Source organism: Providencia sp. 6390 (assembly GCF_058148425.1).
Genome location: NZ_JBYVYL010000005.1, coordinates 1 through 57,671 on the forward strand (window position 1 = coordinate 1; position 57,671 = coordinate 57,671).

General features: G+C 41.0%; 50 protein-coding genes and 2 pseudogenes (1 of these 52 running past the window's edge). 24 read left to right on the forward strand and 28 right to left on the reverse strand.

From position 1 onward, the window contains the following. Positions 1 to 578, reverse strand: a pseudogene (locus AC3Z9T_RS11550) (signal recognition particle-docking protein FtsY); the annotation flags it as partial. Positions 579 to 797: 219 nt separating this feature from the next. On the opposite strand from AC3Z9T_RS11550, the gene rsmD reads away from it, so the two are divergent. Continuing rightward, positions 798 to 1,400 (forward strand): 16S rRNA (guanine(966)-N(2))-methyltransferase, encoded by a 603-nt coding sequence (rsmD, locus tag AC3Z9T_RS11555; protein ID WP_490126286.1) that lies wholly within the window; start codon positions 798 to 800, stop codon positions 1,398 to 1,400. Then, positions 1,390 to 1,677 carry a DUF1145 family protein gene (locus tag AC3Z9T_RS11560; RefSeq protein ID WP_490126287.1) on the forward strand — a complete coding sequence of 96 codons (288 nt, stop codon included), beginning with the start codon at positions 1,390 to 1,392 and terminating at the stop codon, positions 1,675 to 1,677. The genes rsmD and AC3Z9T_RS11560 overlap by 11 nt, the downstream gene beginning before the upstream one ends. A gap of 6 nt (positions 1,678 to 1,683) precedes the next feature. On the opposite strand, the gene AC3Z9T_RS11565 is transcribed toward AC3Z9T_RS11560, so the two are convergent. Continuing rightward, on the reverse strand, positions 1,684 to 2,034 hold the full coding sequence (locus AC3Z9T_RS11565; protein WP_490126288.1) for a DUF2500 domain-containing protein: 351 nt from the start codon (positions 2,032 to 2,034) through the stop codon (positions 1,684 to 1,686). Positions 2,035 to 2,144: 110 nt separating this feature from the next. Here AC3Z9T_RS11565 and AC3Z9T_RS11570 point away from each other — a divergent pair, with 110 nt between their 5' ends. From AC3Z9T_RS11570 to AC3Z9T_RS11580, 3 genes are all read left to right on the forward strand, one after another. Continuing rightward, a complete protein-coding gene (locus AC3Z9T_RS11570) occupies positions 2,145 to 2,771 on the forward strand; it encodes a lysoplasmalogenase (RefSeq protein ID WP_490126608.1) in 627 nt (208 codons plus the stop codon). Positions 2,772 to 2,912: 141 nt separating this feature from the next. After that, positions 2,913 to 5,300, forward strand: coding sequence for a zinc/cadmium/mercury/lead-transporting ATPase (locus tag AC3Z9T_RS11575; protein ID WP_490126289.1), 2,388 nt, complete (start codon positions 2,913 to 2,915; stop codon positions 5,298 to 5,300). A gap of 322 nt (positions 5,301 to 5,622) precedes the next feature. After that, the gene (locus AC3Z9T_RS11580; RefSeq protein ID WP_490126290.1) at positions 5,623 to 6,555 is read left to right on the forward strand and encodes an Rpn family recombination-promoting nuclease/putative transposase; all 933 of its coding nucleotides are present in this window, start codon (positions 5,623 to 5,625) and stop codon (positions 6,553 to 6,555) included. A 108-nt stretch (positions 6,556 to 6,663) separates the two neighbouring features. Here AC3Z9T_RS11580 and tusA read toward each other — a convergent pair whose 3' ends face one another. Continuing rightward, positions 6,664 to 6,918, reverse strand: coding sequence for a sulfurtransferase TusA (gene tusA / locus AC3Z9T_RS11585; protein ID WP_490126291.1), 255 nt, complete (start codon positions 6,916 to 6,918; stop codon positions 6,664 to 6,666). A gap of 175 nt (positions 6,919 to 7,093) precedes the next feature. Between tusA and AC3Z9T_RS11590 the strand changes: the two genes are divergently transcribed. The 3 genes from AC3Z9T_RS11590 to dhaL all read left to right on the forward strand — a co-directional run bounded on the left by AC3Z9T_RS11590 (position 7,094) and on the right by dhaL (position 9,682). After that, the gene (locus tag AC3Z9T_RS11590) at positions 7,094 to 7,762 is read left to right on the forward strand and encodes a 7-cyano-7-deazaguanine/7-aminomethyl-7-deazaguanine transporter (protein WP_490126292.1); all 669 of its coding nucleotides are present in this window, start codon (positions 7,094 to 7,096) and stop codon (positions 7,760 to 7,762) included. 217 nt (positions 7,763 to 7,979) lie between these two features. Then, complete coding sequence (gene dhaK, locus AC3Z9T_RS11595) at positions 7,980 to 9,050, forward strand: dihydroxyacetone kinase subunit DhaK (protein WP_490126293.1); 1,071 nt, start codon at positions 7,980 to 7,982, stop codon at positions 9,048 to 9,050. A gap of 11 nt (positions 9,051 to 9,061) precedes the next feature. Beyond that, on the forward strand, positions 9,062 to 9,682 hold the full coding sequence (gene dhaL / locus AC3Z9T_RS11600; RefSeq protein WP_490126294.1) for a dihydroxyacetone kinase subunit DhaL: 621 nt from the start codon (positions 9,062 to 9,064) through the stop codon (positions 9,680 to 9,682). 226 nt (positions 9,683 to 9,908) lie between these two features. Here dhaL and glpC read toward each other — a convergent pair whose 3' ends face one another. Genes glpC through glpA form a run of 3 tightly spaced genes read right to left on the reverse strand, consistent with a single transcriptional unit; the run spans position 9,909 to position 14,039 of the window. Beyond that, entirely contained in the window at positions 9,909 to 11,102 is a 1,194-nt protein-coding gene (gene glpC / locus AC3Z9T_RS11605) for an anaerobic glycerol-3-phosphate dehydrogenase subunit GlpC (protein ID WP_140183041.1), read from the reverse strand. Beyond that, a complete protein-coding gene (gene glpB, locus AC3Z9T_RS11610; RefSeq protein WP_490126295.1) occupies positions 11,099 to 12,394 on the reverse strand; it encodes a glycerol-3-phosphate dehydrogenase subunit GlpB in 1,296 nt (431 codons plus the stop codon). Before glpB ends, glpC begins: the two co-directional genes overlap by 4 nt. After that, the gene (gene glpA / locus AC3Z9T_RS11615; protein ID WP_490126296.1) at positions 12,384 to 14,039 is read right to left on the reverse strand and encodes an anaerobic glycerol-3-phosphate dehydrogenase subunit A; all 1,656 of its coding nucleotides are present in this window, start codon (positions 14,037 to 14,039) and stop codon (positions 12,384 to 12,386) included. The genes glpB and glpA overlap by 11 nt, the downstream gene beginning before the upstream one ends. A 427-nt stretch (positions 14,040 to 14,466) precedes the next feature. On the opposite strand from glpA, the gene glpT reads away from it, so the two are divergent. Both glpT and glpQ read left to right on the forward strand, forming a co-directional pair. Further along, the gene (gene glpT, locus AC3Z9T_RS11620; RefSeq protein ID WP_490126297.1) at positions 14,467 to 15,816 is read left to right on the forward strand and encodes a glycerol-3-phosphate transporter; all 1,350 of its coding nucleotides are present in this window, start codon (positions 14,467 to 14,469) and stop codon (positions 15,814 to 15,816) included. Between the two features lie 95 nt (positions 15,817 to 15,911). Next, the gene (gene glpQ / locus AC3Z9T_RS11625) at positions 15,912 to 16,988 is read left to right on the forward strand and encodes a glycerophosphodiester phosphodiesterase (protein WP_490126298.1); all 1,077 of its coding nucleotides are present in this window, start codon (positions 15,912 to 15,914) and stop codon (positions 16,986 to 16,988) included. A 51-nt stretch (positions 16,989 to 17,039) separates the two neighbouring features. Here the strand turns inward: glpQ and epmA are convergent, their stop codons facing one another. After that, on the reverse strand, positions 17,040 to 18,017 hold the full coding sequence (epmA, locus tag AC3Z9T_RS11630) for an elongation factor P--(R)-beta-lysine ligase (protein ID WP_490126299.1): 978 nt from the start codon (positions 18,015 to 18,017) through the stop codon (positions 17,040 to 17,042). Positions 18,018 to 18,808: 791 nt separating this feature from the next. Between epmA and frdA the strand changes: the two genes are divergently transcribed. The 4 genes from frdA to frdD are packed head-to-tail and all read left to right on the forward strand — an operon-like array spanning position 18,809 to position 22,111. Further along, positions 18,809 to 20,605 (forward strand): fumarate reductase (quinol) flavoprotein subunit, encoded by a 1,797-nt coding sequence (frdA, locus tag AC3Z9T_RS11635; RefSeq protein ID WP_490126300.1) that lies wholly within the window; start codon positions 18,809 to 18,811, stop codon positions 20,603 to 20,605. After that, entirely contained in the window at positions 20,598 to 21,332 is a 735-nt protein-coding gene (locus tag AC3Z9T_RS11640) for a succinate dehydrogenase/fumarate reductase iron-sulfur subunit (protein ID WP_490126301.1), read from the forward strand. The genes frdA and AC3Z9T_RS11640 overlap by 8 nt, the downstream gene beginning before the upstream one ends. A 14-nt stretch (positions 21,333 to 21,346) precedes the next feature. Further along, on the forward strand, positions 21,347 to 21,742 hold the full coding sequence (gene frdC, locus AC3Z9T_RS11645; RefSeq protein ID WP_319067092.1) for a fumarate reductase subunit FrdC: 396 nt from the start codon (positions 21,347 to 21,349) through the stop codon (positions 21,740 to 21,742). A gap of 15 nt (positions 21,743 to 21,757) precedes the next feature. Next, positions 21,758 to 22,111: a fumarate reductase subunit FrdD gene (frdD, locus tag AC3Z9T_RS11650; protein ID WP_070929008.1), complete on the forward strand. Its 354-nt coding sequence runs from the start codon at positions 21,758 to 21,760 to the stop codon at positions 22,109 to 22,111. Between the two features lie 70 nt (positions 22,112 to 22,181). On the opposite strand, the gene AC3Z9T_RS11655 is transcribed toward frdD, so the two are convergent. From AC3Z9T_RS11655 to AC3Z9T_RS11690, 8 genes are all read right to left on the reverse strand, one after another. Further along, a complete protein-coding gene (locus AC3Z9T_RS11655) occupies positions 22,182 to 23,366 on the reverse strand; it encodes an MFS transporter (protein ID WP_490126302.1) in 1,185 nt (394 codons plus the stop codon). A gap of 52 nt (positions 23,367 to 23,418) precedes the next feature. Then, positions 23,419 to 24,192, reverse strand: a complete 774-nt coding sequence (locus AC3Z9T_RS11660) for a helix-turn-helix transcriptional regulator (protein WP_490126303.1) — start codon at positions 24,190 to 24,192, stop codon at positions 23,419 to 23,421. Positions 24,193 to 24,360: 168 nt separating this feature from the next. Then, positions 24,361 to 25,137 (reverse strand): hypothetical protein, encoded by a 777-nt coding sequence (locus tag AC3Z9T_RS11665; RefSeq protein ID WP_490126304.1) that lies wholly within the window; start codon positions 25,135 to 25,137, stop codon positions 24,361 to 24,363. A 116-nt stretch (positions 25,138 to 25,253) separates the two neighbouring features. Continuing rightward, entirely contained in the window at positions 25,254 to 26,039 is a 786-nt protein-coding gene (locus AC3Z9T_RS11670) for an SH3 domain-containing protein (RefSeq protein ID WP_490126305.1), read from the reverse strand. A 172-nt stretch (positions 26,040 to 26,211) separates the two neighbouring features. Further along, positions 26,212 to 26,979, reverse strand: a complete 768-nt coding sequence (locus AC3Z9T_RS11675) for a hypothetical protein (RefSeq protein WP_490126306.1) — start codon at positions 26,977 to 26,979, stop codon at positions 26,212 to 26,214. A 19-nt stretch (positions 26,980 to 26,998) separates the two neighbouring features. Continuing rightward, positions 26,999 to 28,183 carry an MFS transporter gene (locus tag AC3Z9T_RS11680; protein WP_490126307.1) on the reverse strand — a complete coding sequence of 395 codons (1,185 nt, stop codon included), beginning with the start codon at positions 28,181 to 28,183 and terminating at the stop codon, positions 26,999 to 27,001. 99 nt (positions 28,184 to 28,282) lie between these two features. Further along, positions 28,283 to 29,491, reverse strand: a complete 1,209-nt coding sequence (locus tag AC3Z9T_RS11685) for an MFS transporter (protein ID WP_490126308.1) — start codon at positions 29,489 to 29,491, stop codon at positions 28,283 to 28,285. 155 nt (positions 29,492 to 29,646) lie between these two features. Then, the gene (locus AC3Z9T_RS11690) at positions 29,647 to 30,846 is read right to left on the reverse strand and encodes an MFS transporter (protein WP_490126309.1); all 1,200 of its coding nucleotides are present in this window, start codon (positions 30,844 to 30,846) and stop codon (positions 29,647 to 29,649) included. Between the two features lie 346 nt (positions 30,847 to 31,192). Here AC3Z9T_RS11690 and AC3Z9T_RS11695 point away from each other — a divergent pair, with 346 nt between their 5' ends. Next, positions 31,193 to 31,420 (forward strand): helix-turn-helix domain-containing protein, encoded by a 228-nt coding sequence (locus AC3Z9T_RS11695; RefSeq protein WP_490126310.1) that lies wholly within the window; start codon positions 31,193 to 31,195, stop codon positions 31,418 to 31,420. A gap of 121 nt (positions 31,421 to 31,541) precedes the next feature. Here the strand turns inward: AC3Z9T_RS11695 and AC3Z9T_RS11700 are convergent, their stop codons facing one another. From AC3Z9T_RS11700 to sugE, 4 genes are all read right to left on the reverse strand, one after another. Beyond that, a complete protein-coding gene (locus AC3Z9T_RS11700) occupies positions 31,542 to 34,190 on the reverse strand; it encodes a TonB-dependent receptor (protein ID WP_490126311.1) in 2,649 nt (882 codons plus the stop codon). Positions 34,191 to 34,291: 101 nt separating this feature from the next. Beyond that, entirely contained in the window at positions 34,292 to 35,218 is a 927-nt protein-coding gene (locus AC3Z9T_RS11705) for a FecR family protein (protein ID WP_490126312.1), read from the reverse strand. A 2-nt stretch (positions 35,219 to 35,220) separates the two neighbouring features. Further along, positions 35,221 to 35,718 carry an RNA polymerase sigma factor gene (locus tag AC3Z9T_RS11710; protein ID WP_490126313.1) on the reverse strand — a complete coding sequence of 166 codons (498 nt, stop codon included), beginning with the start codon at positions 35,716 to 35,718 and terminating at the stop codon, positions 35,221 to 35,223. Positions 35,719 to 35,910: 192 nt separating this feature from the next. Continuing rightward, positions 35,911 to 36,225 carry a quaternary ammonium compound efflux SMR transporter SugE gene (gene sugE / locus AC3Z9T_RS11715; RefSeq protein WP_490126314.1) on the reverse strand — a complete coding sequence of 105 codons (315 nt, stop codon included), beginning with the start codon at positions 36,223 to 36,225 and terminating at the stop codon, positions 35,911 to 35,913. A gap of 266 nt (positions 36,226 to 36,491) precedes the next feature. Here sugE and AC3Z9T_RS11720 point away from each other — a divergent pair, with 266 nt between their 5' ends. Next, positions 36,492 to 37,400 (forward strand): EamA family transporter, encoded by a 909-nt coding sequence (locus AC3Z9T_RS11720; protein WP_490126315.1) that lies wholly within the window; start codon positions 36,492 to 36,494, stop codon positions 37,398 to 37,400. A gap of 47 nt (positions 37,401 to 37,447) precedes the next feature. On the opposite strand, the pseudogene AC3Z9T_RS11725 reads toward AC3Z9T_RS11720, so the two are convergent. After that, positions 37,448 to 38,618, reverse strand: a pseudogene (locus tag AC3Z9T_RS11725) (RNA-guided endonuclease InsQ/TnpB family protein). 570 nt (positions 38,619 to 39,188) lie between these two features. Between AC3Z9T_RS11725 and cstA the strand changes: the two are divergent. Beyond that, a complete protein-coding gene (gene cstA / locus AC3Z9T_RS11730) occupies positions 39,189 to 41,282 on the forward strand; it encodes a pyruvate/proton symporter CstA (RefSeq protein WP_490126316.1) in 2,094 nt (697 codons plus the stop codon). Between the two features lie 25 nt (positions 41,283 to 41,307). After that, entirely contained in the window at positions 41,308 to 41,505 is a 198-nt protein-coding gene (locus tag AC3Z9T_RS11735) for a YbdD/YjiX family protein (protein ID WP_070925419.1), read from the forward strand. Between the two features lie 81 nt (positions 41,506 to 41,586). Here AC3Z9T_RS11735 and efp read toward each other — a convergent pair whose 3' ends face one another. Next, on the reverse strand, positions 41,587 to 42,153 hold the full coding sequence (gene efp, locus AC3Z9T_RS11740) for an elongation factor P (RefSeq protein ID WP_490126317.1): 567 nt from the start codon (positions 42,151 to 42,153) through the stop codon (positions 41,587 to 41,589). Between the two features lie 44 nt (positions 42,154 to 42,197). Between efp and epmB the strand changes: the two genes are divergently transcribed. Next, positions 42,198 to 43,226, forward strand: coding sequence for an EF-P beta-lysylation protein EpmB (epmB, locus tag AC3Z9T_RS11745; protein WP_490126318.1), 1,029 nt, complete (start codon positions 42,198 to 42,200; stop codon positions 43,224 to 43,226). A 50-nt stretch (positions 43,227 to 43,276) separates the two neighbouring features. Here the strand turns inward: epmB and AC3Z9T_RS11750 are convergent, their stop codons facing one another. The 4 genes from AC3Z9T_RS11750 to AC3Z9T_RS11765 all read right to left on the reverse strand — a co-directional run bounded on the left by AC3Z9T_RS11750 (position 43,277) and on the right by AC3Z9T_RS11765 (position 46,809). Next, the gene (locus tag AC3Z9T_RS11750) at positions 43,277 to 43,621 is read right to left on the reverse strand and encodes a DUF4156 domain-containing protein (RefSeq protein WP_490126319.1); all 345 of its coding nucleotides are present in this window, start codon (positions 43,619 to 43,621) and stop codon (positions 43,277 to 43,279) included. 521 nt (positions 43,622 to 44,142) lie between these two features. Then, the gene (gene groL / locus AC3Z9T_RS11755; RefSeq protein WP_490126320.1) at positions 44,143 to 45,786 is read right to left on the reverse strand and encodes a chaperonin GroEL; all 1,644 of its coding nucleotides are present in this window, start codon (positions 45,784 to 45,786) and stop codon (positions 44,143 to 44,145) included. Positions 45,787 to 45,837: 51 nt separating this feature from the next. Beyond that, positions 45,838 to 46,131, reverse strand: coding sequence for a co-chaperone GroES (locus AC3Z9T_RS11760; protein WP_008914587.1), 294 nt, complete (start codon positions 46,129 to 46,131; stop codon positions 45,838 to 45,840). 162 nt (positions 46,132 to 46,293) lie between these two features. Next, positions 46,294 to 46,809: an FxsA family protein gene (locus tag AC3Z9T_RS11765; protein ID WP_490126321.1), complete on the reverse strand. Its 516-nt coding sequence runs from the start codon at positions 46,807 to 46,809 to the stop codon at positions 46,294 to 46,296. A 394-nt stretch (positions 46,810 to 47,203) separates the two neighbouring features. Between AC3Z9T_RS11765 and aspA the strand changes: the two genes are divergently transcribed. Together aspA and AC3Z9T_RS11775 are read left to right on the forward strand one after the other, a co-directional pair. Further along, positions 47,204 to 48,628: an aspartate ammonia-lyase gene (gene aspA / locus AC3Z9T_RS11770; RefSeq protein ID WP_140182993.1), complete on the forward strand. Its 1,425-nt coding sequence runs from the start codon at positions 47,204 to 47,206 to the stop codon at positions 48,626 to 48,628. 145 nt (positions 48,629 to 48,773) lie between these two features. After that, entirely contained in the window at positions 48,774 to 50,096 is a 1,323-nt protein-coding gene (locus AC3Z9T_RS11775; RefSeq protein WP_490126322.1) for an anaerobic C4-dicarboxylate transporter, read from the forward strand. Between the two features lie 58 nt (positions 50,097 to 50,154). Here AC3Z9T_RS11775 and AC3Z9T_RS11780 read toward each other — a convergent pair whose 3' ends face one another. Continuing rightward, positions 50,155 to 51,294 (reverse strand): glycerate kinase, encoded by a 1,140-nt coding sequence (locus AC3Z9T_RS11780; RefSeq protein WP_490126323.1) that lies wholly within the window; start codon positions 51,292 to 51,294, stop codon positions 50,155 to 50,157. A gap of 1,047 nt (positions 51,295 to 52,341) precedes the next feature. Here AC3Z9T_RS11780 and AC3Z9T_RS11785 point away from each other — a divergent pair. From AC3Z9T_RS11785 to AC3Z9T_RS11795, 3 genes are all read left to right on the forward strand, one after another. Next, a complete protein-coding gene (locus AC3Z9T_RS11785) occupies positions 52,342 to 53,832 on the forward strand; it encodes an allantoin transporter (protein WP_490126324.1) in 1,491 nt (496 codons plus the stop codon). Positions 53,833 to 53,928: 96 nt separating this feature from the next. Beyond that, positions 53,929 to 55,290 (forward strand): allantoinase AllB, encoded by a 1,362-nt coding sequence (gene allB / locus AC3Z9T_RS11790; RefSeq protein WP_490126325.1) that lies wholly within the window; start codon positions 53,929 to 53,931, stop codon positions 55,288 to 55,290. 68 nt (positions 55,291 to 55,358) lie between these two features. Beyond that, entirely contained in the window at positions 55,359 to 56,654 is a 1,296-nt protein-coding gene (locus AC3Z9T_RS11795) for a uracil/xanthine transporter (RefSeq protein WP_490126326.1), read from the forward strand. A gap of 103 nt (positions 56,655 to 56,757) precedes the next feature. Here the strand turns inward: AC3Z9T_RS11795 and glxR are convergent, their stop codons facing one another. Next, positions 56,758 to 57,639 carry a 2-hydroxy-3-oxopropionate reductase gene (glxR, locus tag AC3Z9T_RS11800; RefSeq protein WP_490126327.1) on the reverse strand — a complete coding sequence of 294 codons (882 nt, stop codon included), beginning with the start codon at positions 57,637 to 57,639 and terminating at the stop codon, positions 56,758 to 56,760. Positions 57,640 to 57,652: 13 nt separating this feature from the next. Then, positions 57,653 to 57,671, reverse strand: partial view of a hydroxypyruvate isomerase gene (gene hyi / locus AC3Z9T_RS11805; protein WP_490126328.1) — the 3' end only. 758 nt of this gene lie beyond the right edge of the window; the window shows 19 of its 777 coding nt (coding positions 759-777); its start codon lies off the right edge, out of view; the stop codon is at positions 57,653 to 57,655.

Consider the following 57,671-nt stretch of genomic DNA (forward strand, 5'->3'; position numbering starts at 1 on the left):
TCTGCTTCTTGGCGCTCACGCTCTGCTTGTTCTGCTGCGGCTTTCGCTACGGTAGCTTCCGCTTGGCGTTGGCGCTCCGCTTCTTCTTCCGCTAAACGTGCCGCTTCTGATTCTTGGCGCTCACGCTCTGCTTGCTCTGCTGCGGCTTTCGCGGCGGCAACCTCAGCTTCTCTCTGTTGCTTAGCCGCTAATTCAGCAATCCTTTCTTGCTCTTCCTGATATTTTTTACGCTCTGCTTCTACGGTAGCCGCTTCAATCGCAGCCAGCTCTGCTTGGCGTTGGCGTTCAGCGTCTTCTTGAGCCGCTTTTATCTCAGCTTGCTGTGCTTGATATTGACGCTCAGCCTCTTCCTCTGCCGCCTTAATTGCAGCTTGCTCTTGAGCTTGCTTCTCTTGATACTGACGCTCGGCTTCATCTTCAGCGGCTTTAATAGCAGCCTCATTATTCTGTTGTTGCAGCTCACTCTCTTTAGCAGCCTCTATTTTTTGTTGTTCTGCTTCTTGCTGTTGAGTTTCTTTTTCATCTTTACGACCAAAACCCAACCATGAGAAAAAGCCTTTTTTCTTGTCTTTAGCCATCAGCCACTACACTCCTCGCGGTAAAAACATGGCGCTTAATAATTAAATCGCAATAAAATTACATGCAGTCTATCATTTCATCGCGCAGCAACACATATCTGAAAGAAAAATCATAACAATTTAATCTGATTTTTTAAGTTAAAACTGTGAAAATGACGCGCTACAATAGATAACATCAATTTTTCGACGCTCAGCTCTATATGAGCAACAATGGATATTATGGCAAAAAAACCACAAAGCACATCGATGGGTCAAATACGTATCATCGGCGGCAAATGGCGCGGAAGAAAGCTTCCTGTCCGCGATAGTGAGGGTTTACGTCCCACTACCGATAGAATTAAAGAAACCTTATTTAACTGGTTAATGCCAACTATACGCGATGCTCGCTGTCTTGATTGTTTTGCGGGTAGCGGTTCACTTGGGTTTGAAGCACTTTCTCGGTTTGCCAACAATGTCACTTTTATCGAATTGGATAAACAAAACTGTCAGTTACTTACTGAAAACAAAGCTCGTTTGCAAGCCGATAGTGCCACAATCATACAAGGTAATAGCCTCGCAGTGCTTGCACAAACAGGCACGCCTTTTAATGTGGTATTTATCGACCCTCCTTTTCGTAAAGGCTTACTGAACGAAACTATTCAATTATTAGAAAAAAACCAGTGGTTAGCTGATGAAAGCTGGATATATGTTGAGTCAGAAGCGGAGTCACCGCTCACTAATATCCCAGCTAATTGGCAGCTTCATCGTGAAAAAATTGCAGGCCAAGTGGCCTACCGCTTATTTATTCGTCATTCAATTGAGGAAACAAGTCATGCTAATTAATGCAGGCCGTGCACTAATGATTTGTGTTTGGGCATTTATGGCTTTTAATTTAATTCATCCATTTCCTAAACCATTGAAGTACTTTATGGATGTTGCCATGATCTTTATGATTTTCATGCACGCATTGCAAACCATTTTTTTGAAAGCAACCTTAGCTAAGGGTGAAAAACTCTCCGGTTGGCTACAAACACGGATTTTCTTTTTTGGCGTATTTGAAATGTTAGCCATGCAAAAGAAACAAAAACAAGCCATTGAAGATGCAAAGAAAAAACAATAGAGCCCATTAGTTTGGCTTGAAGCTAAGGAACCTTGTTCCTTGCATGCGCAATGTTCCTTGGCTACCTTGCTCAATTTCTTGATACTGAGTCTCAGTTACGATCACTTTTATTACTTCTGCATTATTTAAGGGCTTAAAATAGACTTCATAACGAAAAGTTTCTGGTGAAACCACATCCCGTTCACGGGAGCGCATGTTTGGATAAGGATAATCTTTTTTACTTTCCACCATCACTGAATAGCTGGCAGGCAAAGCACTATCATTAATTTCATTCTGCTTACGTTGGTCAAAGAAACGCTTAGTCGCTAACACCGCAATAATCGCGAAAACAACAATTAATAAAATTGGTTTGTTCATAAATTTAACATTGCACTTAATCTGTTCAACAATATAGTTTATCTTAATGTTAAAGAACGAATACCACCACTGTTGCTTTATTTATTCGAATTTATAAGGATGTGTTTATGATTAGTTGGCCATTCCTTGCCGTACTGTTTTCCGGTTGGTTATATGTTGATGCCGCTTATCGTGGCCCTGAGTGGCAACGGTGGCTCTTTCGCCCGATCACGCTGATATTACTGTTATTGTGGGGTTGGAATGCGGATTTTTTAACCACTCAAGGTTACCTGATCCTCGCAGGTTTAGCCGTTTCACTGTTGGCTGATATGATGCGCATGCTATCAAGTGAGCGCTTACTTGCATCTGTAACTTTGATGTTTGCTAGCTACTTGCTTTATACCATCAGTTTTGGCATGCAACTTGATTTCAGCTTATATCTACCTTGGCTCCCTGTGCCACTCGTCATTGCGGCCATCACCCTCGTGTTAATTTGGAGCAAGCTAGAAGATATGCAAGCTATGGTGTTTGCCTTGCTAATCATGAGTATGATCATGGCTTGGGTCGCGGGAGACCAATTCTTTGGTTTAGGTCGTGATTACAACTTCTCCATCATGGTTGGTGCTTTCTTACTGTTTATTTCTAACTGTATTTGGCTAATCGCGCGCTTCCGTTTTCCATTTAAAGCATCAAAAGCAATTATTGCCGCACTCTACTTCCTTGGCCAATTCTTTATTATCCGAGCGATTTACCTATAGAACGCATTTCGCCAATTGATAAAATTCTCATATAGCATTTTTTATCAATTGGCGCCCCTTTATTTGTTTGACTCTGGAGTAGACTCCAAAGTGTAGACTTATCAATATTGATTAAGGTCATTGTTTGATAAGGGGGCTTATATGCACTCACATAACCATAAAGAAGCACATCAACACACTAGCTCTTGCTGCTCAAGCAGCAGCTGTTCGTCTACTGCTGTTCAAAATAGCCAAAAAGTAAGTGATGACTCACATACCCATGCTCATAGCACTGTCGAGAAACATCCCGATGATGATGAGGAAACTCACCAGCACACCAGCTGTAGCAGTTCCTCTCATCAAACCCATGATCATAAAGAGCACCAACATGGCTCATGCTGTAGTTCATCCCATGGCGTGACAGAAGAAATTGAACCTGCACAAACCGCGGGGCAACGTTTCAACTGGATCATTCGTGGAATGGATTGCCCAAGCTGCGCACAAAAAATTGAAAATGCAGTTAAACAAATAGCACAAGTGACACAAGCCAAAGTTTTGTTTGCAACCGAAAAACTGGTGGTTGATGCCGACAGCGATATCAGTACGGCTGTGCGTTCAACCGTCGAAGCCGCAGGTTATGAATTACATGATGTTGGTAATAATAGCGCCGCAGCGATAGCTCCACCGCCAAGCCTTCTAGCCGAATCAAAACCCGTTATTATTTTAGCGATCCTAATGGCGATTAGCTGGGGTATTGAGCTAGTCAATCCGCAAGTTGGTCTGATTGCTTTTACACTGACAACGTTGTTTGGGCTTTACCCCATCGCACGTAAATCATTGCGTTTGATTAAAACAGGTACACCTTTTGCTATCGAAACATTGATGACGGTTGCTGCTATAGGCGCTATTTTTATTCAGGCCACCGAAGAAGCGGCAATGGTTATCTTACTGTTTATGTTAGGTGAAATGCTGGAGTCCTACTCCGCAGGCCGAGCAAGACGTGGCGTCAGTGCATTAATGGCACTTGTCCCTGAAGAAGCCGTATTAGTCAAAAATGGGCAAAAAACTACCGTTCCTGTTTCACAGTTACGACCAGGCGATATTATTGAGATCGCACCAGGCGGGCGTTTACCTACAGATGCTGAACTGGTTTCTGGTTTCGCTAGCTTTGATGAAAGCTCTCTAACGGGTGAATCAGTTCCTGTTGAACGAAACATTGGTGAAAAAGTCGCTGCGGGTTGTTTGTCGGTTGATCGTGCAGTACAGATGAAAGTGGTTTCTGAGCAGGGTCAAAACGCCATTGACCGCATCTTACAACTGATTGAGGAAGCAGAAGAGCGTCGAGCACCCATTGAGCGCTTTATTGACCGCTTTAGCCGTATTTACACGCCATTAATTATGTTGTTTTCGGCGCTGGTTGTGGTCGTACCGCCAATTTTCTTTGGTGCAGCATGGGAAACATGGATTTATCGCGGCTTAACTTTACTCTTAATTGGTTGCCCATGTGCGTTAGTTATCTCAACGCCAGCAGCAATCACTTCAGCCTTAGCAACAGCAACACGCCGAGGTGCATTAATTAAAGGTGGTGCGGCATTAGAACAGCTTGGTTCTGTTACCACTATTGCATTGGATAAAACGGGTACCCTGACTGAAGGCAAGCCTCATGTCACTGATTTAGTCCCCGTAGATGGAATATCAGAGAGTGAGTTAGTGAGGATCACTGCATCCGTTGAGGCAGGCTCACATCACCCATTAGCCAAAGCGGTTATTAATAAAGCTGAAGCACTGTCAATCACGGTTGTAGAAGCTGAAAATCGCAAGGCACTGGCTGGTAAAGGTGTTGAAGGCTACTTGAATGATAAACATGTTTTAGTGAGTGCACCTAGTCGCCTAGATACGCCACTTGAGCCTGTTTGGCAAAGTCAGGTTGAAGCACTTGAGGCACAAGGTAAAACGGTTGTCGTCACTTTAGAAAACAACCGAGTGATTGGCTTAACCGCACTACAAGATACTTTACGCAGTGATGCAACTGATGCGATGAGTATGCTTAAAGCCTTAAATGTTAATGCAGTTATGTTAACAGGTGATAACCCACGAGCAGCCAGCGCAATTGCAGGGCAACTCGGCATGGAATACCGTGCAGGCTTGCTGCCAGAAGACAAAGTGACCGCAGTGATGGAATTAAACCGTAATCACAGCACTATGATGGTCGGTGATGGCATCAACGATGCACCAGCAATGAAAGCATCCAGTATTGGTGTTGCAATGGGAAGTGGAACTGATGTGGCACTGGAAACGGCAGACGCTGCACTGACTCATAACCGTTTAACCGGTTTGCCAGAAATCATTGCGCTGTCGCAAGCGACTCGTAAAATCATTCGTGAAAACATTACCATTGCACTTGGTTTAAAAGCGGTGTTCTTAGTCACCAGTTTGCTGGGGATCACAGGGCTATGGGTCGCCGTATTGGCTGATTCAGGAGCAACAGCCTTAGTCACGGCAAATGCGGTACGGTTACTGAAAGTGAAATTGCCACAAGTGAAAAAATAAGTTTCATTATTAGTTTCACTTAGTCAAAAGCGCCCTTGTGGCGCTTTTCTAATACGCATAGCAAACTAATTGCTAGTCAACTAAGCAACTAAGCAACTAAGCAACTAAGCAACTAAGCAACTAAGCAACTAAGCAACTAAGCAACTATTGTTTTACCACTATTCAAATGTAGTTGTCAGTTTAAAGATCACAAATAACACATTGTTTTAATTGGTTAATTTTTTATTTTTTTAGCCAAAATTAGGAGTAACTTGCTCCTCTTTCACAGCCATATTCGTTATTATCAACGTTCGAAAATAACTTTGATAGAAACAATTACGTTATGTCATTACAGCTACCCAAAACACCGCATGATGCGACTTTTAAGGGTTTTCTGAACCAAGTCGATAATGCACGAGACTTTTTTGATATTTACCTTCCAGAAAATATCAAATCATTATGTGATTTTAAGACGCTAGCACTCACCAACTCGTCTTTTATCGATAATACATTACGTTCACGATTGTCAGATGTCCTCTATTCCGTTAAGACCGATATGGGAGACGGCTATTTTTATTTACTAGTTGAGCATCAATCAACACCCGATAAATTAATGAGTTGGCGATTGATGTACTATGCTTTTTCCGCAATGAACCAACACTTACAGCAAGGGCACAAGGTACTGCCGTTGGTTGTCCCCATACTGTTTTATCATGGAAAAATGTCTCCCTATCCCTACTCAAATTTATGGACTCGTTGCTTTGATTGGAAGGAACTTGCCGAGGAACTGTATTTTAAACCGTTCCCTTTAGTCGATATCACTACGATTGATGATAATGAGCTAGCTAATCATCGAAAAATTGCAGTAATGGAATTGGCAATGAAGCATAAAAACCTGCGGGATGAATATCAACGAATGGTTGAACTCTTTGCTCAAACGCTCAATAATAATGGTAACAGTCAAGATGACATTACGATTATTTTGCAGTACTTACTGGTCGTTTTGGAGTCTCCAGAACACTTTGAACAAATTGTTCATTGCTTTAGTCAGCAAATTCCACAACATAAAGAGGTGGTTATGAATTTAGCAGAACGGCTACGACAAGAAGGCCAAGAAAAAGGTCATAAAATAGGCATTGAAGAAGGTGTCAAAATGACTCAACGTCAAATGGTAAAATCGCTCTTCACTGCTGGTGTTAGTATTGAATTAATCATGATGGGAACAAAATTAAGCCGCGAAGAGATTTTGTCATTGATTGAAGAAAAAACGCAATAACTAATCGTTAAATCAAGGTGCTAGTTCCGATGTAGAACTCGCGTTGTACCTTGATCAACTTTAAATAGATAACATATTCCCAACTGGCCATACGGTTTCAAATCACTGTTACAGCCCTTCTGCTTTTTTGCGTAACAAATAACGATAAGGGGCTTGTTCCGCTTCTACCGCCAGCAATTCATGCTCCATAAAACGGCAAAAACCGGGTATATCACGCGTTGTTGCAGGATCGTCAGCAATAATCAGTAGCGTCTCTCCCGCATTCATTCCACGAACAGTTTTACGCACTAACATCACAGGCTCTGGGCAACGTAGGCCAAGTGTATCAAGGGTTTTAGTGGCATTTGTAAATAAATCAGACATAACCATACTTATAAAAAATAAATGATGTTTTGATTATATAATAAAAAAAGCGTCTCGGGTTTAACAGTTTTGCTTTTGTTGCGCAACAAGCGTATTATACGCGCCTCCTCGATATCGAGATCGAGGCTATGTTTTATGGGTTCCCTCACCCCATGGCTACTTAAAAAGGTACAATATGTTTACGTTTACTGCGCAGCAACGAGCCACTGCGTTAATTTGGCTCTCGTTATTTCATGTTTTAATTATTACCTCTAGCAACTACCTAGTGCAGCTACCGATTAATATTTTCGGTTTCCACACCACATGGGGTGCATTTACCTTTCCCTTTATTTTCTTAGCCACCGATCTGACCGTGCGTATTTATGGTGCGCCACTGGCTCGTCGAATTATTACCGCAGTCATGCTACCCGCACTACTGATCTCTTACGTCGTATCAGCACTGTTTTTCCAAGGTGAATGGCAAGGTTTCAGTGCGCTGAATGAATTTAACCTGTTTGTTGCGCGTATCGCAGCGGCGAGTTTTATGGCTTATGTACTTGGGCAGATACTCGATGTCAGCGTGTTTAACAAATTACGCCAAAACAAACGTTGGTACGTAGCCCCTGCTTGTGCCATGTTTTTTGGTAACTTGATTGATACGATTGCCTTCTTCTTTATTGCCTTTTATCGCAGCAGTGATCCTTTTATGGCGGCGAATTGGGTAGAGATTGCTTTAGTGGATTACACCTTTAAGCTGTTAATCTGTATGTTATTTTTCTTACCAGCCTATGGTGTGCTACTCAATTTTATCCTAAAAACTTTCTTTGCTCAGACTTCTGAACAAAAACTGGCTAATCAGCATTGATTTCTTGAAATGAGAGGGGAAATATTCCCTCTCATCGCCTAGTAAAAATTACCGATCCAACTCTCATTTTATTGGTTTGCCCCATCAATAATTTCACAGCCGTGATAATCTGATTGCATAATCGAAACGAAGCGCGCTGTTTACACTTCAATTCACTCAAAAAAGAACACAAACGAACAAATATAACCATCGACCTCTCTTCTCTGGAGTCCGTAAGATGAAAAAACTGATTAACCGTGTTGAAGATATTATCAGTGAAGTCAATCAAGGGCTGATAGCGGCTCACCCTGAGCTACGTTTAAATATCGATCCCACCTACCTAGTTCATAAAGACGCCCCAATCAAAAATAAAGTGGGGTTGCTGTCTGGCGGTGGCAGTGGCCATGAACCCATGCATAGCGGATATATCGGCCTAGGCATGCTAGATGGAGCATGCCCCGGAGAAATGTTTACTTCCCCAACACCTGATCAAATGATGGAATGTGCAATGGCCATCGATAGCGGTGAAGGCGTCTTGATGATCATCAAAAACTACACAGGGGATGTCCTCAATTTTGAAACTGCCACTGAGCTGCTACATGATGCAGGCACTCAAGTCGCAACAGTTTTAGCCGATGATGATGTGGCGGTAAAAGACAGTTTATATACTGCTGGTCGTCGAGGTGTTGCCAATACCGTATTAATGGAAAAAATACTTGGAGCCGCGGCGGTTAAAGGCTACACGCTTGATCAACTTGTTGAGCTTGGCCACAGAACCAATAATAATGGCTACAGTTTAGGCGTTGCCTTACATGCATGCACAGTGCCAGCAGCAGGAAAACCGTCATTTGAACTGCCTGATAACGAAATGGAATTTGGTGTTGGTATCCACGGCGAACCAGGTATTGAGCGGCGCGGCTTTAGTAATTTAAATGATACTGTTGATCAGATGTTTGAAATACTGATCGACAATGGACATTATGAGCGAGTGATCCGCCAATGGGATCGTGAAAATGGCAGTTGGCAAGAGCATAAACAAATCAAACAGCCATTAAAAAAAGGCGACCGTGTGATTGCCCTCGTCAATAACCTCGGCGCTACTCCACTATCTGAGCTCTATGCGGTCTATCATCGTTTACAAACTTGTTGTCAGCAATTTGGCCTAACTATTGAACGTAACCTAGTCGGTTCATACTGCACCGCGCTTGATATGCAAGGCGTTTCCATCACTTTATTAAAAGTGGATGATGAGGCATTGATGCTCTGGGACGAACCTGTTAACACCCCTGCTTTACGTTGGAAATGCTAGGAGCTAAATCGATGAATTTAACACAACAACAGATCTATCAGTGGTTAATACAATGTTCACAAACCTTCGCTCGGGAGCAAAACAATTTAACTGAGCTAGATACTGCAATTGGCGATGGTGACCACGGCCTTAATATGAACCGAGGCTTTCAAAAAGTCGCAGAAAAGCTTCCTTCTGTTGAGGACAAAGACATTGCCACTCTGCTTAAAACAACGGGTATGACTTTGCTTTCGAGTGTTGGTGGAGCTAGCGGTCCGTTATTTGGCACTTTTTTTATTAAGGCTGCGCAAAGTGCTGCTGGTAAAGATGTATTGAGCGTTGCAGATTTGGCTGAGCTTATCAAAGCAGGTACTGAAGGCGTGGTTTCTCGCGGCAAAGCAGAACCAAATGATAAAACCATGTGTGATGTATGGTGGCCAGTTAGCGCTGCGCTCGAAAATGCCGTCTCACGGCCGTTAAATGAGGCCATTTCAGCCGCAGTAACAGCCGCTAAACAAGGTGTTGAGTCAACCATTCCAATGCAAGCACGCAAAGGGAGAGCGAGCTACCTTGGCGAGCGCAGTATTGGCCACGCTGATCCGGGCGGTACATCGGTGTTACTACTGATGGAAACCCTTCAACAATCACTGTAATTTTCAATTCAGTTGGGGATATAAAAAAAGAGAAAGGGTGTTATGCCTTTGAGGTTGTTGACGAAGCGGGATAAAAGCGTGGTTTTTCCCGCTCCGTGTTATTAGCCGAAAATCAATAAATTGATTTTCCTCGTTGATTTCAAAAACCTTAACGACCACAGACAAACAAAATACGTTTGTCAGCAGTCTGAAAGGTGTTATACCTTTTTCTTTTTTATTGAGGTAATTATAGTGCTTTTGCTAGCAAGCTAATTGGATGCTCACATTTCTTACTGGTCGACATCTCGATTTGCCATTTGCAAGTTTCGCAGTCAGTGATCACCATATCAGCACCACTTTCTTCTATTTGACGGAACAATCCCGCGCCAATCCCTTGAGATACTTCATAGTTCTCTTTTTTAAACCCATAAGTTCCTGCGATACCACAACATTGTGAATCAAGCACAATCAATTCCACCCCAGGCACTCGTTTAATCAGTTCCAATGTATAAGATGTCCAGCCCATTTTTTCCATATGACATGGTGTGTGGTAAGCCACTTTTAACGGCGTATGTTTGAGCTTTAACTCACGACCTTGCTCTAATAAGCGATAAATATAGCGAGTTGCTAACTCGATGTTTTCACGCATTTGCGACGTATCTACATCCAGCACATGAGGATATTCATCACGAATGGTAAAGGTACAGGTTGATGAGGTCGCAACAACAGGCACATGATTTTCTAGTATCGTTTCTTGGAGTGATTCTAAGTTCACATTAGCTTGCCGTTTCGCCTGTTTCATAAAGCCATTGGCGATCAATGCCACACCACAGCATTTTTCCCGTTTTAGTAATTGAACGCCGATCCCCATACCGTTGAAGACTTTGATCAGATCTTTACCGAGCTGCGGGTGATTATAATTCACATAGCAACCATGGAAAAAAGCCACTTGCTCTGCAAATTTCTGCTGCTCTGCCGCTTGTTTTGCATACCAGCGACGGAAAGTCCCAAATGAGTACTTCGGTAATTCACGTCGATGATCGATTTTCAATGCTTTATCAAGGATCTGGCGTACCGGTTTCAAACCAGTAATGGTATTCACCACAGGCGCAAAAGGCGTTGATAGTGACCCCATCAGATCAGTATGACTCAATATGGCATCACGCAGTTTCGGTTTCTGCTGGCTATAGGTATTACGAGCCCGCGCAATAATATCACCAATCTTCACGTCTGACGGGCAAGCAACCTCGCAACGTTTACAGTTAGTGCAATATTTTAGCGCCTCGTCGTACATCATTGGGTCTTTTAAACGTAAACGCTCACCATCTGGCCCCGCTTGTTTTGGGCCCGGATACAGGGGATTCACCTTAGCAACAGGGCAATAGGTGGTACAAACTGTACATTTAATACAGCTTTCAAAGCTTGCATCCTGAATACTCATTGCGCCACCTCCGCCTGCATGGCTTTTTGTCTTGCAAAATAACTGATAATTTCATCAGCGGCATGCAAGCCGCTAATCAATGAAACCCCTGCTCCACAGCCTTCGGTTAAAGGATCAAAACCGCCTAAAACAGCACCAGCGACATGTAAGTTTTCAAGGGTTTGTCCTTCTTTTTGTGCACGTAGCTGATCATCAGTTTGTACACCAAATGTCATATAAGGCTGTGAGGCAAAAAATTCTTTGTTAGTCCACTGAGCGCGCTGAGGAATATTACATAAATCGAGGTGCATTAACGGCTCATACACGCGATCAAATTCAGCAACTAAACCATTGTTGAAAAAACTGCCGGTTGCTAACACAAACTGAGAAGCTTTCAGTGAGATATCACCATGGTTGCGTGTTGTCACGGATTCAATACGTGATCCCACACAGTTTACTGAAGTCACTTTATCGCCTGGCATTATAATGCCACCTTGGCGACGAAATTGGCGTAGCAATGATTCATGCAAGCGAATACCCAATAATGACGGTGGCAGAGTTGGCAATAAATAAATAGGCTTGCCCAGCTGTTTTTGCAGCTCTAACAGCGGTTCTTCGCTATCTAAACCGATGCAAGCAGGCATAAAAATCGACTCTGATTCAGCAACTAATGGCGCAATTTCAGCAACAATTTGCGCCATATTTTCAGGACGATCTAGCCAGCGAGCGACGTTGATAGCCCTAAATTCGCTAGCATTTTCCCTTAGTCTATCCAGCAGAGGCAAGTGAACATAATGGGCACTCGCATCGATCCCTTCGCGCTGCAATTCATCCGATACCATTTGTGGCTGAAAGTCTAAAAACCCTTCAATACCTACAACGGCTATTTTCCCCATATTCATTTTTTTATGCAGGTCAATCGTTGGCACTGAACTAGGGCTCAACCACGTCAATCGTTTATGACCTAATGGTGTTATACGATAATGATTTTCATCACTCGAGCCTTGCAGTTTTATACCACTTTGCTGCAATAAGGCTTCGGCTTGGTGAGTTAACTTAATCACCGCCAATTTGCCAAGCCGGCTATAAGGGTGTTGCGGTGATTGTTCGCTCAGTGTATCTAAAGCTTCAAGCGGTTTTTCAACCAATTGGCCATCAGGCAAGTGGGTTAATAAATCCAATGAGCCCGAAGAAAAATGCAACGCATTTTGCCCTGCACTAACAATGGCGCAAGATAAGCCTGACTGAGTTAAGCGAATACCGCAGATAAGGCCAGCTAGCCCTCCGCCCATAACGACTGCATCATATTTCATTGTCAGCCTCCTTGTCAGATACCTTGCCTAATGTTGTTTCATTCATGCCACATAACCCATGGTAAACCCAACTGGTAAATTCACTTTCACGTAATGCATCTCCCCACGCAATGGGACGCACACCTTTCCAGCGCTCATTAAGAAAATGGCCTAATTGCTGTTCAGTTTCATGTGGTGTTGTAACATTAAAACGATTTAATAACCCAGCTGCTCGACAGGCGCATAGCTCTCCCTGACAAGTCCCCATACCCACCCGAGTCCGACGGCGTAAATCCAGTAAATTATTGACCGTCAAAGAGTTAACCGCATAACGAACTTCACCCGCAGTGACCGCTTCACACTCACAAACCAAACTTTTATCTAATCGGTCAGTACTGAGTATTGCCGAAGCACGATCGCCGTGGCGATAAACCGCAGAGCCACGAATTGGTGCAGGAATGGCCACAACAGTGCGTAATGCTTCTTCAGCGCTATGTTGCGAGCCCGGTAATGCAGCTTCCGCAGTGGTACATTTCGCTGAATGACCTAATTTTTCACAAACTTTATCGGTTGCCCACTCTGCCATGAGTCGATAAGTCATCAACTTACCGCCAGTAATGGTAATAAAGTTTTCTAAGCCATCGCGTTTCGCATGATCGAGTAACACGATACCGCGGCTCACATTACGACCAGATGGATCATCATCACTCGCAACGAGTGGCCGAACACCTGCATAAGCACGCAAAATACGCGTTTTCGCCAATGCAGGTGACAACATCGAACCTTCGCGGATCAAAATATCGACCTCTTCAGGGGTCACATACATATTATCGATCTGATCGTATTCGATATGTGTTGATGTCGTACCAATCAGTGAAATCGTGTCACCTGGCACTAAAATATCGGCGTCTGCGGGTTTACGGCAACGGTTAATTACCATGTTGTTTAGACGGTGACCTAAAATCAACAAAGCGCCTTTAGCAGGGAACATTTTAATTTTTAAGTCTGCATATTCGGCGATTTTTTGCCCCCAAATACCGCCTGCGTTAACCACCATTTCTGCGTAAATATCATATTGTCGTTTGGCTTGATGATCATAAACCGTAACACCGCGAACTTTGTCACCATCACGGATCAGCCCAATCACCTCATGGTAAGTGAGCACTTGCGCGCCATGTTCACGTGCATCTAACATATTGGCAGCCGTTAAGCGAAAAGGATCAACCGTGCCATCAGGTACTCTAACGGCACCAATCAATTGTGGGTTTACTGAAGGTTCAAGACGGATAGCTTCCACAGGATCGATAGCATTCGCATCAATACCTGCCGCTTGGCAGGCACGAATGAATTGTTGTTGGTATTCAAGCGAATCTTCCGGCAGGGTAATAAACAAACCATCTGTCCGCTCAATACAATGATGGGCAATACGTTTTAGTATTTTATTTTCTTCAATACACTCTCTTGCCGATTCACCATCGGTGACGGCATAGCGTGCTCCGCTGTGCAGCAAGCCATGATTGCGCCCTGTCGCACCAGTGGCGATATCATGGCGCTCAAGCAAAACCGTTTTTAAACCTCGACGGGCGCAGTCACGAGCAACACCTGCACCTGTTGCGCCACCACCGATAATGATGACATCCGTTTCAGCTACAGATGAGCCATTCATGTCGTATTCCTCACATTCATCAACACTACTTTTAGTATGGTCTATTTTTATAATCTATAGCTAAATATAGACAAGAAATGTGTCGCATGTTTGATAAGGAACAAAAACGAAAGCATTTACATCAAATTTAGTAATAAAAAGACAAAATTCGTGATGCCAATCACAATAAATCCACTCATTATGGTTTCTTTTTATTCGCAAATAACATTAACTATGCGACCAATAAATAAAACAAATATTTGTGCAGTAGATTACAGATAAAATGTTTTTTTATGACTATCATAAACGCACTTATGAAAGATATTGCTCGATATAAAACTCAAATACTTTCGTTTTCGTTACTTTACCAATAAAAACACTCACCATTTTTATCTTGCTAGATAAAAGAAAAGAGTTAAATAACAATTAGCATGCCATCGGAGGCTATATGTTAAGTATTTTTAAACCAGCACCTCATGCCCCGAGGTTGCCCGCTGAGAAGATAGATCCGACCTATCGTCGCCTGCGTTGGCAAATCTTCATGGGTATTTTCTTTGGTTACGCAGCCTATTATTTGGTCAGAAAGAACTTCGCCTTAGCGATGCCATATCTTGTTGAACAAGGCTTCTCCAAAGGGGATCTGGGTTTTGCACTGTCAGGGATCTCTATCGCATACGGTTTTTCTAAATTCATTATGGGGTCAGTATCAGACCGTTCTAACCCGCGTGTGTTCTTACCCGCCGGTCTGATCCTCGCCGCAGTGGTGATGCTTATCATGGGCTTCGTGCCATGGGCAACATCAAGCATCATGGTGATGTTCGTCCTGCTGTTCCTATGTGGCTGGTTCCAAGGTATGGGTTGGCCTCCTTGTGGCCGTACTATGGTTCACTGGTGGTCGCAAAAAGAACGTGGTGGGATTGTTTCTATTTGGAACTGTGCTCACAACGTTGGTGGTGGTATTCCTCCTCTACTGTTCATGCTAGGCATGGCATGGTTTAACGACTGGAAAGCTGCACTGTATATGCCTGCATTTGGCGCGATCCTCGTTGCTATGATTGCCTTTGCATTGATGCGCGATACACCACAGTCTTGTGGTTTACCACCAATCGAAGAATATAAAAACGATTACCCACCTGACTACAAAGAATCCGATGAGCAAGAGCTAACTGCCAAAGAAATCTTTATGAAGTATGTTTTCCCTAACAAACTTCTGTGGATGATCGCAATTGCTAACGTCTTCGTTTACCTACTACGTTATGGTGTTCTTGACTGGTCGCCAACTTACCTGCGTGAAGTGAAACACTTTGCAATGGATAAATCTTCTTGGGCTTACTTCCTGTACGAATATGCAGGTATCCCAGGTACGCTACTGTGCGGTTGGATGTCAGATAAAGTATTCCGTGGTAACCGTGGTGCAACGGGTGTGTTCTTCATGATTTTGGTGACCATTGCCACCATCGTTTTCTGGATGAACCCAGCAGGTAACCCGAATGTCGATATGGCATGTATGTTAATCATCGGTTTCTTAATCTACGGCCCTGTAATGCTGATCGGCTTGCACGCACTTGAGCTCGCACCGAAGAAAGCAGCAGGTACTGCAGCAGGCTTCACCGGCCTGTTTGGTTACCTCGGTGGTTCTGTAGCCGCAAGTGCAATCGTTGGTTATACCGTTGACTACTTCGGTTGGGACGGCGGTTTTGCTGTCATGATCGGTGGTTCTGCATTAGCGGTTGTTCTGCTGTTCATCGTTATGCTTAGCGAAACTAAACATAAGCGCGAATTAGCGAAAATGAACTAAAAAGTTCACATTAATGCTTTAACCTAAATAGGTCATGTTCTTATTAAGAAGTATGGCCTATTTTTTTACCTATAGAGTGACAAGGAGATATCATCATGCACTTCCGATTCAAAACATTGGTCGCCAGTATGGTTTTAGTGATGTCAGCGACGGCTGTTGCGCAAGCAGCAGAGAAAGTCGTTATCGCTCACCGTGGCGCCAGTGGCTACTTACCAGAACACACACTACCAGCGAAAGCGATGGCTTACGCGCAAGGTGCAGATTTTCTTGAACAAGATTTGGTGATGACCAAAGACAATGAACTGGTTGTGCTGCATGACCATTTTCTTGATCGTGTCACTGATGTTGCAGAACGTTTTCCTGATCGTGCTCGCAAAGATGGACGCTATTACGCTATCGACTTCACCCTTGATGAAATCAAATCACTAAAATTCACTGAAGGGTTTGATATTGTCGATGGTAAAAAGGTTCAAAGTTATCCAAACCGTTTCCCAATGGGGAAATCTGATTTCCGTGTACATACGTTCCAAGAAGAAATCGAATTTATTCAAGGTTTGAATAAATCGACAGGTAAAAACATCGGTATCTATCCTGAAATCAAAGCGCCTTGGTTCCATCAACAGGAAGGCAAGGACATCACTAAAAAAACCCTCGAAGTCCTTAAACAATACGGTTATACCAATAAAGACTCAAATGTTTATCTGCAATGTTTTGATGCTAATGAACTTAAACGTATTAAAAATACATTGATGCCAGAAATGGGCATGAATTTAAAACTAGTTCAGTTGATCGCTTACACCGATTGGAATGAAACTCAGGAACAAAAACCAGACGGAACCTGGGTAAACTACAGTTATGACTGGATGTTCAAGCCTGACTCAATGAAAGAAGTGGCTAAATATGCAGACGGTATTGGCCCTGATTACCATATGTTAGTCAGCGAAGAGTCAACGCCTGATAATATTAAGCTAACCGGCATGGTTAAAGATGCTCACGCCAACAATATGGCGGTGCACCCTTATACTATTCGTGTCGATAAATTACCTAAATATGCAAAAGATGGTCAGCAACTGTTTGACATTATCTACAACCAAGCTGATGTTGACGGTGCCTTTACTGATTTCCCTGATCTAGGGGTAAAATTTCTACAAAAACAGAAACAACATCAGTAATACACAATAATTGAGTTGATTGCAGCCGTTTGGCTGCAATCAGACAACTTATCAAGCAATCGTCACAGGAAATGCAATCACATCACTGATTTTTTCTGCATTTAGCGCCAACATAATCAGGCGATCGACCCCTAATGCCACTCCTGAACATTCAGGCAACCCATGAGCCAGTGCATCTAGTAAACGCTCATCAATCGGGTGCACAGGTAGCTCCATCGCAGCACGACGGCGGTTATCTTGTTCAAAACGTTGACGTTGTTCGCTAGCATCGGTTAACTCGCGGAAACCATTCGCTAACTCCATACCTTTAAAGTAAACCTCAAAACGCTCCGCGACACGGTGATCTTCAGTGCTAATTTCAGCCAAAGAAGCTTGCGTTGCAGGGAAATGATAAACCACCGCAGGTTTTTCTTTACCAATATGAGGCTCAACGCCCACCGTAAACAACAGCTGTAATAAAGTATCTCTATCTTCTTCTTGATCCGCAATATTGCTCAGATCTAAACGTGCAGCAACCTCCCTTAATTCACTTTTTTCAGCAGAGAGAGGGTCAATATCTAAATGACGTAAAAACGCTTGTTGATAAGAAAGAAGTTCTGCACTTTCGCAATCTAGGACTTGCTGAAGCAAGTCATCAACCTCGTTGATTAGACGATACATATCATAATGAGGACGATACCATTCAAGCATCGTAAATTCAGGGTTGTGATGCCTCCCGGCTTCCTCATTACGAAAACTACGACAGAGCTGGTAAATTGGCCCACTACCCGCGGCAAGCAAACGCTTCATATGGTATTCAGGGCTAGTCATCAGATAAAGCTCAATCCCTTGTGCAGCACCCGGCCCGACAAAACGGGTATTAAACGGAACAAGGTGGATATCTGTGATGGTTGCCTGACTCATTGCTGGGGTTTCCACCTCTAGCACGCAGCGCTCAGCAAAAAAACGTCTTATTTCAGCGACGATCTTTGCGCGCTGCAACAGGTTAGCGATGGGGGCACTGGGCTGCCAGTCCGCTACTTCACTCATTAACATAACTCCAAAATAAACATAGTCGCGCAGTTTACTCACCTCTTGCCCTACAAACAATGCATTCGCTCTAAGCAAATGCAATGACGCTGTAATAAACATTGTAGGTACACAAACATGTAACAAGGTAAGCGGATTGATGCGCGATTATCCTCTGCTTCAACCGATTAAGCAAAAAACCTTTTCGCATAATGATTGGCAATTGATGCCTGTAAGGCAAAAAGATGATTATTTTTTATATAATGTTAACGTGGCGTTATAAATGAAGAATATACAAAAATATTCTGAAAAATGATCACGACAAGAATTACAACATCGAAATTAGATATTTAAATATTGATTAATTAATCCATAAATCGATATTTGGAATAAATAAGACCACTTGAGTAAATTTTTGTTATATTTTGCTCTGAGCCTTGTTGTGCGAACTATTTCAGTTAGATTTTAGCGCTGCTTACACACCTAAAAATAATGGTAATCATTTGAATTTCCATTTTTTTACTCTTCATCAAACTTAAAATGCCAATCATGAAAAAACAATTAACAAAAACTTGGTGCAGATCACATTTTATGGGGTTAATCACCTAAAACCCCCCTCTATATCAAATTTATCACTGGGACTATTCGCTATAATTCCCAGCATGATAACTCATTATTAGCTATTATATTATTTACTAATAAAAAAAGAGAGTTTTGCAGGATCACCTAAGTGGCTCTGACAAATAAATAGCTAAGTATCAAAAGTATTTAAAAGAATTTATCAATTTACACTTGAACAATGGAGAAGCGCAGTGCAAACCTTCAATGCCGATCTAGCGATTATCGGGGCCGGGGGCGCAGGCTTACGTGCAGCGATTGCTGCCGCAGAAGCAAATCCCAACATCAAGATTGCTCTGATCTCAAAAGTTTACCCTATGCGTAGCCATACCGTGGCCGCAGAGGGGGGATCAGCCGCAGTGACTCAGGCCCATGACTCCTATGACTATCATTTTAATGATACTGTTGCAGGTGGTGACTGGCTGTGTGAGCAAGATGTCGTCGAATATTTCGTCGAACACTGCCCAACAGAAATGACCCAACTGGAACTATGGGGCTGCCCTTGGAGCCGTAAACCAGATGGTTCAGTTAACGTTCGCCGCTTTGGTGGAATGAAAATTGAGCGTACTTGGTTTGCTGCTGACAAAACCGGCTTCCATATGCTCCACACTCTTTTCCAAACATCATTAAAATACCCGCAAATTCAGCGCTTTGATGAACATTTCGTTCTTGACATCATTGTGGACGAAGGCCAAGTTCGTGGTCTGGTAGCCCTCAATATGATGGAAGGCACTAAAGTTCAGATCCGTGCTAACTCTATCGTCATGGCAACAGGCGGTGCAGGCCGTGTTTACCGCTACAATACCAATGGTGGTATTGTGACTGGCGATGGTATGGGTATGGCTTTCCGCCACGGTGTACCACTGCGTGACATGGAATTTGTTCAATATCACCCAACCGGTCTTCCTGGATCAGGGATCCTAATGACTGAAGGCTGCCGTGGTGAAGGCGGGATCCTTGTTAACAAAGATGGCTACCGCTACCTTCAAGATTACGGAATGGGACCAGAAACCCCACTCGGTAAACCTGAAAACAAATATATGGAACTCGGTCCGCGTGACAAAGTTTCACAAGCTTTCTGGCACGAATGGCGTGCAGGACGCACTATCAGCACTCACCGAGGTGATGTCGTCTATCTGGATCTGCGTCACCTTGGTGCAGAAAAACTGCATGAGCGTCTGCCATTTATTTGCGAACTGGCAAAAGCTTACGTTGGTGTTGACCCTGTGACCGATCCTATCCCAGTGCGCCCTACCGCTCACTACACAATGGGTGGTATCGAAACCGATCAAAACTGTGAAACACGCATCAAAGGCTTATTCGCTGTTGGTGAATGTTCATCTGTCGGTCTTCACGGTGCAAACCGCTTAGGCTCTAACTCATTAGCTGAATTAGTGGTATTTGGTCGCCTAGCGGGTGAGCAAGCGGCAAAACATGCAGCGGAAGCGACACCAGCAAATGCAAATGCTATCGAAGCACGTACTCGTGATATCGAAGAAAACCTGAATCAACTTCTCAACCAAAAAGGTAAAGAAAGTTGGTCGAAAATTCGTGATGAAATGGGTCTATCAATGGAAGAAGGTTGCGGTATCTATCGTACACCTGAGCTAATGCAAAAAACCGTTGATAAGATTGCAGAATTGAAAGAACGCTTCAAACACGTTGAAATCAGCGACCATAGCAGCGTCTTCAATACTGACCTTCTTTACACCATCGAACTCGGATTTGGTTTGGATGTTGCAGAATGTATGGCGCATTCAGCGATTAACCGTAAAGAATCACGTGGTGCACACCAACGTCTCGACGAAGGCTGCACAGAGCGTGATGATGTGAACTTCTTAAAACACACATTGGCATTCTATAACCCTGAAGGCTCACCTCGCCTTGAATACAGTGATGTGAAGATTACTAAATCTCAGCCAGCAAAACGTGTATATGGTGCAGAAGCTGAAGCTCAAGAGAAGGCAAAGAAGGAGCAAGCTAATGGATGATATGAAACACTTAAAAATGGAGATCATGCGCTACAATCCAGAAACGGATAATGAGCCCCATTTAGTGGCATATGATGTCCCTTATGATGAGCAAACCTCGTTGCTGGATGCTTTAGGTTATATTAAAGATAACCTTGCGCCTGATCTGTCTTATCGTTGGTCGTGCCGTATGGCGATCTGCGGTTCTTGCGGCATGATGGTTGATAGCGTACCAAAACTGGCCTGTAAAACCTTCCTGCGCGATTACCCTGAAGGGGTGAAAGTGGAGCCATTAGGCAACTTCCCAATCGAACGCGATTTGGTTGTTGATATGACTCACTTTATCGAGCGCCTAGAAGCGATCAAGCCATATATTATTGGTAACGATAGAAAACCATCAGAAGGCCCGAACAAGCAAACCCCAGCACAGATGGCGAAATACCATCAGTTCTCTGGCTGTATTAACTGCGGCCTATGCTATGCGGCTTGTCCACAATTCGGTCTTAACCCTGAGTTCATTGGGCCAGCAGCGATTACATTAGCAGAGCGCTACAATCTTGATAGCCGTGACCATGGTGCGAAAGAACGTATGCCATTGTTAAATGGCGATAACGGTGTCTGGAGCTGTACGTTTGTAGGCTACTGCTCTGAAGTCTGTCCTAAGCATGTCGACCCTGCGGCGGCAATTCAACAAGGTAAAGTTGCCAGTGCGCAAGACCTTGTCATCGCCATGCTGAAGCCACGATAAGGAGAATTGAAGTCATGACAACAAAACGTAAACCCTACGTCAGGGAAATGAAAGGCGACTGGTGGCAAAAGCTTGGTTTCTATCGCTTTTATATCATGCGTGAAAGTACTTCCGTACTACAAGTTTGGTTCAGCCTGCTTGTTCTGTACGGCGTATTTGCTCTGAAAGGCGGCCCTGAATCATGGGCTGGCTTTGTGGGCTTCTTGCATAACCCAATCGTTTTGATCATTAACATTATTACGTTAGCAGCAACGCTACTGCACACCACAACATGGTTTAAATTAGCGCCGAAAGCTGTCGCGATTATTGTTAAAGATAAGAAAATGCCAGATGAGCCTATCGTAAAAGGCTTTTGGGCATTAACCATTATCGTTACAGCGGCGATCTTAGCTATCGCGCTACTATTTTAATCCAAGGAGGATCTGATGAATCTAACGCCTAAACGTTCCGATGAACCGATTTTCTGGGGATTATTTGGTGCCGGTGGTATGTGGAGTGCGGTTATAGGCCCTGCAATTATTATCCTACTGGGGATTTTAATTCCGCTAGGCGTCGCACCTGAAATGCTCAGCTATGAACGCATTATGGCATTCTGCTCTAGCTTTATTGGCCGCGTGTTCTTATTACTGATGATCATTTTGCCAGTATGGTGTGGTATGCACCGTATTCACCACACACTGCATGATTTTAAAGTGCATGTTCCTGCGTCAAAATGGGTTTTCTATGGTGCTTCAGCGATCATCTCTGTGATCGCAGTTATCGGTGTATTTACTCTGTAAATAACACCTAACCACTAACCACCAATAAAAGCAGCGGCTAGTTAATTTCTAGCAGCTGCTTTTTTATTTGCTAAGCTGTCTGTGGCTTAGGCAGCCGATTCGATATCAATAAAGTCAAACAACATAAAGCAACAAAACCGCCTACATAAGTTAAATGCATACCAACCAAATAACTCACCACAAGGGGAGTTGTACCGCCAATAATGGTCGATGAAACATTATAACCAATACCCAGTTCTGTCGCCTGACCATTCGCTTTTGCAGCCATCATATATGCCCAATTGCACAACACCATTGTGGCAAAAACCATCATGGTCAATAGCGCAAAAAATACCAATTCAATCACCTGACTCGTCATGACAAAATAGAGGGGAACCGAACACAAAATTGTTCCAATCACCCCAACACGATATATTTTTTCTGCTGAGCTATACTTATCGGTTAGCCAAGCACATATCGCTATAAACACAAACAATAGACTGGATAAAACTAACGAATAAACACTTTTCAATCCGCCAATATTTAAATATTCACGAATTAAAGAGGACGATAAATTCATTGCGTAAAAAGTAATCGCTCCCGGAACAGCGATAAGAAAGATATGAAATGCGAGATACCAGTTGATATGGCGACGTTCACGATAATTCATTGGTAAATTCGGTAAACGCGAACGAAACCAAAAACTGGCCATAATATTGACAACACCTAGCAGTAAAGGAATACGCCAACCGATTGTCTGCATCGTATAGGGATCAAGTAGATCCTCTAGCAATAGCACGACAGCCAAAGAAACGATAACCCCTGTTAACCCACTTCCTGTCATCAGAGCGGATATTCGTGCATACTCATTCTTTTTTGCATCATGCAATAAATAGGTCGCTAGCGCAGGATATTCCCCTGCATAACTAAACGACAAAATCATTTGTAGTATCAATATAACAAATGGTGTATAAGCCCCCAATAACGATATTGGCAAAAATGCCATGCACAATGTTGAAACCCCAGTAATAATACTGGTTAAAATCAATGCATTCTTTTTGCCAAACTTATCTGCGTAACGACCAATTACATAGCCACCAATAGGCCGGGTAATAAACCTTAAAGCAAAGATCCCCCATACCATTTCTGTGGCTTGTTGATAGCCTTGACGTTCTAATTCAGCACTGAGATACATGGATATTGCTGCAAATACGGCAACATCGTAGTATTCCAAAGCATTTCCCATGACAGCGCCAAATCTGAATCTCCATTTCATGCTAATTCCTTAATATTGCATCCTTTAAAAGGATATAATTATATGAATTTTATTAAAAATCAGCTAAAACGCCGAGACAGGCTAAAGTTATGCCATGCTCTTTCAACACCTTAAACAAGCCGCTTGAAGAAGCATGAGGGCAACCCAATTTATCCTTAATATTTTGTATTCGCTTGTGCTCTGAAGTTTCAGAGCACCCTTGAATATAGCTAATTTCTTTTATACGGTATTGTGATAGCAACAGACGGATGGTAATGATCTCTTTGCGAGTAAAACGAATATTTCCAAAACGCATATATTGGTGAATATCAAGCAGCTCAACGGAATTTTCATCAGCCTCGGTATTATTTATTGAAGTAATAGAAACTTCAGCGCGTAAAGGAAGAGCTATCTCTGTATTTTTTAACCATATTCTTTGCGCGTAGTCGGCAATAATTGGTTTATATTTATAAATAGCTAGTGTCTCTGCGACTGACAAATGCTTATTTGTATTAATAGAGATAATATTGAACACATCATCATGCTGACTACAAAAGTCCACTTTCATAATGTTTTTACTATTTTTTGAAAATGTTGCATTATAAGCGTTTGAATAATTATCCCAATACTGTATTCCTGAAGTGAGTCTTTCTTTTATTAGTAGGTCTAAATCATCATCCCAACATGTTAACAACCAGTCATAGTTCGTTGTAATACTATTTAAATTTTTATTTTTAATGTCCACACTGACGAAAGACAAATCAATGTCATTCCAATCAAAATGATTGGAGAAGTATTTTTTAAAATCCGAACAAGTTTTTTCTAGTCTTTTATTTTTTACATCCATGAAAATCACCTTGTATTATAAAAAAATTCCATTTATGAGGACGATATGAAATTATAAGTTTAATTAATTGACAATTAATGTATTACCATGTCGATACTAAAAAATCAACGTACATCAATTATGTTATAATTCTTAGAAGATAATAAATTAAATATAAGCATTTAAATTTTAAATAAAATTAATCATGACACCTAGACAAGCTAATGTCACGCCATGCTCCTTCAAAGCATTAAATAACCCACTTGAAGAAGCATGAGGGCAACCCAATTTATCCTTAATATTTTGTATTCGCTTATGCTCAGAAGCTTCAGAACATCCTTGAATATAACTAATTTCCTTTATACGACATTGTGATAATAACAAACGAATAGTAATCATTTCTTTACGGGTAAAGCGGATATTTCCAAAACGCATATATTGATGAATATCGAGTAGTTCGTTAAATGGACGCCATAATTCTTCAGTAGATTTTGGAATTAAAGGAGTTTCGGCTCTAAGGGGTAGATTCATTTCAGGAGATTGACTCCATATTCTATGAGAAAAATCAGCAATTACGGGATGATATTGATGAATATTAATCATATCTATCATTGAAAAATTTTTTTTTGAATTTATTGAAAATATTTCATAGCTATCTAAGTATTTCGTACAAAAATCTATTTTAAATTTATTTTCATTTAATTTAGATAACGTTTTATTATAAGCATCAGAATAATCATTCCAGTACTGTAATCCTGATCTTAGCCTTTCTCCAATCAATAGGTCTAAGTCATCACCCCAGCAAATTAGTACCCATTCATAATTACTAGATATTACATTCACTTTTTTATTTTTTATGTCAACACGAGTTAAAGATATATCAATATCATTCCAATTAAAATAATTTAAGAAAGAATTACCAAATTTATTACAAGAACCTTCTAATAGTTCATTTTTTATGTCCATGAAAGTAACCTTAGTATTTTATTCAAACCTCGTGAAAATCATAAAAAAATATAGACCGAGCTAAAAACATTAAGTTAATAAAATAAACATCAGCACGGTCTAATTATTATATTTAATTAATAATATCTATAGAAACGAGCTAATCGCTCTAATCCAACTAATATTATTCCATGTTTAGTCATTGTCTTACGTAGTTCTTCAAGTGATGCATCAGGGCAACCCAATTTTTCTTTAATACGTTGAATTCGTTTTAATTCAATGGTATCTGTACATCCCTGCATCACACTAATTTCACTAATCTTACAATTAGATAATAGCAATCTCAGTGTTACTGCCTCTCTGTAGTTAAAGGATACGTTACCAAAACGGATAAATTTCTCAGTGTCTACTAACCCAGCCCGCTGCTGCTCATCATCTAATAGCGGAAATTGTCTCGCCTCTATATCCGCTCTTAATGGCAAAGCCAGACTTTGATTTTTTTGCCATGCTTGATGTGCATAATCTGAAACATCTGCACGATAAAAGTAGATATCCATAAGTTCATCAACTGAAAGGGTTCTCTTTGAACTAATGGAGAATATCTTATAAACATTTCCATAGTTGTTGCAGTAATCAATTTTAAAGCCATTTTTTTCTGTCTTTAAAAGTGTATTTCTATAACTCTCTGAATATCCATCCCAGTATTCGAATCCGACCTCTAATCGTTCACCAATTAGCAAGTCTAAATCATCCTCCCAATAGGTTAATAACCATTCATAGTTATTTGTAATAACATTTATTTCTTTATATTCTATATCAATACTTATAAAAGATAAATCAATGTCATCCCAATCAAATAACTCCTCAAAGTGTTTTTTAAAATTCGAACAAGCTGTTTCTAATGCATGATATCTGATATTCATAAAAATCCTTTTCTATCACTTGATTAATTAAAGGTTAAAATAATTAAGAATAAAAATTAGTATAAAATCATAGCTAATTAGCTAAAATTTTTTCATACTTGTATTCCTTGATAACTTTATCACTCAATTTATGTTTAAAATATGCAGAAAAATCGCCCCTTGAATTTCTGTATTATGACAAATCAATCAGCGTATCAAGGCATGCCAATGTCACCCCGTGATCTCTTAAAGCTTTAAATAACCCACTCGGAGAAGCATGTGGGCAATCGAGTTTTTCTTTAATATTTTGAATGCGTTTATGCTCTGACATTTCAGAACAACCTTGGATATAGCTGATCTCTTTCACTCGGCAATGAGACAATAACAATTTGATCGTTAACATTTCTTTAGCGGTAAATCGAATATCACCAAAACGCATATGTTGATGAGTGATTAGTTGCTCACCCAATTTTTGATCCGAATTGTTTGTAGGAAGCGAAATTTCTGCTCTCATCGGTAAAGCTATTTCAGGGTTTTTCTTCCATACTTGATGTGCATAGTCAGAGATTATTGGCCGGTACTTATAAATACTTGCCATATCAGATAATGATAACTGCCTATTAGTATTAATCGTTATAACTTCAAAACTCTCATTTTGGTTCTGACAAAAATCGACTTTTAAATTACTTTTATCTGCTCTCGCTAATGTTTTTTTAAATGATTCTGAATAGCTACTCCAATACTGAATACCTGGGTTTAATCTTTCGTTAAGTAGTAAATCCAGATCATCATCCCAACACATCAACTGCCATTCATAATTATTAGAAATAATATAAATTTTTTTATTTTTCACATCGACACGAAAGAAAGTAATGTCAATATCATTCCAATCAAAATGATTAACAAACTCTTTCTTTAAATTCAAACATGTATTCTCTAATAAATGATTTTGTATATCCATGATATCCCTCTTATATTATTTAATTCAACGTTAATTTAGGTAATCGATAAACAACAAACCGACTTACACCACAAACGGCTAAAAAAATACCAACAAAAAATAAATTAATCTCAACTAGATAATTAATGACTAAAGGGGTGATCCCTCCCAAGACTGTTGCTGCAATATTAAAACCAAATGCTAATGTTGCTACCTTTCCTTGTGCTACTTGTGAAAGCATATAAGAAAAATTACAGAGGATCATCGCAGCATAAATAGTCATAATTGCCTGAGAAAGTATAAGAAAAATGGTAGAGCTCTGGCTAATGGCGATATAGAGAGGTACTGATAAAATTACCATTCCCAATACGCCTAAGTTAAAGACCTTTTCAGGAGAACTGTATTTATCTGTCAACCAGCCACAGATCAACATGCATATTAATAGCGAGCATGATAATGTTATGCCATAAATACTTTTTAGATCTGTGATGTGTATTTTTTCAATAATAATTGATGCTGAGATATTTTGAGCGAAGAAAATAACCGTGCCCGGTATTGTCAGTAAAAATATATGGCTCGCTTGTAGCCAATTAATTGCTCCATTGTTTTTCGTCGCAATAACCTGATTTGGCAATTTAACCCTAAACCAAAAACTGATCATTATATTGACAACACCAAGGAACAATGGAATGCGCCAACCTATCGATTGCATGACTTCAGGTGTTAACATTCGCTCTAAAATAAAAACCAAACTCAGCGAGAGAATAACGCCTAGAACAGAGCTACCACTGATAATTGATGAGACTTTAGCTTGCTCATGGCGTGTTGTGCTTGCAAACAAGTAAGTGATCAGTGAAGGATATTCACCAGCAAAGCTCAACGACAGCGCCATTTGTAAAACCAAAATCGCCATTGGCGTATAAGCCCCCAATAACTCAATCGGCAATAAAGCCATACACAACGTTGCGGTGCCTGTAATAAAGCTAGTTAAAATCAATGCGGACTTCTTACCAGCTCTATCTGCGTAACGTCCTATCATATAGCCACCGACAGGGCGAATAATAAAACGTAGTGCAAATATCCCCCACACCATCTCGGTTGCTTGCGAATACCCCAACCTTTCCAGTTCTGCACTTAAATACATGGATATTGCTGCAAATACGGCCACATCGTAGTATTCCAATGTATTACCTAATGCAGCGCCAAGCCTAAATCTCCATTTCATGTTACATGATGTCCTATTATCATTAATATAAAAACATTAAAAATCACTGTGTTTTATATTTATTAGATGGGGAATTAATTAAATAATTTAAATTGTAATTTATATATTTAAACTCAGTTTCTTCATTACTATCTTTCTCTTTTGTAAAATATTTGCCAGTATTGCCGATAAACAACATAACACTATAAATATACCGACATAAGCCAAATGAATGCCAACTAAATAGCTAATAATTAATGGTGTTGTTCCACCTATAATGACACCTGTTAAATTAAAACCAATACCTAAAGTTGTCGCCTTGCCATCGGATGCTCTAACCATTTGATCGGCAACGTTGCACCAAATCATAGCGAAGCAAATTGTTATCAATAGTTGAGAAATAATAATTAATTCAATAATTCCACTCTGCATAATGAAATAGAGTGGTATAGATAGAGAGATCCCCCCCCAAATACCGATATTGAACACTTTAATTGAAGAACTATATTTATCTGTTATACAAGAGCAAATCACCATCGCAATTAATAATACACTTGCGGAAACCATTCCATAAATACTTTTATAATCACCAAGCTGTAAATGTTCTACAATTAAGGATGATGAAACATTTTGTACGTAAAAAGTCGCTGTTGCAGGTGTACCGACTAAAAATACATGCAATGAACGAGACCAATTTATCGTTTGATAACCGACTGAAGAAATAGGTTCGTTAGGTAGTTTTGCTCGAAACCAAAAACTGACCGCAATATTAATTACCCCTAAGAACAAAGGGATCCGCCACCCCACACTCTGCATCATTTCACGCGTCATCACGCTCTCTAGCACGAGTACGAGACCCAATGAAGCAACAACCCCTAGTAGTGAACTTCCACCTGATAGAGAAGATATTCGAGAACGTTCATTGTCTGGAGTATTATTAATTAAATAGGTAATTAATGATGGATACTCCCCTGCATAGCTAAATGAAAGCGCCATCTGAATAATTAAAATCGCTATTGGTGTATGATTGCCAAGCCATTGAATTGGCAAGAGCGCCATACAGAGTGTTGCGGTGCCTGTAATAAAACTTGTGAGTATCAATGCGGATTTTTTACCGACCCTATCTGCATAGCGACCAATCAGATAACCGCCAATAGGACGGATTAAAAAACGTAAAGCAAATATTCCCCATACCATTTCCGTTGCTTGTGAATATCCCAAACGTTCTAGTTCTGCACTTAAATACATTGAAATTGCCGCAAATACCGCAATATCATAATATTCAAGGGCATTACCTAAAGCGGCACCAAATCTAAATTTCCATTTCATTTTTTATTTCCTATTTCCATAGAGGAGATTCAATTCAAAGCTATATTAATGACTATTAATATCTACACCGTATATTTTTCTTATTTAAAGAATTAGCTTATGAAATATAAATACAGTCTGATTCATATTTTATTTTTTAATTATATCTTATGTATTTAAAATAAATCTTTTATCAATGTTGTTTTCTTTTTTAGAAAATTAGAGAGTAATGCAGTCGAACTACATAATGCGACAAACCCACCTACATAAGCTAAATGAAGTTCTACTAAATAGCTAATAATTAATGGTGTTGTTCCACCAATTACCACCCCTGTAAAATTAAAACCAATACCAAACGTGGTTGCTTGCCCATCGGACGCCCTAACCATTTGATCAGCAACATTGCATAGGATCATAGCAAAGCAGGCTGTTGTCACTAATTGCGTGATAATAATAAGTTCAATGATGCCACTTTGCATAATGAAATACAGTGGTATAGATAAAATAACAACCCCCCAAACTCCTGCATTGAAGGTTTTAATGGATGAACTATACTTATCGGTCAGATACGCACATATGATCATCATAATTAATAATAAACTCGACGCAATCATTGCATAAGTACTTTTATAGTCATTCAATTGCAAGTGTTCAATAATTAATGATGAGGAAATATTTTGTACATAAAAGGTTGCCGTTGCAGGTACACCTAATAAAAAAACGTGCAGTGAACGCGACCAATCTATTGGTTTATAATTTTCTGAAGATACCGGTTGATTAGGTAATTTTGCTCTAAACCAAAAACTGACTGCAATATTCACAGCGCCTACTAACAAAGGAATGCGCCATCCAACGCTTTGCATCATTTCATGGCTTAATAATTTTTCTAAAATAAATACTAACCCTAATGAGATCACGACACCTAATAATGAGCTACCGGCCGCTAAAGAAGAGACTCGTGAACGTTCAGTTGCAGGTACATCATTAAGTAAATAGGTTACCAAAGAAGGATATTCACCCGCAAAACTAAACGACAACGCCATTTGTAAAACTAGAATCGCCATTGGTGTATATGCTCCTAATAGCTCAATCGGCAATAAAGCCATACATAACGTCGCGGTGCCTGTAATAAAACTAGTGAGTATCAAGGCCGATTTTTTTCCAACTCTATCTGCATAGCGCCCTATTAAGTAGCCACCTATAGGTCGAATTAAAAAGCGCAAAGCAAATATTCCCCATACCATTTCCGTTGCTTGTGAGTACCCTAAACGTTCTAACTCCGCACTTAAATACATAGATATCGCTGCAAATACTGCAATATCATAATATTCAAGTGCATTTCCCAAAGCAGCACCGAATCGAAATTTCCATTTCATACCATTTTCCTTGTCTTTTATTCTAAAGATATAAACTTCATTATTTATAACCCATTATTATTCCGATAAAATGTTCATGAACGTTTTATGTTAATGGGTATGTAACTCGCTAATAACTTGTATTTATATTAATTAAACATCATTCATTAATTTCAGTTAATGATTTAATTGTATTAAACATATCTTTAACACATCAAAAATCAGATTTACAGTCCCTATTTATAAATATTTAAAAATAATCAATCTTTGTTTATTTTTATTATTCACACAAACACGCCACTATATTTAATTAAACGCAGAATAATTATATTTGATATTTAATTATTCAATAATAAATGGAGGTATCATGAAAGAAGATTGGCACCCTGCGGATATCATTGCAGCAATAAAGAAAAAGGGCTCATCACTCTCCGCAGTATCACGCCTCGCCGGGTTAAACTCATCAACACTGAGTAACGCTCTTGCTCGTCGTTGGCCTAAAGGGGAAAGGATTATTGCTGACTTCTTAGATTTACATCCCGCAGATATATGGCCATCGCGTTATCTTGAAAAACATCATGAGGTAAAGAATTGAATATTATGAGATGCTGAAATTACGAGATAAGATCATACCCAAATCAACCAATAATCAAATCGTTGATTTGGGTATTTTATTTATAGTAAAGATCTACTGATAATTATTTAGAGTATATATTTCAAAAACGATATTCAACACCACCACTAACCGTTCGGCCACGTCCTAATGTGTTTGATAAACTTTCACCAAAACTCACCACATAGGCTCGATTAGTTAAATTCTCAACATTTACCCTTATGGTTAAATCATCAGTCACTGCATAACTCGCGTATAAATCAAATAAGGTATATTTAGGCCAATCTGCTAAATAAGGCTGATTTGTTTGCTGGGAGCGATCTTGAAAACCGGGTGTAAAACGCACAACAACACCACCATCGAGTTTTCTATCAAAAGCACGACCACCTAACGTAAAGGAACCACGATCACCGGGTAAATTGGCCGAGCTGCTGAATACGGCTCCGCTATCGCAGTTAACATAATTATTGGCGCTTTCGTTGTCTTCAACATACCAATTACCTGGCCCAGTATCCTTACCATATTGCTCTACCCCCCCTAGCCATGCAGGATGAGCACAAAATTTGTTTTTACCTATCATATGAGTGAATGTTAAATCGGCATATACAAAGCCTGCATCATAATTAATTTGATATTCAAATCCTCTAAAGCGTGTTGTATTTAAGTTATTACTGTATGCAGCATTACCAATACTTGGATTAACCATGCCCGGTTTAGTGCGATTAATTGCAAGGTTAATATAGTTATCCACTCGCGTATCAAAATAGGCAACTTTCGCAACTAACCGGTCTTCCTCAATAATCAATTCGGGATAGTTGATATTCATCCCCACTTCCCATGCATTGGAACGTTCGGGTTTTAAATAGGGGTTCGGGAATTGTGTTGAAGAGCTGTGTGCACTACCCGTGGTTAGTGTTTCAGTAATCGCAGGCGGGCGCCATGAACGGCCATAGCTGGTGAATAGTTCCATCCACTCTAAATTAGGATGAATAGCCAGTTTAATATTTGGCGAAAATGCACCTTCTGATTCATCAACATCCCACGTTCTATCGATTTTTACACTTTTACAGTTACGTAATCGGGCTTCTTTACAAGGCGCATCTTTAGTAAAGGGAAAAACATTGTAACTCATTGCTGTTTTTCCCTTTAAATTATAATAGTCGTAACGCATCCCACCTTCTAACGTTAACCAATCATCGTATTCATAGGTTAGTGTTGCAAATAATGAACTTAATGAACGTTTACCATCTGGCGTTACGCCTCCAGCTGATTCACGAGTCGAATCACTACTGGCTTTGTCTTGGAATGATTCCACCCCATAATGCGCCTTCAATACGTTATAGCGATTAAATTCAATTTCTGAATGATTCTCTAACTGTAAGCCAAGCGTTTTAACCCGTGTATCGGTTTGATAGCCATTATTGATCACTTGGCTCGTTGCGTAGGTTTTACTGTCATCATGAGTATCAACAAAATACAGCTTACTTTTAAATTCAGTACTCCATGCCGTATCACTGAATTGCGTGTAATCCAATGCGTAATTTTTCGTGGTAACATCGCTGAAACCACTACTTTTCCACCCCAGTTTATATGGCCAAACGTTACCTAAATTAGTTAATGTTCCTGCATTAGGGGTTGCAACCTTAGTTTCTAGATAATTGAATTGTAGACGTTGTGAATCACTGATATTCCATCCTGCTTTTGCTAAATAGGATGTCATTTGATAATTACTGTCGCTAATACGACTATGCTTTAAATCATGAACAAACTGATCATAGTGACCTGTATCATTATTAACACGTATATCGCCAATATCACCATGAGTACCCGGTTTATAATCACCCAGTCGTCTTTCACTAGCCGCGAAAAGCAAATCAGCCTGTTCATTACCTAACGCCAGCACAGTACTGCCAATAAAGTGAGTATTATTAGTTCCTGTGCTTGCATGTATTTTTCCACCAAAAGTCTTATCTTTTGATAAGAAATCAGAAGCATTTACTGTAGTAAAAGTAGCGACCCCACCCAGAGTTCCTCCACTTCCCATACCACTGGTGCTTCCTTTTTGAATTTCCACGCCCGAAAGCAGCTCAGAATCAATATACATGGTGCCATTGCGTTGCCCATGACCACTTTTTTGAAAGTTTTGCCGCATACCATCAATATTCATGTTAACGCGGCCATAATCTTGAATACCTCGAATATTGACCGATAAAGCAGGATCTTGTTGGCTCATACTTGAATAGACCCCCGTCGTCATTTCAAGCACATCTGCAATATGTTTAGGCGGGCGATCTTCGAGTTGTTTTTTACTAATAACACTTATAGAAGAAGGTGTGCTGTATACCCAATCGCCTTGCTGAACGGGTGTGGCCGTCACCGTCATTTTATCTAACATCACAACTGAGTCATCGGCCTGCTTGCGGCTAATCGATATACGATTATTGTGGATGCTAAAGTGAATAGGATTAGAACCAATTAGCTGCTGTAGCCCTTGATTAGCCGACATAGTACCCTGTACTCCTTGGCTTCTCAGACCTGCCACCTCTCGGCTATCTAGCAGTATCTCAAGGTTAGCTTGCTGTGCATACTGGATCAGCGCTTGATCTAAAGACTGAGCCGGTACTGAAAATGCGATTTTCCTTGGTTGTTGCTGCTCCTGCGCATAACTAGCAGAAGGGGCAATCGCTAAAGACATCAATGCAAGGTGAATACTAACTACTGCTTTTTTATAATGATATTTTTTCTTAGTCATTTTCCATCCCAATAAATGATAATGGTAATAAAAATCACAATCACTTAGATTAAGACGAAAAAACTAAACAAACCCGTAAATAATTTTTTAAAAAATTGTGATTAATATATTAATGTGAAAAATGGGACTTCATAAGCGGCTAAATCATGAGACTTATTCAAATTTTCAATAGCGCTCTCTAAACCTTTCACTTGGAAAACACCACTCACCTTTTCATTTCGCTTACTCAATAAAATGATAGGTTTATTGCGATAGCGGTTAATTTCACTAATCACATCTTTCAATGCACGTTGATGAAAAATGATCTGCCCTTCACGCCAAGCAGATGAGTGATTATTTTTAACTGCGGTAACCGGCCAAATTTTTTGCTGGTAATGGGTCGAATAGCCTTGATTAACAACCTCGCTTTGCCCTGATAATAAAGATACCTGTACGCTGTGTTGATAGACATTAACCTCAACATCACTATCTCTATTTTGAATTGAAAACTCAGTTCCTAATGCCTGAATAGCACCATTATTGGCAATCACACGAAACGGTCTCAATTCTCTTGGGTTAGTCGGTGCTACCGTAAAATAAGCCCTCCCCTCAATTAAATTAACCTGTCGATAATCAGTATCAAAAGCGAGTGATATTTGGGTGCCACTATCAAGATCCACTACACTACCGTCCGGTAATGTTATTTGCCGTATTTCTCCCGTTTTGGTGTAGTAATCAGCAGTACTTTGATGGTTATAAAGCCAAAAAAAGCTGAAAAATATCGCCAAAAGTACGGTCGCAACGAGTGACTGTTTTCCATAACGCCATACGGATTGCTTTCTTTTTACCGTAACAACAGTGTTCCCTGAATGTGTTAACACCCACAGCTGACGAGCACGATAGTAAGTCTCTTGATGCTGTTCTGAAGCCGCAATCCATCGTTCAAACTCTTGCGACTCTTGTTTGGTTAGCTCTCTCGATGTCGTTTTGACTACCCATAAAGCGGCTGCATTTTCAATTTCAGAAGGAATATCTGTCATATGATCCATCCTTAATCCCTCCATTTATGGATCAACATTGCCAAAGCACTTGCGAGATGTTTTTCAACCGTGCTGAGTGAAATATTTAATATTTCAGCAACTTCAGTTTGTGTCAGCCCTTCTACACGGTACAAATGAAATATCTCCTGAGTTCTTTGTGGCAAACTTTGAATAATGGCTTGTATTTGATCTTGCTGTTGTTGACTAATCGCTTGGGCTTCAAGACTTTTTTCTTTGCTTGGAAACGCATGCCATTGGCTATCATTCAGCAACGTTGATGGCTGCTTTTTTTGTTGGCGAAAATGATCAACCATCAAGTTTTTAGCTGTACGATACAAATAAGCATCAATATCATGAATTGATGAGCACTTCATTTGCTCTGCCATCCGAGCAAAGCTCTCCTGCATGATATCCATACTAAGTGCATGGTCTTTAAGGTAAACATTAAGGTAACGACATAAAGAAGAGGAATGGCGAGCAAACAGCGATTGTAACTCTTGATCAGACATGTGAAAGCCACAACACCAATATGAAAATGAGAATTATTTACATAATATCGCTAATTTACAGGGAAAGAAACTGCCATCTGTAGGATAATCACTTTGTGGTTTTTTTTGAGTTCAAAAATAATAATACAAGGAAGGTTATAAAATAAGTGAAATACAAGTTTGCAATCATATTTCACTTATCACGAGAAGTTGCTAGCTGGAGAGTTTCAAACCGATTAATCCGACAACAATACAGCCAAGGCTTAACAAACGAAATATATTGGCTGATTCGCCAAGGAAAATAATCCCTACGATTGCTGTACCTACCGCACCAATACCCGTCCAAATCGCATAAGCTGTGCCTGCAGGTAAATCACGCATTGCAGTGGCAAGTAACCCCATACTTGCAATAATTGCCACCGCCGTAATAACGCTTGGTGTCAGACGCGTAAAGCCATGTGAGTACTTCAAACCAACTGCCCAAACAATTTCTAATAAACCTGCACAAAAGAGGATGATCCAAGCCATTGCTTCTCTTCCATAATAGCCGGGGTCGTCCCCATGAATTAAAAACGCTAATATTCAGGTCGTCCTGAAAACGCTATGTGAAACAATATTATAAATACTCAAATTTGCGAGCTCAAGGGATAAAAAAATAACAAACTAACGACTATTTGTCATAACAATTAACTTATTTTTACTTTATTTTAACCTAAGCGCATCTTTTCTATCGCCGATTGCGGTGTCCGAGAGTAGAGTAGAAAGCTTATAGATGGCAACTATTGAGAAATGGCATGAGTTTTAAAGACATTTTACTGGCACTTTGTGTGGTTATTATATGGGGCGTTAACTTTGTTATCATCAAACTCGGTGTAACAGCACTTCCTCCTCTATTACTTGGCGCGCTGCGCTTTGTGTTTGTTGCATTCCCTGCGATTTTTTTCTTTAAGCGCCCCAAAGTTCCACTAAAGCTGCTGCTAATATATGGGTTAACCATTAGTTTTGGGCAATTTGCTTTTCTGTTTTGTGCAATACGCGTTGGCATGCCAGCAGGGATCACCTCAGTGATCCTACAATCGCAAGCTTTCTTCACACTGCTCTTAGGCGCTGTGATCTTAAAAGAATCTCTGCAGATCACCCATTTTATTGGCATGCTGATCGCGGTTGCTGGACTAACCATTTTAGCCAAAGGTGCAACGACAGGTGGCTTAGATGACATCCCGCTCTTAGGGTTGATATTTACGCTTATTGCCGGTTTTTCATGGGCTTGTGGTAATATTACCAATAGAATGATCATGCAAAACCAAGGTACAGAGAAATGTAGTGCACTTTCTTTAGTTAGCTGGAGCGCACTGATCCCAATCATCCCATTCTTTGTTAGTTCATGGATTTTTGAAGGTGAAGAAGCGATAAGCCGAGGGTTAGCAGGTTTTGACTGGCCCCTTTTTGGCACCATTATTTACCTCGCATACCTATCTACGTTTGTGGGATATGGATTATGGGGCGTCTTATTAGGCCGCTATGAAGCATGGAAAGTCGCACCTTTTTCATTGCTAGTGCCATTGTTTGGTTTAAGTAGCAGTGCATTATTTCTTGGTGAACATATTAATAAAGTACAAATTGCTGGGCTCACATTCATTATGCTAGGGCTAATTATTACCTTGTTTGGTAAAAAATTAATTCAACGCTTAAGAAAAGCTTAGACTTCATGTGACTGCTCTCCGCCGTAAATGGCGAAGCTTCCCACTTCTCAGGCCGCTACCGCTTGTATCACGGATTTACGCTGGCCTCCATGGGCTGAAACGACGAGTCCCGCCGCCCGTAATTCCAATATGCCTTTATGTCGAATGTTAAGGGCCGCATTAATATCACGGTCATGCTCAACTCCGCATTCGGGACATTGCCAAATACGCTGATGTAACGGCATATCCGCCATTTTGTGACCGCAGCAGTGACAGGTTTTTTGAACTGGCGAACCATTGATCCAGTTTCACCAGATGCCCCCCTTTTTCTGCCGCTTTGTATTCCAGTTTTGTGATAAAACTGCTCCAGCCCGCATCACCTATCGCTCGTGCCAGATGATGGTTTTTCATCATATTTGCTGACTTCAGTGTCTCGACAATCACCGCTTGGTTTTCGTCAACGATTGCACGAGAGTGTTTGTGTTGAAAATCAGCACGGGCATTGGCGACCCGTTCGTGTACACCGGCGAGTTGCCTTCGAGCTTTACCACGATTTGCACTGCCTTTTTGCTTACGTGATAACGCTTTTTGTTTGCGCCGTAAATTTCGGCTGGCGTTAATGAGGTGTCGCGGGTTGGCGACCTTATCACCATTCGATTTGATGACGTAATGGGATAACCCCATGTCGAGGCCGGTGATAGTGGTGACTAACGACGGTTTCGTGGGCGCTTTAGTTTCATCATCACAAAGTATGGAAGCGTAGTATTTGCCCGTGGCCGTTTTGGACAGGGTGATGCTTTTGACTTTTCCAACAATGTCACGATGGAGATGAGCCTCTATCGGTGCCAGTTTCGGAATTTTAACTGCATTGTCCAGCACCTTTACCCCAACGCAGTGATAACTCGATTGTTTACCGTGCTTGCGTTTAAAGACAGGGAAACGCGCTTTCAGCTTTGGGTTGAAAAAGTTGGAGAAAGCCATATCAAGATTGATAACGGCTTGTTGTAATGCAATGGCATCGTATCGTTTTAACCACGAATATTGACGCGATTTTTTCGCTATCGCCAGTAGAGGTTTTAGGTCTTTCCGTGGGCTTAAACTGATACCCTTGTATCGATAAATATGCTTTTTGATATGTAGCGCTTTGTTGTACGCGAAACGCACGGCACCAAACTGGGCGTTAAGGTATTCCGCCTGTTCTGGTGTCGGATAGATGCGTACTTTTGTGGCTCTTAACATTGTCAGCGCTCATTGATAAAGTGTCCATATATTATCATGATGAAAGGCCATTTCATTGAGCCTATTGCATGGTTCTTTGGCGAAGTTTCTCCGAAAAAGATACCCTGTCAGTCAGCGGAGCGTCTATTTGATTGTGCCACAAAGTCCCTCAGGAAGCGCACTGATGATTGCTTTTAAAAGCCCTCAGGGCTTTTCACCTTATATCTCCGCCCGCATTGGGCGAAGGTTTACGGCGGACTTTGCTAAAGATAGGGGGAAACGCCCCTATTTGGCACTTTTAAATACTTTAGTTAAAATGCATCCCTGAAAATAACAATAGTGTATAATTCCAATAAAAATGATAATTAAAGAATTATAAAAAAGAATAATTCCCCTTCTTTAGCTTAAAACAAAATAAAATCCAGATCGTTACTGTGAATTAGTGATATTAGTTACAGTTATTAAATTTATTTCCCTTTACTGTGTGGTTTCACGTTTTAGCTATTTTGTCTTTCTATTAACTCAAGCTATATGTGTCATGAGCATCACAAAAATTGATAACGGCTTGATTATGAAACGGATGGGGTGGCTATGGGTAAACAATTAATTTGGATTGTGCTCGCGGTACTGGGCGCTTTTGCGCTAGGTTACATCGCATTAAACCGAGGCGAGCAAATAAATGCATTATGGATAGTGGTTGCTGCTGTCTGCGTCTACTTAATCGCTTATCGTTACTACGGATTGTTTATTGCCAAAAAAGTATTGCAAGTTGATGAAACGCGTATGACGCCATCAATTCGCCATAACGATGGCTTAGACTATGTTCCTACTGATAAAAAAGTATTATTTGGTCACCATTTTGCGGCGATCGCGGGAGCTGGGCCACTAGTTGGGCCGGTTTTGGCAGCGCAAATGGGTTATTTACCGGGTATGTTATGGTTACTGGCAGGGGTTGTGCTCGCCGGTGCAGTCCAAGACTTCATGGTGCTTTTTGTCTCGACCCGACGAGATGGCCGCTCTCTTGGCGAATTAGTTAAAGAAGAAATGGGGAATACCGCTGGTATTTTAGCCCTTATCGCCTGTTTTATGATTATGGTAATCATTCTTGCAGTGCTCGCAATGATCGTGGTTAAAGCCCTAACCCATAGCCCTTGGGGGACTTACACCGTTGCCTTCACCATCCCTCTCGCCATTTTTATGGGGATCTATACCCGCTACATCCGCCCAGGACGTATTGGTGAAGTTTCAATTATTGGCTTAGTATTTCTTGTTTTTGCAATTATATCCGGTGGCTGGGTTGCCGAAAGCGAAACATGGGCACCTTACTTTGATTATACAGGCGTGCAATTAACGTGGATGTTGGTTGGCTATGGCTTCATTGCTGCTGTATTGCCTGTTTGGTTACTATTAGCACCCCGTGATTACCTTTCAACATTCTTAAAAATTGGGACTATTATCGGTCTCGCAATCGGTATTTTAATTTTAAATCCAAATCTACAAATGCCATCGCTCACTAAATTTATTGATGGCACAGGCCCTGTTTGGGCAGGTGATTTGTTCCCATTCTTATTTATTACTATTGCTTGCGGTGCAGTATCCGGTTTCCATGCGCTGATTGCATCAGGCACGACACCTAAAATGTTAGCTAATGAAAACCAAGCGTGCTTTATCGGCTATGGCGGGATGTTAATGGAGTCTTTCGTTGCCATTATGGCGCTAGTTGCAGCTTGTGTGATTGATCCGGGTGTTTATTTCGCCATGAACAGCCCTCTAGCCATGTTAGCACCTGCTGGCACAGAAGATGTTGTGACGTCAGCTGCACAAGTCGTGAGTAGCTGGGGCTTCCACATTACACCTGACCAACTGACTAATATCGCCAATGAAGTCGGTGAGAAAAGCATAATCTCTCGTGCAGGGGGAGCGCCAACACTTGCCGTTGGTATGGCCTATATCCTACATGGCGCTCTTGGTGGGCTAATGAATGTTTCTTTCTGGTATCACTTTGCCATCTTATTTGAAGCATTATTTATTTTAACCGCGGTGGATGCAGGAACACGAGCTGCACGCTTTATGTTACAAGACTTGCTAGGCGTGATCTCACCTTCTTTGAAACGCACTGATTCTTTACCTGCAAACCTTATCGCAACTGCATTATGTGTGCTGGCTTGGGGCTACTTCCTGCATCAAGGAGTTGTTGATCCACTTGGTGGTATCAATACGCTATGGCCTCTGTTCGGTATTGCTAACCAAATGTTGGCGGGTATGGCACTAATGCTCTGCGCTGTCGTACTTTTCAAAATGAAGCGTCAAAAGTACGCATGGGTCGCTTTAGTCCCAACTGCGTGGCTACTGATTTGTACCATGACCGCTGGATGGGAAAAAACCTTCAGTGAAGATGCTCGTGTTGGCTTCTTAGCTGTTGCCAATAAATTCCAAGCAATGATTGATAGTGGTAATATTCCATCACAGTACACCGAGTCACAACTGGTACAATTGATTTTTAATAACCGTTTAGATGCTGGGCTAACTATTTTCTTTATGATTGTTGTGGTATTGCTGGCGCTGTTCTCAATCCGTACCGCTTTGAAAGCATTAAAAACGGCTGAGCCTACCGCCAATGAGGTGCCATATCAACCAATGCCAGCTAACTATCAAGAAATTGTAGCGAATACACGACACCACTAGCTGTATGGTTTGTCAGGAGGTAAATATGTTTGGTTCACTTGGTAATGCCGCTCGCTACTTAGGGCAAGCCGCAAAAATGATGATTGGTGTACCTGATTATGACAATTATGTTGCCCATATGCAGCTTAATCACCCCGATCAAACACCGATGACCTACGAAGAGTTTTTCAAAGACCGACAAGATGCGCGCTATGGCGGAAAAGGCGGTTTTAAGTGCTGCTAAGCTAGCGCAAATTTAGCAATAAAAAAACCGTAATGCGATAAAAAGGCGCGTTACGGTTTTTTAATCTCAATCAAACAGGTATTATTTCACACGTGAAACGTATTCGCCTGAACGAGTATCAACTTTGATCACTTCACCAATCTGAACGAACAGAGGGACTTTAACCACTGCGCCGGTGCTCAGAGTTGCTGGTTTACCACCGGTACCTGCTGTATCACCTTTCAGACCTGGATCAGTTTCAGTGATTTCTAACTCAACAAAGTTAGGAGGAGTCACTGCAATTGGGCGGCCATTCCACAGAGTCAAAATACACTCTGCTTGGTCGATCAGCCACTTAGCGTTATCACCAACCGCTTTTTCGTCAGCTGCTAGCTGCTCGAAAGTTTCGTTGTTCATGAAATGCCAAAACTCACCATCGTTATAGAGGTAAGTTAAGTTCATATCCATGACATCTGCACCTTCGACAGAATCAGTAGACTTAAATGTTTTTTCCAACAGTTTGTTAGAAATCAGTTTACGAATACGAACGCGTGCAAACGCTTGACCTTTACCCGGTTTAACGAATTCACTTTCAAGAATTGCACAAGGTTCGCCATCTAACATGATTTTAAGACCTGAGCGGAATTCATTGGTACTATAAGTAGCCATGGAGATCCTCTAAATTTATACACTAAATATGGCATAGCCAAAAAATGGTCGATATTGTAACTCAAAACACCCTGTCCAGAGAAGTCTGGATACAACAACTTGCTGAAGCAATCACTAATCCTGATGAATTGCTACAAATACTGGGGCTAGAAAGCCATCAAGCATCGAAAGATGGCAACGAAGCACGTAAATTATTTCCATTACGTGTGCCAAGGCCATTTATTTCACGCATGAAAAAAGGCGACCCACAAGACCCACTGCTATTGCAAGTATTAACTGCAAGAGCAGAATTCGATACCTATCCGGGTTTTTCTACTGATCCATTAGAAGAACAAGATAATGAGATCCCCAGTTTACTACACAAATATCACAACCGCGCATTGATGTTAGTGAAAGGGGGCTGTGCGGTTAACTGTCGTTACTGCTTTCGCCGTCATTTCCCCTATGAAGACAACAAGGGAAACAAAAATAATTGGTTGATAGCGGTGGATTATATAAAAAACCACACTGAACTCAATGAAATCATATTTTCAGGGGGCGATCCTCTGATGGCGAAAGATCATGAACTCGATTGGCTAATTGGTCAGTTAGAAGCCATTCCGCATATTAAACGTCTACGCATCCACTCTCGCCTACCGGTGGTGATCCCTGAACGTATCACCAACAGTTTATGCCAAAGGCTAGCCGATTCACGGTTACAAGCTATTATGGTGACACATATTAACCACGCCAATGAAATAGATGATGAATTTCGAGATGCGATGCAAAAATTGAAAAAAGCAGGTGTCACACTACTTAATCAAAGTGTGCTTTTGCGTGGCGTGAATGACAATGCTGACACGTTAGCAAATTTAAGCAACTCACTATTTGATACAGGGATCTTACCCTATTACTTGCATGTGCTAGATAAAGTACAAGGTGCTGCTCATTTCTTAGTGAGTGACCAAGAGGCTCGCTTATTAATTCAACAATTATTGGGGAAAGTTTCAGGTTATTTAGTGCCTAAATTAGCCCGAGAAATTGGAGGAGAGCCGAGTAAAACTTTACTCAACCTAAATTTGAAGCAATGCTGAAATGAAAACGCCCACGCTGAATAAAAACGGCTGGGCGTTAAATTTTCATTTTAAGGGCACTTATAAACTTGGCCAATAATCTTGCTATCTACTGGGATAAAGCTAGAAATGATGCTTTCACTTGGGCTAGATGCGCCAAAAATAACGTTTCCGCCCATTTCACCGGCTTTGTTACGCAGGTCATTCGCCGCACCGCGCATAGAGCTAGAATCGCTATTAACACCGCTCAACCAATTGCTTTGAGTTCCTGTGACTTGCCCCAGAAGTTGACAGTCACTTCCAGGTTGGTTTTCAACAAAACGAACTTGTGAGCCTGCAGCAGTTAAATTAGTTGTTGTCGAACAACCTGCTAAAAGTAGTAATGCAGCAGCACCAAGCAATACTTTAATTCGCATGTTTTCCCTCATTTATCATTGTGTTTTTGCAGTTGGTTTGAGAACCATTCAATCCTTTCTTCTGTTATTAACGGTGTCATTGAATTGAGCCATACCCGTCAGCAAACAGAGTCTACCATAGAATGCGTCAAATACCTTTGCTCGTTACTCATCAAACCAATTATATACTCTAAATAATTCGAGGTGCAGCTAGGCGACAAGTGAACGAGTCGCTAGGAGCATAGATAACACTGTGACTGGTGCGAATGAACGCAGTTACTATGCCTTAACGAAAAGCGCTACAACTTGAAGTATCACGAGTATAGCCTTACCCCAAATATACCCTGAGGCATGCCGTTAGCGCAAAAATAAATGCACAAAGATCTAATTAAAATCAGGGTAATTTATCGCAAAACGATATTTTGAACAGCACACAGTGCATTTAGCCATTTTATATATAAAAAAACCGGTACTGCTAGTCAAGCTAACAGTACCGGCTGACAGTACTTAGTGATTATATGAAGGTGATGTCGCCAAATGGCTTACATCATACCGCCCATTCCACCCATACCGCCCATACCTGCGCCGCCTAAATCAGGTGCGTCATCTTTCGGTAGGTCAGTGATCATCGCTTCAGTGGTGATCATCAAGCCTGCGATAGATGCAGCAAATTGCAGTGCAGAACGGGTAACTTTAGTTGGATCCAAAATACCCATGTCGATCATGTCGCCGTATGTATCAGTTGCTGCGTTGTAACCTTCGTTACCTTTCGCTGCTTTAACGGTGTTAACAACAACAGAGGCTTCTTCACCTGCGTTAGTGACGATTTGACGCATTGGCGCTTCCATCGCACGCAGTGCAACACGGATACCGACGTTTTGCTCTTCGTTATCACCTTTTAGTGATTCCAATTTAGCTGCAACGCGTACCAGTGCAGTACCACCACCAGCAACCACACCTTCTTCAACCGCTGCGCGAGTTGCATGCAGAGCATCATCAACACGAGCACGTTTTTCTTTCATTTCCACTTCAGTTGCTGCACCAACTTTAATGACAGCAACACCGCCAGCTAATTTAGCTACGCGCTCTTGCAGTTTTTCACGGTCGTAATCAGAAGTTGATTCTTCGATTTGTTGACGAATTTGAGCAACACGGCCTGCGATCGCAGACTCATCACCCACGCCATCAATGATAGTTGTGGTATCTTTGTTGATAACGATACGTTTTGCTTGACCTAAATCTTCTAATGTTGCTTTTTCAAGCTCCATACCGATCTCTTCAGAGATAACGGTCGCATTAGTCAGGATAGCGATATCTTGCAGCATTGCTTTACGGCGATCACCAAAACCAGGTGCTTTAACCGCTGCAACTTTCACGATACCACGCATGGTGTTAACCACGAGTGTTGCTAATGCTTCACCTTCAACATCTTCAGCGATGATCAGCAGTGGTTTACTTGCTTTCGCAACGCCTTCTAATACTGGCAGCAATTCACGGATGTTAGAAACTTTTTTATCAACTAACAGAATGAATGGGTTTTCTAGCTCAACAGCACCTGTTTCTGGCTTGTTGATGAAATAAGGAGATAGGTAACCACGGTCGAACTGCATACCTTCAACAACATCCAGTTCATCTTCTAGACCAGTACCTTCTTCAACAGTGATAACGCCTTCTTTGCCGACTTTATCCATTGCTTCTGCGATCAACTTACCAACGGTTTCGTCTGAGTTTGCAGAAATAGTACCAACCTGAGCAATCGCTCTTGAGTCTGAACATGGAACAGACAGTGCTTTCAGCTCTTCAACTGCTGCAACAACCGCTTTATCGATACCGCGCTTCAGATCCATTGGGTTCATACCTGCGGCAACAGCTTTTAGACCTTCGGTCACAATAGCTTGTGCCAGAACTGTTGCTGTTGTCGTACCGTCACCCGCTGCATCATTAGCTTTAGAGGCAACTTCTTTCACCATCTGTGCGCCCATGTTTTCGAATTTGTCTTCTAATTCGATTTCACGTGCAACAGAAACACCATCTTTGGTGATAACTGGAGAGCCGAATGATTTATCTAGAACTACGTTACGGCCTTTAGGGCCTAAAGTTACTTTAACTGCATCCGCAAGAACATTCACACCACGAAGCATTTTTACGCGTGCATCACTACCAAATTTAACGTCTTTAGCTGCCATTATTTCTTTCCTTTAAATTCTTTTCGTTAGTTGAGAAGATCTAAGTGAAAATTACGCTTCAACAATCGCTAGAATGTCACTTTCTGACATGATCAATACTTCTTCGTTGTCGATTTTTTCAGCTTTCACGCCATAACCGTCGTTAAAAATAACGATGTCGCCGACTTTCACATCCAGCGCTTTGATTTCGCCATTCTCAAGGATGCGACCATTACCAACGGCGAGGACTTCACCACGCGTAGATTTACCTGCTGCGGTGCCAGTCAGAACAATGCCGCCAGCCGATTTTGATTCAACTTCTTTACGCTTGACGATAACACGGTCATGCAATGGACGAATTTTCATTAATAGTTCTCCTATAAATAAAGTCCACACTAGGTAAAAGGACGATACCAGTATGCCTAATTAAACCAGTACCATGATTCAGGAGATTGGGGCTAGATAAAGTGACTTCAAGGGGGGGAAGATAAAAATTTTCTAGTTTTTAACTTCCCCTATTAAGAGGGATTATGATTTAGGGCGGCCATTTTTTTCTGATTCAGCAGGATCATCTGACTTATCGAGCGTATAAGTTGGGTCATCCTGTTTACGCTGGAATTCCCCTTCGAATGTATCACCTTGCTGGTATGGACTTTGACGCCCTGCACTAAAGCCATTTCCCATTGAAGAGAAGCGAATATGCGGGATCAAACGCATCACAAACAATTTTTGTACTGGTGGTAATAATAAAAGCAAACCGATAAAGTCAGTGAAGAAGCCAGGCACAATCAGTAAGAAACCCGCCAATACTAAAGCAACGCTTTTGATCATTTCAGCAGCAGGACTTTCACCCGCAGCCATTTTTTGTTGGATCTGCATAACATTTTTCATGCCCTGATTTTTAACCAGAGAAACGCCTAAGCAGGATGTCAGCACGACCAATATCAATGTCGCTAATACGCCAATGGCTGAAGCAACACGAACGAATATGACGGACTCAATATAGATGAGAAGGCAGAGTAATATTAGGGGTAACCAGCGCACAATGTTCTCCTTTGTTTCAATCTTTTTTTCGCCCCTTGGAAAACCTGTGAACTGTATCAAGAGACAACTAACAAAATTCGCTTTATTGCTTAGTATAGCCATAATGATTGGGGTCACTATAACGTTTTTCAACTCTCGGAGATTGCTAATTTTTTTAGTTTCATCTGTGAGATTGCTCACACATTTTGAAATCTGTTTCATAAATCAAACTATATAGTGATCTAGGTTCAAGGCAATGATTTAAGAACAGCATATCATCTACCCATAAATCAGTAGATCATTATGCTGATAATGAAGTAAGAGGTGTTTTGCACCTACAATATTTTGTTTCACGGTATATCTATTTTTAAAAGCGCATATAGACAGTAACTGTAATCTAATTAAGAAGGTTCTCATGTCAAACAATACTCGTATCGAAGAAGACCTGTTAGGTCAGAAAGAAGTCCCATCTGATGCCTACTACGGTGTTCATACTCTGCGTGCGATTGAAAACTTTTATATTAGCGACCGCACCATTAATGATGTGCCTGAGTTTATTCGTGGCATGGTAATGGTAAAAAAAGCGGCTGCGATGGCGAACAAAGAACTTCATACTATTCCACGTAATATCGCAGACACGATTATTAAAGCCTGTGATGTTGTACTGGATTCAGGTAAATGTATGGACCAATTCCCTGTTGACGTATTCCAAGGTGGTGCTGGTACATCACTGAATATGAATACTAACGAGGTCCTTGCAAATATTGGTCTTGAACTGATGGGTCATAAAAAAGGGGAATATGAATTCCTAAATCCAAATGACCACTTAAATAAAAGCCAATCAACCAACGATGCATACCCTACTGGTTTCCGTATCGCGGTATACAACTCTGTTGTTAAACTGATTGAATCAGTTGAATACCTCAAAAAAGGCTTTGAGAAAAAAGCTGAAGAATATAAAGACATTCTGAAAATGGGTCGTACCCAATTACAGGATGCTGTTCCAATGACTGTTGGCCAAGAATTCCATGCCTTTGCCACCCTCTTAAAAGAAGAAGAGAAAAACCTAAAACGCAGCATTGAATTACTGCTGGAAGTTAACTTAGGTGCAACAGCTATCGGTACTGGTCTAAACACAGCGCCGGGTTATCAAAAACTGGCTGTTGAAAAACTGGCTGAAGTAACTGGTTTAGCTTGTGTTCCAGCAGAAGACTTAATCGAAGCAACCTCTGACTGTGGTGCTTACATCACTGTTCACGCAGGTTTGAAACGCCTTGCAGTTAAGCTATCTAAAATCTGTAATGACTTACGTTTACTGTCTTCTGGCCCTCGTGCAGGTCTGAAAGAAATCAATCTGCCTGAATTACAAGCAGGTTCTTCTATCATGCCAGCAAAAGTTAACCCAGTAATTCCAGAAGTGGTTAACCAAGCGTGCTTCAAAGTTATCGGTAACGATATCTGTGTTACAATGGCAGCTGAAGCGGGTCAGCTACAATTGAACGTCATGGAACCAGCTATTGGTCAAGCCATGTTTGAATCTATTTCACTCATGAGCAATGCTTGTCGTAACTTGGTTGAAAAATGCGTTAACGGTATTACAGTTAATAAAGAGATTTGTGAAGCGTTCGTATTTAATTCTATCGGTATCGTAACTTACCTGAACCCATTTATTGGTCACCATAATGGTGATATCGTGGGTAAAATTTGTGCAGAAACAGGTAAGAGCGTCCGTGAAGTCGTACTTGAGCGCGGCTTACTGACCGAAGAACAACTGGATGATATCTTCTCTGTTGAGAACCTAAAACACCCAGCTTATAAAGCGAAACGATTTGATGACTAATCATTTATGTTAAACATAAATAATTCTTAAAAATCAAGGCACGCCTCTCCTTTGGAAAGCGTGCCTTTTTAGTTTTATGCACACACAAAAAATTAACATAACAGTTTCATATTTTTAATTTTAAATTTGTCGAGGAGTAAACACTATGTTAGCCGTGGAATTTATAATTGTTCTACTGGCCATATTTTTGGGGGCCCGTCTAGGTGGGATAGGTATCGGCTTTGCCGGTGGCCTTGGTGTTCTGGTACTCGCTGCAATTGGCGTGAAACCAGGAACCATTCCATTTGACGTCATCTCGATTATTATGGCGGTAATCGCAGCGATCTCTGCAATGCAAATTGCCGGTGGTCTGGATTATTTAGTTGCCCAAACGGAAAAATTATTACGTCGTAATCCAAAATACATCACCATCCTTGCACCAATCGTGACTTATTTCCTGACTCTGTTTGCTGGCACAGGGAATATTTCTTTAGCTACATTGCCCGTTATTGCCGAAGTTGCTAAAGAGCAAGGCGTAAAACCATGTCGTCCACTATCTACAGCGGTTGTTGCAGCTCAAATTGGTATTACCGCATCCCCCATTTCTGCGGCGGTAGTGTATATGGCATCGGTGATGGAAAACCCTGCAATGGTTGGCGCAGGTAATACCGTTAGCTACATTACTTTGCTAGGTATTTTATTGCCATCAACTTTCCTCGCCATTATTTTGATGTCATTCATCATCTCTTGGACATTTAACTCTAAACTGTCTGATGATCCTGTTTATCAAAAACGTTTAGCGGAAGGTTTAGTTGAATTACGTGGAAGCCAAGTCAAAGATATCAAACCAGGTGCTAAATCCTCGGTTCTATTATTCTTACTGGGTGTGGTCTGTGTGGTTGTCTACGCTATCGTCAACAGCCCAAGCTTAGGTTTGGTACAAACCCCATTAATGAATACCACTAATGCAATCTTGATCATCATGCTAAGTGTGGCCACACTAATTACTGTGTTCTGCCGTGTAAGCACTGACTCGATCCTCAATTCAAGTACCTTTAAAGCAGGTATGAGTGCGTGTATTTGTATCCTTGGTGTTGCTTGGTTAGGTGATACTTTTGTACAGCACAACATTGATTGGATTAAAGAAACTGCGGGTGACTTGATCCACGAACATTCATGGATGCTAGCGGTTATTTTCTTCTTCTGTTCAGCACTGCTTTATTCACAAGCGGCAACGGCAAAAGCATTAATGCCTATGGCATTAGCTTTACATGTTAGCCCACTGACAGCTATCGCTTCGTTCTCTGCGGTATCTGGTTTATTCATTCTGCCAACTTACCCAACATTGGTTGCGGCAGTGCAGATGGATGACACAGGCACAACACGTATCGGTCGCTTCGTCTTTAACCACCCATTCTTTATACCGGGTACTATTGGCGTTGTGTTAGCGGTAACGTTCGGCTTCCTATTCGGCGGCATGATGTTGTAGTCCGTTAATCTGTACTAAAATAAAACCCGCCTTAAAAGCGGGTTTTATTTCTAATGCATTATAATTGCTTTCCTAGCTTTAGCACTTTTGCCACATTATAAGCAGCCTGCTGTAAGTTAACTGCTCCTTCAGACAATGCTTCTTCGAGTGGACATAAGCGCGGTAGGATACTAAAAAAGGCATCAATACCTTCTTGGTGTAAAGCCTCAACCCCTTTGCCTAATACACCGCTCAACGCAATAACTGGCACATGATGTTTAGCAGCGACTTTGGCGATGCCTATGGGAGCTTTACCGCCCGCGGTTTGCCCATCCATACTGCCTTCCCCCACAATAACCAAATCGGCATTGATAATTTCTTTTTCTAAATTAACCGCTTGAATAACAATTTCAATGCCAGGTTTTAACTGCGCGCCCATAAATGCAGCGGCAGCAACTGAAATGCCCCCTGCTGCTCCACCACCCGCTAAATGACGATAATCTGTGCCCGTTGTATGCTCAATAACTTTAGCTAATTGATTCAACCCTTGTTCAAGGATTGCCACCATTTCAGGTGTAGCACCCTTTTGCGGGCCAAATACCACTGCGGCACCACGTTCACCGATTAATGGGTTGTCCACATCGCAAGCAACATCAATACCGCAGTGCTGCAAACGCGGATCAAGATTTGTCATATCGATATCAACAATACGATTTAAGACCTCACCACCGCGCGCGAGCACTTGTTGCTGTTGATCGTAAAACACGGCACCAAGCGCTTGTAACATACCTACGCCACCATCAACCGTTGCGCTTCCACCAATGCCTAAAATAATCTGCTTGACCCCTTTATCTAAGGCATCTTTGATCAACTGTCCTGTGCCAAAACTATGCGTTAGCAAAGGATTACGGTCTTTAGGGGAGACCAACATCAAGCCGCTCGCCTCCGCCATCTCAATGACCGCGGTTTTTCCTTGATGCAATAACCCATAGGTTGCCATCACTGCTTGATTGAGTGGCCCGCAGACTTCAACAGTGACACGCTCGCCACCGATTGCAGCAATCAAAGCATCAACGGTACCTTCTCCACCGTCAGCAATAGGTAAGCTAAGATAGGTGGCATGAGGAAAGATAGCTTGAAACCCTTGCTTTACTGCATTGGCAGCAAGCTCTGCACTCATACTCTCTTTGAACGAATCAGGTGCGATGATAATTTTCATAATAGGAGTACCTATGGGAAATGAGGTCGATGCTTAACCTTATAATATCATGTTGATATCAGTGTTACTTCTATACTCGCTATCCTTCAGCTTGCAGCGCTTTTCGTTAAGGTAATGGTGACTCGCCTATCTGCAACTCGAATTATTTTGAGTATAATCACGTTAGCACCAATTAGTGCCAAGATGAAATTGCACATTTAGAGATAAAACCTCACACAATAAACCAGATAGCCCATTAATTAAAATAGCTATTTAGTTTACTTTAGAGTTAAAAAAATTAATTATTCAATATTTTCATTTAATCCTTAACTTAATATTAACCTTATTTAGAAAATATAATATATCAATAAATGTACTACCAACATCCTAACAGAAAAAATGGGATTTAGAAGCATTTCATGGAAAAATTTTCCAAAAAATAAATTGATAAATCTCAATGTCATACAAGAATTTAATTCTAGAATAATGTTTATTATACGCTACATTCAAGGTTTAATTTTAGATCATACTACATCCGTTTGATTTTCAACCAATTAATTATAATTAAATCTAAAAAACAGAAGCTAACAACCTTTTACTTATGATATGAAACGCCAAAACAAAAATTCAATGTATTGATAAGTAATGCAATAAATAAAAACTCGTGCTCCAGATCTATTTTTTGGAAAAATTTATCACAAAAACATTGCCTATTGGAGTTTAGGATAGTTATATTGAATCCGAAAATATTTCATATAGCAGTAAAAATAACCTAAAAAATAAAACTTAATAATCATAAATGTTTTTTTGATTATTAAGTTGATACATATATAAAAAATAACATTGTTTGAAATTTTAAAATAATAACTTTATTACTTTATTAAAAATTCGATTAGTTAAATCTCTCAATTTCATTTTTATACTTTAAATAATTCGAGGTATTGCTAGATGGAATGTGAATGAGTGTCTAGAAGCATCACAACAAGATGACTAGTACAAGTGAGCAACCAGCAATGCGGTAACTTGGAATATGACGAGTATGCACTATATGCGTGGAAGGGCACATATATGAATCACTCAGAAGAAAAAGAGATTTATCGTGAACGTGGGTATACCGATGACCTATTACCTAAAAACCAACAACAGCGTACATGGAAAACATTTAATTATTTTACCCTCTGGATGGGTTCGGTACATAACGTTCCCAATTATCTAATGGTCGGTGGTTTTTTTATTTTAGGGCTATCAACCATGAATATTATGTTTGCCATTATCTTGAGTGCGATTTGTATCGCCTTTGTTATGGTGATGAATGGTGCTGCTGGCTCTAAGTATGGCATTCCCTTTCCTATGTTGCTAAGGGCGTCATATGGTATCAAAGGGTCCTTATTTCCTGGTGTTTTAAGAGGGTGTATCGCAGCAATCATGTGGTTTGGCTTGCAATGTTTTACAGGTTCATTGGCACTATTAATTTTAATTGGCAAGCTATGGCCTGAGTTTCTAAACATTGGCAACGGTGAAACCTATTTTGGCGTCACCATACCTGCCTTCATTGTTTTTATTATCTTTTGGGCAATGAACGTTGCCATTGGTTTAGGTGGAGGAAAAGTTCTCAATAAACTGACCGCCATTTTAAATCCCTGCATTTATATTCTATTTGGTGGTATGGCGATCTGGTCGATATCCCTTGTCGGCATTCAACCGATTCTCGATTATATTCCAACAGGTGTGACTGAAGCACCAAGCAAAGTCTTCTTTTTCTTTATTGTGATCAACAGTGTGGTCGCTGTTTGGGCAGCACCTGCGGTTAACGCCTCTGATTTTACACAATATTCAAGTAGCTTTAAGCAACAAGCTATTGGACAAACATCTGGTTTGTTAGTGGCTTATATTCTATTTGCAGTGAGCAGTGTCTGCATATTAGCGGGTGCGAGCATCCATTATGGGGTTGATACTTGGAATGTGCTCGACATTGTTCAAAAGTGGGATAGCCTTTACGCCTCACTATTTGCCGTAATTGTGATCTTAATGGCCACAATATCAACCAACGCAGCGGGTAATATTATCCCTGCAGGCTACCAAATTGCTGCACTATATCCATCAAAACTGACCTACCGCCATGGCGTTATTATAGCCAGTATCATCAGTATCCTGATCATGCCTTGGAAGCTGATCGAAAATCAGGACAGCATCTATACCTTTTTAGATATTATCGGCGGCATTTTAGGCCCTGTCATTGGTGTCATGCTATCCCATTATTTCATCGTCATGCGTACCAAAATTAATTTAGATATTCTGTATACCCGCACTGGTGATTACAAATTCTATGAGCACGGATTTAATATCACTGCGTTTGTTATCACTGTCATTGCCGTTATTTTCTCACTCGGCGGAAAGCTCATTCCACTATTAGAGCCTATCTCGCGCGTGTCTTGGTTTGCAGGCGTGATCTCTGCATTCGTTCTCTACTCATTATTTAAAAAAGATCCATCGAAAGTGATTAAACAAAAAATCCAGGTGAACGCGGAGCCCAAAGTTGCCGTAAAAACGCCTGCGTAATTGACATAAATAACACTGGAAATTCAATTAGTTTGCGAAGCATCGCATTACTCATTGAACAATTGTGAAAGAATCATCTTATCTAAGGAACATCTCATGCCATATGATCTGATTATTAAAAACGGTACTGTTATTCTTGAAAATGAAGCCATTGTTACCGATATCGCAGTAAAAGATGGGAAAATCGCCGCGATTGGTGCATCGCTTACCAATGCGAAAGAAGAAATAGATGCATCAGGTTTAGTGGTTTCACCCGGCATGGTCGACTCACATGCACATATTTCAGAACCGGGAAGAACACATTGGGAAGGTTATCAAACTGGCACTCGCTCCGCTGCCAAAGGTGGTATCACAACCATTATTGAAATGCCGCTAAATCAGCTTCCTGCAACCGTTGACCGTGAAAGTATTGAACTCAAATTTGATGCTGCAACAGGCAAACTATCCGTCGATGCGGCTCAGTACGGTGGCTTAGTTTCCTATAATTTAGATAGACTTCATGAGCTAGATGAGGTCGGTGTTGTTGGCTTCAAATGTTTTATCGCCACCTGTGGCGATCGCCGTATAGACAACGATTTTCGTGAAGTGAATGATTTTCAATTTTTACGAGGGGCGCAAATTATTAGTGAGTTTGATTCCCCAATTCTGATCCATTGCGAAAATGCGGCAATCTGTGATGAATTAGGTAAAGAAGCAGAAGCTGAGGGGCGTTTAACTGCACATGATTATGTTGCCTCACGTCCTGTCTATACAGAAATTGAAGCCATTCGCCGTGTTTTATATCTTGCGAAAGTCGCAAATTGTCCTGTGCATATTTGCCATATTAGTAGCCCTGAAGGTGTCGAAGAAGTCACAAAAGCACGAAATGAAGGGCAACGTGTCACTGCGGAATCCTGCCCTCACTACTTTGCATTGACCACTGATGAATTTGCTAAAATTGGTAATACAGCGAAATGTTCACCGCCAATTCGTGATCTAGAAAACCAAAAAGGGATGTGGGAAAAGCTGTTTAATGGTGAAATCGATTGTTTAGGTTCCGACCACTCCCCTTGTCCACCTGAAATGAAAGAGGGGCATGTATTTAAATCATGGGGCGGTATTGCTGGCATGCAAAACTGTGTTGACCTCATGTATGATGAAGCAGTACAAAAACGAGGGATGAGCCTGCCGCTGTTTGCTAAAGTGATGGCAAGCAATGCAGCAAATATTTTTGGATTAAAACATAAAGGCTCCATCAGTGTGGGTAAAGATGCTGACTTTGTGTTTATTAAACCTAACTCAAGCTATCAGCTAACCGCCCAAGATCTGGAATATCGCCATAAAATAAGCCCTTATATTGGACGTAAAATTGGCGCTCAAGTTGCCCGTACTATTTTACGCGGCCAGACAATTTATGATATCAACACAGGTGTACGAGAAACACCAATCGGTAAATTTATATTAAAACATCAACAATAGTGTCTTACTGAATACGCAGCACAACCGTTGATAAGTTGTGCTGCTTTGTTATTTTAAAGGGGAGGGTTATGTTTAATTTAAGCAAAGACAATTACTTGTCTGGTTTACAGTGGTTTTTCTTTATTTTTTGTAATACGGTCGTAATACCACCTACCCTACAATCTGCATTTCAGTTATCCAATGAAACAACACTTGTTATCACCCAATATGCATTTTTAGCAACATCCCTCGCCTGTTTAATTCAAGCCATTTTGGGCCATAAACGTTCAATAATGGAGGGGCCAGCTGGCTTATGGTGGGGAACAATTCTGTCTGTCACCTTTGCAGAATCGGCTCAAGGCACGCCACTGGAAGTTATTGGTATCAGCTTTGCTCTCGGTATTGCCATCGCAGGTATTATCACCATTATCATTGGTATTAGCGGTATTGGTAAATATTTAGCCTTATTATTTTCACCCGGTGTTATGGCTGTATTTATGTTTTTACTGGGCGCTAATTTAATTTCTATTTTCCTCAAAGGAATGCTTGGCTTACCTTTTAGTGCCACCAACGAGCCTGTCCATATTCAATTTGATACATTCTTATTAGCTTTATTTATCATGGTATTGATCATTGCCATTATTGTGTTACTGCCACGCAATATCAATAAATATGCAGTTCTAATTGGCTCTGTTTTAGGTTGGATACTCTATTTAGCCCTTTTTCGAGCTGAAACCGTTGCCTCAAGCAGCGTTCATTGGCAACTATTCCCCCTCGGTAAAGCAGAATCAATTAACTATGGTATCATCGCAACTTGTGTGATTGCTTCCTTACTCAACACCTCAAATACCTTTGGCGCAATAAAAGGAACTGACCTCTTTCATGAAGGAGCACCCGCAACACCGTCAATGTATCGCCGAAGTTTTATCACTTCAGGTGTAATGACATTTGCCTGTTCGCCATTAGGTATTGTGCCGTTTGCCCCTTTTGTTTCATCCATTGGGCTAATCACCCAAACTGGCGACTCAACTAAAAAGCCATTTATCATTGGTAGCATTTTCTTTTTGATTATCAGTTTAATTCCGCTACTTTCGAGTGTTTTCGCATCGTTCCCACTGGTGATCAGCAGTACAGTGATGATGGTAACTTATTTACCTCTATTGTGGTCCTCATTGCTGTTCATTCGCATCTTGGAACTAAACCCACGTAATATTTATCGCATCGCTCTTCCATTATTTATTGGTATTTTCTTAATGAGTGTCCCACCAACTTATATGCAAGATATTCCATTAACAATCCGTCCAATTGTGACTAACGGATTACTAATGGGCATTATCATTTCAATTATTTTAGAAAATATATTTAAATGGAATAAAATTAAATAATAAAAAAAAGCCCCAAATTATTGGGGCAAAAACGAACGACTAGTTAAACTGATTAACAACTGAACTACGACTATCATTACTTCTGGCAGAACAACGTTGAAAACTAATTGGCGAGCTTATGGTTGGCCATAATTTCAATAGCTTGAACTAAAGCTGAATGGTCATTATCTTGCCCACCATGAGCAGCACATAAATTAAATAACTCTTGGCAAGTTGCCGTATTCGGCAAGCTCATCGCTAACGCTTTAGCGCCTTGAAGGGCAAGATTGAGATCTTTTTGATGCAATGAAATACGGAAGCCCGGATCAAAGGTCCTTTTTACCATCCGCTCACCATGTACTTCTAAAATCCTTGAGGAAGCGAACCCCCCCATTAATGCCTCACGGACACGAGCAGGATCAGCACCTGCTTTCGAAGCAAATACTAACGCTTCTGCAACCGCTTCGATGGTCAATGCAACAATGATTTGGTTAGCAACCTTGCAAGTTTGACCGTCACCATTTCCACCAACAAGGCTAATATTTTTCCCCATGAGTTCAAACAATGGTTTGACCTTAGCAAATGTTGCTTCTTCACCACCAACCATAATGCTTAATGTCCCTTGCACCGCACCAACCTCACCACCAGAAACAGGCGCATCCAGATATTGCCCGCCAAGTTGATTGATTTTTTGGGCGTACTGCTTAGTTTCTATTGGTGAGATAGAACTCATATCGACGATAATTTTGCCTTTCAAGGGGGTTTGCGCGCAGCCATGCTCACTGAAAAGAACATCCCCAACATGTGGGGTATCAGGCACCATCACAAAAACAATGTCTGCATTTTCAGTTACTTCTTTTGCGGTGTTATAGGCAGTTGCACCACTAGCAAGTAATGAGGCAGGCACTTCTCCACGCGTGTTTACTGCTAATTGATGACCGCCTTTTAGCAGGTTTGCCGCCATTGGCGCCCCCATAATCCCTAAACCAATAAAACCGAGTTTCATAATGATCTCCTGATTATAAATAGTGTTTCATC

What these genes read in the sequence shown, in the direction of transcription:
- AC3Z9T_RS11720 (WP_490126315.1), top strand. Translation starts at nt 36,492, where the DNA reads ATGAGTTTTAAAGACATTTTACTGGCACTTTGTGTGGTTATTATATGG.
- AC3Z9T_RS11785 (WP_490126324.1), top strand. Translation starts at nt 52,342, where the DNA reads ATGAATCACTCAGAAGAAAAAGAGATTTATCGTGAACGTGGGTATACC.
- AC3Z9T_RS11735 (WP_070925419.1), top strand. Translation starts at nt 41,308, where the DNA reads ATGTTTGGTTCACTTGGTAATGCCGCTCGCTACTTAGGGCAAGCCGCA.
- glpC (WP_140183041.1), bottom strand. Translation starts at nt 11,102, where the DNA reads ATGAGTATTCAGGATGCAAGCTTTGAAAGCTGTATTAAATGTACAGTT.
- glpT (WP_490126297.1), top strand. Translation starts at nt 14,467, where the DNA reads ATGTTAAGTATTTTTAAACCAGCACCTCATGCCCCGAGGTTGCCCGCT.
- groL (WP_490126320.1), bottom strand. Translation starts at nt 45,786, where the DNA reads ATGGCAGCTAAAGACGTTAAATTTGGTAGTGATGCACGCGTAAAAATG.
- AC3Z9T_RS11665 (WP_490126304.1), bottom strand. Translation starts at nt 25,137, where the DNA reads ATGGACATAAAAAATGAACTATTAGAAGGTTCTTGTAATAAATTTGGT.
- AC3Z9T_RS11690 (WP_490126309.1), bottom strand. Translation starts at nt 30,846, where the DNA reads ATGAAATGGAAATTTCGATTCGGTGCTGCTTTGGGAAATGCACTTGAA.
- dhaL (WP_490126294.1), top strand. Translation starts at nt 9,062, where the DNA reads ATGAATTTAACACAACAACAGATCTATCAGTGGTTAATACAATGTTCA.
- AC3Z9T_RS11710 (WP_490126313.1), bottom strand. Translation starts at nt 35,718, where the DNA reads ATGTCTGATCAAGAGTTACAATCGCTGTTTGCTCGCCATTCCTCTTCT.
- AC3Z9T_RS11780 (WP_490126323.1), bottom strand. Translation starts at nt 51,294, where the DNA reads ATGAAAATTATCATCGCACCTGATTCGTTCAAAGAGAGTATGAGTGCA.
- sugE (WP_490126314.1), bottom strand. Translation starts at nt 36,225, where the DNA reads ATGGCTTGGATCATCCTCTTTTGTGCAGGTTTATTAGAAATTGTTTGG.
- AC3Z9T_RS11750 (WP_490126319.1), bottom strand. Translation starts at nt 43,621, where the DNA reads ATGCGAATTAAAGTATTGCTTGGTGCTGCTGCATTACTACTTTTAGCA.
- cstA (WP_490126316.1), top strand. Translation starts at nt 39,189, where the DNA reads ATGGGTAAACAATTAATTTGGATTGTGCTCGCGGTACTGGGCGCTTTT.
- tusA (WP_490126291.1), bottom strand. Translation starts at nt 6,918, where the DNA reads ATGTCTGATTTATTTACAAATGCCACTAAAACCCTTGATACACTTGGC.
- AC3Z9T_RS11590 (WP_490126292.1), top strand. Translation starts at nt 7,094, where the DNA reads ATGTTTACGTTTACTGCGCAGCAACGAGCCACTGCGTTAATTTGGCTC.
- AC3Z9T_RS11670 (WP_490126305.1), bottom strand. Translation starts at nt 26,039, where the DNA reads ATGAATATCAGATATCATGCATTAGAAACAGCTTGTTCGAATTTTAAA.
- AC3Z9T_RS11560 (WP_490126287.1), top strand. Translation starts at nt 1,390, where the DNA reads ATGCTAATTAATGCAGGCCGTGCACTAATGATTTGTGTTTGGGCATTT.
- AC3Z9T_RS11575 (WP_490126289.1), top strand. Translation starts at nt 2,913, where the DNA reads ATGCACTCACATAACCATAAAGAAGCACATCAACACACTAGCTCTTGC.
- frdC (WP_319067092.1), top strand. Translation starts at nt 21,347, where the DNA reads ATGACAACAAAACGTAAACCCTACGTCAGGGAAATGAAAGGCGACTGG.
- AC3Z9T_RS11700 (WP_490126311.1), bottom strand. Translation starts at nt 34,190, where the DNA reads ATGACTAAGAAAAAATATCATTATAAAAAAGCAGTAGTTAGTATTCAC.
- epmA (WP_490126299.1), bottom strand. Translation starts at nt 18,017, where the DNA reads ATGAGTGAAGTAGCGGACTGGCAGCCCAGTGCCCCCATCGCTAACCTG.
- AC3Z9T_RS11660 (WP_490126303.1), bottom strand. Translation starts at nt 24,192, where the DNA reads ATGGATGTAAAAAATAAAAGACTAGAAAAAACTTGTTCGGATTTTAAA.
- efp (WP_490126317.1), bottom strand. Translation starts at nt 42,153, where the DNA reads ATGGCTACTTATAGTACCAATGAATTCCGCTCAGGTCTTAAAATCATG.
- aspA (WP_140182993.1), top strand. Translation starts at nt 47,204, where the DNA reads ATGTCAAACAATACTCGTATCGAAGAAGACCTGTTAGGTCAGAAAGAA.
- glxR (WP_490126327.1), bottom strand. Translation starts at nt 57,639, where the DNA reads ATGAAACTCGGTTTTATTGGTTTAGGGATTATGGGGGCGCCAATGGCG.
- allB (WP_490126325.1), top strand. Translation starts at nt 53,929, where the DNA reads ATGCCATATGATCTGATTATTAAAAACGGTACTGTTATTCTTGAAAAT.
- AC3Z9T_RS11580 (WP_490126290.1), top strand. Translation starts at nt 5,623, where the DNA reads ATGTCATTACAGCTACCCAAAACACCGCATGATGCGACTTTTAAGGGT.
- frdD (WP_070929008.1), top strand. Translation starts at nt 21,758, where the DNA reads ATGAATCTAACGCCTAAACGTTCCGATGAACCGATTTTCTGGGGATTA.
- AC3Z9T_RS11695 (WP_490126310.1), top strand. Translation starts at nt 31,193, where the DNA reads ATGAAAGAAGATTGGCACCCTGCGGATATCATTGCAGCAATAAAGAAA.
- AC3Z9T_RS11675 (WP_490126306.1), bottom strand. Translation starts at nt 26,979, where the DNA reads ATGGATATACAAAATCATTTATTAGAGAATACATGTTTGAATTTAAAG.
- glpB (WP_490126295.1), bottom strand. Translation starts at nt 12,394, where the DNA reads ATGAAATATGATGCAGTCGTTATGGGCGGAGGGCTAGCTGGCCTTATC.
- AC3Z9T_RS11655 (WP_490126302.1), bottom strand. Translation starts at nt 23,366, where the DNA reads ATGAAATGGAGATTCAGATTTGGCGCTGTCATGGGAAATGCTTTGGAA.
- glpA (WP_490126296.1), bottom strand. Translation starts at nt 14,039, where the DNA reads ATGAATGGCTCATCTGTAGCTGAAACGGATGTCATCATTATCGGTGGT.
- AC3Z9T_RS11775 (WP_490126322.1), top strand. Translation starts at nt 48,774, where the DNA reads ATGTTAGCCGTGGAATTTATAATTGTTCTACTGGCCATATTTTTGGGG.
- dhaK (WP_490126293.1), top strand. Translation starts at nt 7,980, where the DNA reads ATGAAAAAACTGATTAACCGTGTTGAAGATATTATCAGTGAAGTCAAT.
- AC3Z9T_RS11685 (WP_490126308.1), bottom strand. Translation starts at nt 29,491, where the DNA reads ATGAAATGGAAATTTAGATTTGGTGCCGCTTTAGGTAATGCCCTTGAA.
- AC3Z9T_RS11705 (WP_490126312.1), bottom strand. Translation starts at nt 35,218, where the DNA reads ATGGATCATATGACAGATATTCCTTCTGAAATTGAAAATGCAGCCGCT.
- AC3Z9T_RS11760 (WP_008914587.1), bottom strand. Translation starts at nt 46,131, where the DNA reads ATGAAAATTCGTCCATTGCATGACCGTGTTATCGTCAAGCGTAAAGAA.
- AC3Z9T_RS11640 (WP_490126301.1), top strand. Translation starts at nt 20,598, where the DNA reads ATGGATGATATGAAACACTTAAAAATGGAGATCATGCGCTACAATCCA.
- AC3Z9T_RS11795 (WP_490126326.1), top strand. Translation starts at nt 55,359, where the DNA reads ATGTTTAATTTAAGCAAAGACAATTACTTGTCTGGTTTACAGTGGTTT.
- epmB (WP_490126318.1), top strand. Translation starts at nt 42,198, where the DNA reads ATGGTCGATATTGTAACTCAAAACACCCTGTCCAGAGAAGTCTGGATA.
- glpQ (WP_490126298.1), top strand. Translation starts at nt 15,912, where the DNA reads ATGCACTTCCGATTCAAAACATTGGTCGCCAGTATGGTTTTAGTGATG.
- AC3Z9T_RS11565 (WP_490126288.1), bottom strand. Translation starts at nt 2,034, where the DNA reads ATGAACAAACCAATTTTATTAATTGTTGTTTTCGCGATTATTGCGGTG.
- rsmD (WP_490126286.1), top strand. Translation starts at nt 798, where the DNA reads ATGGCAAAAAAACCACAAAGCACATCGATGGGTCAAATACGTATCATC.
- AC3Z9T_RS11680 (WP_490126307.1), bottom strand. Translation starts at nt 28,183, where the DNA reads ATGAAATGGAGATTTAGGCTTGGCGCTGCATTAGGTAATACATTGGAA.